The organism is Natronorubrum tibetense GA33 (assembly GCF_000383975.1).
GTDB classification, from domain to species: Archaea; Halobacteriota; Halobacteria; order Halobacteriales; family Natrialbaceae; genus Natronorubrum; species Natronorubrum tibetense.
On sequence record NZ_KB913017.1, the window covers coordinates 1,914,416 to 1,968,340 of the forward strand.

The following is a 53,925-nucleotide window of genomic DNA, read 5'->3' on the forward strand; positions in this document are numbered from 1 at the left end:
TCGGCGTCCGTCGTTCGCCCACTATCGGCCGCCGAACGTGGGATCCGGCACCTATCGGACCGTCTCAATTGCTGCCGAGTTCGGTCACGGAGTCGACCGTCACGGCCGGTCGTTCGTCGCCGACGAGAGCGTCCTCGAGTGCTGAGCGAACGATCGCGGGGTCCGAGGGCCCGCCCGCGTCTGCGACGGTGCCGACCGTCTCGGGGTCGAACGGCACTGCGAGCGCGCCGTAGACCGACTCGAGGACGGCCGCGATCCCCTCGCGATTCGAAACCAGGACGCAGCCGGCGACCACCGCGGCGTTCTGACGAACGCGCTGGGCGATGCCGACGACCTTGCGCTGGCGGCCGGTTGCATCCGTCAGCGACAGCGAGTGCGTCCCGGGACAGAACGAGTCGTCGGGTTCGCCGCGGGTCGGCTCGAGCGATTCGCCGTCGGACTCGAGTTTCCCAAGCGCCTCCTCGACGGCGGTCGTGACGCGCTCGTATCGATCGTCGGTCCCTCGCCGAAAGTCCGCGACCGGTTCCGCGCTGGCGAACGCGAGCGCCGTCTTCCCGTCGTACGCTACCGCTCGCCCGCCGACGTCACGATCGACGGGCGGGAAGCCGCGCTCTCGAGCGCGCTCGCGGGCCCGATCGTAGCCCTCGAGTCGCTGGTCCCGTCTGCCGAACGCGACTTGCCGGTGGGGCGTCCAGACTCGAACGGCGGGGTCGCCGTCGGCGGCCGTCGAGAGCAGTCGCCGGGTCACGTCGCGGTCGGTCTCGATCGTCGCCGCGCGGCCGCGAAGCACTCGCATCGGCCCGAGGTTGGTCCCGACGGACCTAAACGCTCCCGCTGCGCAGTCGGTACTGACAACCGATGGCCGTAACGCTCCCCGAGGCGCTGCTGGGGCAGTATCAGCGCTTCTCGCTGTACAATTCGCCGTACCCCGCCCACGACGAGGGCTGTGCGATCGACTGCTACCCCGGCACGCTTCGGGACGGCCGCACGACTGCGGCACCGAGTCCGGTCTCGGGAACGGTTCTCGAGACCAGAGCCGTCCGCGCGCCGTCGAAACCCTACGCGCCCGAGCACGACTACCTGATTCTGGTCGAGTGTGACGGCCCCGGAGACCTCGCGGGGCTGACGGCCAGAATCCTCCACGTCGAGCCGTCGGTCGAAGCGGGGGAACGAGTGGAGCGAGGGGACTCGCTGGGAACGCTCGTCCGCGCGGGCTTTTTCGCCCCCTGGGTCGACAACCACCTCCACGTCGGCTTTCGGGGTCCCGACCAGAACCCGCACCGGGCATCGGGATCGCTCCCGCTCGAGGTGGGCGTCGAGATTCGGCCGCTTGAGTGGGACGGCACCGGAACGGTGGTTTCGACCGGAGAGACGTACGCCGTGCTCGACGCGCCGGTCCATCCCGATCCGGGCGAGACGTTCGTGGGAGTTCGGGCCGACGAGGATCGCTCCGACGGTGGCGGGGTGCTCGACGGCGGGCTCCCACACTACGACGGTGGCGGGATTCACGGCCGCGACGAGGCGCTCGAGGGGGATCCGACTCCTGTCTCGCTGAACGGCGACCGACTCGGCGTCGCTCGAGGTCGGACGATCGAGTGGGACGACGTGGTCGTCACCGCGAACGGCGAGTCGATCACCGGCCTCTCGCTGTTCTGCGCTCGAGACGCCGACTTCGGGGCGAAGCTGATCTGCCCGGACACGGAATTCGAGGTCGGCGAGAAGGTTCGGGTACGGGTTCGCTCGAGTGTCGACGACTGATTCTACGCTCGAGTTTGGGCGTCGGTCGCTGCAGTTCGTTCCCTCGACCACTTCGTGGGCGTAGTGAACGAAGCGATCGTATTGAGGAGTTAGTGAACACGAGCGTGTTGCGCTCGCTGGCGGCAATGGGTGCCACGTCCTCCCCATCCGATTTCTGCTCACGGGCGCTTCGCGCCCGTTCGCATGGTCCGCGGAACCTGCGGTTCCGCGCTACGCTCGCTCCGGCGTCGCTCGCTCATCCCTAGGAAGACGCTTCGCGTCTTCCACGCAGTCGCTCGTATTACTCGCGACGACCTCGTACGACTTCGGCTCACGGTTCGCTCTCCGCTCACCGAGAGCCAGCGCACGCCACCGCACGTTGCTTGGTCGGTTCGGAGTGGTAACTCCTCTACCTATATCGAGCGCTGCTCGCCATCTGCTCCTACTTCGTCCGTCGTCGCTCTCGGTGGGCGTCTTTCGCCTCGAGATAGGCTTGATCCTCCCGAACGCGCTCCCAGTAGCGCTCGAAGACGAGCGCGGCGGCGCGCTTCTCGCGGTCGGCCCAGCGCTGGGGCTCGCGCTCGTCGCCACTCGCGGACGCTGTCCGCTCGTCATCCGAGGCGCGTAGCGCCTCGCTCCCGTCCTCGTACTTTGTTCCGCCGGGATACTTCGCGTAGCGCATCGCCCGCGTATACCCCATCTGGAGGTACTTTCGAGCCATGTCCATTCCGGGAAAGTCGTCGTCCTCGAGGTAGCGTTCGTACCGCTCGTAGATCGCCTCGGCGGACTCGCGGGCCGCCTCCGCGTCTTTGTACGACCACAGCGGGAGGAGTTCGCTCTTGTACGGTTCGACTTTAAACACGCCTTCTTCTCCGCGGCCAATTTCGTACTGGTCAGGGTTCGCTCGGAAGTCGACGTCGTACTCGGGGTCGGTGTCGGACACTGCTATCACCACGGGACCTGTGAGGCAGGCTTGTGTTCGTCTACGGTGCGGGAGACGGGTGAGGACGTTGCTTGCGACCGTTGGTATGAACAGTTTTCAACGGGCAAACCCCAAAGCGGAGGCGTAAAGAACGTCGGTCTGGGAGCAACGGACATGACCGAGGACATGCGGACGACAATGGACGAGTTCGACGACCTCGAGAGTCTGCTCCAGCACTTCATCGACGAGAATCAGGAATTCCTCTCGTGGATCGGGACGCGCGTCGACGACGTCGGCGACGGCACGATGACGCTCGCGCTTCCCTACGACGAGAAGTTGAGCAACACGCGGCCGAACGCGCCGTCGGACGAACGCGCGGATCTCCACGGCGGCGTCGCCGCGACGCTGATCGACACCGTCGGCGGCCTCGCGCTCCGAACGGAGATGGACGACCCGTTCGGCGCCCGAATCGCAACGATCAACCTGAACGTCAACTACCTCCGGCCCGCCGTTGGCGACCTCTCGGCGACGGCGAACGTCGTCCGTCTCGGCGGCAGCGTCGGCGTCAGCGAGATCACCGTCGAGAGCACGACACCGGACGGCGAGACGAAGGAGGTCGCGACCGGACAGGGTGCCTACCGGGTGTTTCGGCCCGAGTAGAATCGTCGTCTAGGCCCACGGCGAACCGACGGATCGAGACCCGGCCTGCGCGCTCGCGAAGACCAACGTCTAGCTCTCGATACCGGGTGTCTCATCGGCTAACTCGTCGCGATTCCGGCTCCGAGCACTGATCCAGAGGCGTCCGTGGAGGTAACAGCCGATCGCCGCGACGAGGAGGAAGTAGCCGTAGATAGCCGTTTCGACGAGTGGAGGGACCGACTCGAGCATCGGTTTTCGGTACAGTCTCGTCGGCGATACGGTTGCACCTGAACTTCGACACGCTTCTTAGGCGTTTGCGGCCGGTTAGGCGTTCGAGACCATCCAGTACCGCACGCCGAGGTAGATCATGACGATGCCGAACGTAACCGCGAACAGCGGTGAGCCGTCCATCGCCGCGTAGACCAGCGCGACCGCGTTCAGCGCGATCCCGACGACGTACATCGTCTGCATTCGTCGCTCGTTCATACGGTCCCACCCGTGTCGTCCGCGAGGCGTTCGAGCACCCCGTCTCGAGGTTGCCGAGAGATTCTCATACCACGTTCTTGGGACCGGGGGTAGAAAACGCTCTCACTTCGGGTCGATCCGCGATCACCGATCGATGGACGAAGCCGCTGCGTCTCGCCCGCTTCTCCATCACCTCCGCTTACTCGTCGCCGAATGCGAGATTGTCGCTGTCGACGACCTCGCCAAACAGCCAGTCGGCGTGGTCGATAGCGTACGCTTTGTGGTCGTCCTCGATCGCGCCGATGCAGTCTTCGACCATGAGCGGCCGGAAGTCTCGTAGCCCAGCACTGCCACCGGTGTGGAGCACGCAGACGTTCGCGAGGGTGCCACAGAGCACGAGATCGTCGATCCCGCGGGCGTTTAGCCAGCCCTCGAGTTCCGTGTTGTAGAAGGCGTCGTAGGTGTGTTTCTCGACGACGTGGTCGTCCTCCTCGACGGTGAGTTCGTCGACGATGTCGGCCTCCCACGACCCCTCGAGGACGTGTTCGCCCCACTGCTCGAACTCGTCGTAGTAGTGGGCGTCGTCGAACTGTTCGGGCGGGTGGATGTCTCGCGTGTAGATCACCTGCAGGTCGGCCTCGCGGGCCCGTTCGACGAGGTCGGCGATTGGCTCGATGACGGTTTCGCTGCCCGGCGCGTACAGCGAGCCGTCTGGGTGACAAAAGCCGTTTTGCATGTCCACGACCACGACCGCGGTGTCGGCTGGCTCGAGGTCCATAACTATCGTCTTCTACGGACTCGCCGGCAAAAACGTTCGTGACGGGACGGCCGTCGCCGGGGACGCCATTTCGCGGGCAGGCGTGACCGAGAGCCGACGAGTCCAGCACCAACCAGCGGCCTTTTTACACTCCTTTCCTTACTGCCTGTCAACGCTTCCAAATGACGGCCACACTGACGCGAACGCGGTTCCTCGCCGCGCTGGTCGCGGTGTCGATGCTCGCACTGCTGTTCGTCGCGGCCAGCGGCGCGGTTCCGCTGTTGCCCGCGGGCGACTCCGCCGACCGGCCCGACGATCCGTCCACCGAAGACACCGTCGGCTACGTTGAGGGCTACTGGCACGACGACGAACTGGACGTCGACGACCGTGACGACGCCGCCATCGAAGACGAGGACGAACTCGAGTCGGTGATCTACCGATCGATGGCGCGCGTCGAGGAGATCCGCGGGCTGACCTTCGAGGACGAGGTCCCGGTCGACGTCATCTCCCGCGAGGAGTTCCAGGAGGACCACGAGGAACTGTTCGTCGAACTCTCCGCGGACGAACGGGTTCAACAGAACGTCACCTACGAGGCGCTGTTCATGGTTGACAGCGAGACCGACGCGGAGGCGGCACTCGAGGCCATGTACGGCGATAGCGTCGGCGGCTACTACGACCCGAGTGCGAACGAGATCGTCCTCGTTTCGGACAGTCCCGAGTCGCCCGAGGTGGACGAGGTGATCCTCGGCCACGAACTGCTTCACGCCTTGCAGGATCAGCACTTCGACCTCTCGGGGTACGACCGCGAGACCATCGATCAGGACAACGCGAAAAACGGGCTGATCGAGGGCGACGCCGTGACGGTGGAAACCGAGTACGACCGTAATTGCGGGGTCGAGTGGGATTGTCTTCCCGAGACCAACGCGCAGCCGACTCAACCGAGTGACATCAACTGGGGTATCTACGCGATGCTCATCCACCCCTACGACGAAGGACCGGAGTACGTCGACTTCCTGCTCGAGGCCGACGACGGGTGGTCCGCAGTCGACGCGGCCTACGACGATCCGCCACAGCATTCCGCCGAGGTGATCCACCCCGACGAAGACCGTGAGATGGCCGACGTTAGTGTCGAAGACGAGTCCGCCGACTCTTGGGAACCGTTCGAGGTCGACGGCGAGGTCGCGACTGAGACGGTAGGCGAAGCGGGAATGGTCGCGATGTTCGGCGGGAACGCGCCCGACCCGAACCAGCCGTCGGTGATCGAGGACGAGGACTTCCTCACCCCCGATTTCCGCATCGACTACGATCAGCCGTATACGGACGGCTGGGCGGGCGACCAACTCGTTACCTACGTCGATTCGGACGCGGCGGCGAACGGAACGCCCGCAACCGAGGAGACCGGCTTTGTCTGGCAGACCGAGTGGACCTCGAGCGAGGACGCCGACCAGTTCGTCGACGGCTACGGCGAGTTGCTCGAGATCAACGACGCCGAGGCCGTCGACGACCGCGACGGTCTCTACGAAATCGACGGCGCATACCCCGGCGCGTACGCCGTCCAGACGGATGGCGAGACGGTAACGGTCGTTCGCGCGCCGTCGGTCGACGAACTGGACGATATCGAAGCGGGAGTCACCGCCGGTAGCGAGTCGACCGACGGGTCCGACGAGACGAGCGAGTCGGACGAGACTGATGGAACGGAAAGTGAGGACGATGACAGTGCGGCCAACGACGACTCCATTCCCGGGTTCGCCGCCCCCGGTGCGGTGATCGCCATCGTGGCCGCCGTGCTCGCGGCGCGCGTCCGGAACTGAGCGCTGTGGGTAGTCAGCGGATGCGCTCGAACCGCGGCGAGCGATGAACCTATGGCCCCGCCCTCGAAAGAGGTGCTCGATGCAACGGGGCCACCTCGGACTCATTGCGGTCGTCTCCCTTCTCGTGCTCTCGGGCTGTGCGCTTCCCGACTCCCCGGACCGGTTCGATACCGATCGAGAACTCGGCTACGTCGGCGGCTACGCGCACGACGACGCCTTCGAGTTCGACGACGCGGACGCGCTCACCGAGCGCCAGCTCGAGGCCGTCAAGTACCGCTCGATGGCCCGGATCGAGGTCGTTCGCGAGATGAAGTTCGAACACGACGTCAGGCTCGAGGTGATCTCCAGAGAGGAGTATCGTAGCCAGCGCGGCGAGCCCAGGTCGGCGTCGCCGTTCGTCAACGAGGTCTGGCGCGGCGCGTTCATCGTCAACGGCGAGACGGACGTCAGCCAGGCGATGAACACCCTCTACGGCGGGGCCGTCCAGGGCTACTACACGAGCCATCGAATCGTCATCATCACGGACGACACGGACGAAATTCGGATCGACCGTAACACGCTGGTCCACGAACTGGTCCACGCCCTGCAGGACCAACACTTTGGGCTCGACCGGAGCGGCCAGTCGATCGACGAACAGCGCGCCGAGATCGGGCTTACCGAGGGTGAAGCGGAGTACATCCCGTATCTGTACGACCAGCGCTGTGGCGAGGAGTGGCAGTGTCTGGCCGAGTACGAACGCCCGCCGGCCACCAATCTCGGCGGAACACCGTTCAACGCCGGGCTCTTTCTCTCGATCTACGCGCCGTACTCGGAGGGCCCGCCGTTCGTCGACCACCTCCGCGATCGGGGCGGCTGGGCGGCCGTCGACGATGCCTACGACGACCGGCCGGCGAGTACGAGCCAGCTGATCCACCCCGAAAAATATCCGGACGATCGGCCGGTCGACGTCGTGGTGCCGGACCGCTCGAGCGACGACTGGGTGCCGTTCACCCGAGGAGGCGAACCACGCACGGAGACGGTCGGCGAGGCGACGCTGTTCGCCGCCCTCTGGACGAACGACGTCGTCGACCGCTGGCTCACCGACGGAGCGACCGACCTCTCGCCGTACAACTACTCCTACCCGGCGACCGACGGCTGGACCGGTGACTCCATGCAGATCTACCACGACGCGGACGACGAGGACCGAACCGGCCACGTCTGGTCTCTTGCCTGGGAGAGCGAGGACGACGCCGACAAGTTCGCCGCGGCCTACCGAACGCTTCTCGAGAACCGCGGGGCGACGGCGGTGGAGCGCGCGGACGACGTCTACCGAATCGAGGACGGCGAGGCGTTCGCCGGTGCCTACCGCGTGACCGTCGACGGAGACCGCGTCGAACTCGTCGGCGCGCCGACGGTCGACGATATCGAGGCGATTCACGGGTCGGAGACGGCCTCGGCGACGCTCGAGGAGCCGGTCACGGTGCCGACTCCGGCGACGACTATGTCAGGGTCGATCGTGGCTTCGCGGCCGTAGCTCACTGCCGTTGCCGATCGAACGTCGTCGCCCAGTACTGAACGCGAGGCGCGAACATAGCGCAACTGTGGGGCCGGTCGAAGCGGAGCGGTGGTCCCTTGGGGGACGTGTCGTTCGGTACGTTCAAGCAGGAATGCGGACAATACCCGGTTCGTGAACCGATATCGGAACGGCGGCTTGTTTCTCACTCTCTGTCTCATCTGGGGAACGACGTTCGTCGCGATCAGCGCCGGGCTGTTGCACTTTCCGCCGGTGCTTTTCGCTGCGTTTCGGTACGATCTGGCCGCGATACTGCTGCTCGCGTACGGCTATTTCACCTAAATTTCAAGGCGGAGGCCCCTTCCTCTACGGAGTGAGCGGAGCGAACGGAGTAGGGAGGGGAGGAGCCGATAATCCCTCAACGTACCACGGTCTCTGGCAGGCTCACTCCCGAACGTTTAGTAACACTGCCATGTTATGTGAAACGTCGTGGAATACCGTCGTACCGCCATAATCAAGCTCGACGTGGATCAGGACGCCGATGCGTCCCTCCGTGAGACAGTCGAGCAATTCAAACATTGTGCGAACACCGCGAGCGAATGGTGTTGGCATGGCGACGACGGATACCACGTTACCTCGAAGGCCAAAGCCGAACGTGCCTTGTACGACCAACTGCGGGACGAAACCAACCTCACCGCAAACCTCGTTCAGAAAGGGATTCGTCGAGCAGTTGAAGCCGTCAAGAGCGGTGTAGAACGACTGAAGCGCGGTGAACGCACGTCGCAACCCTACTTTTCTGCCGACAGCGCGGTCTACAATAAGCGCAGTGCGACCTTCCACCGCGACCACGTTTCGCTTTCAACTGTCAATGGGCGTGTTGAGTGTGACTACATCCTCCCCGACGACTCGGAGACACCGCCCACGAAGTACGTCTCCGATGAGGACTTCGAGTTTCGGATGGCTCACTTGCAGTACCGCGACGGTGACTGGTATCTCCACGCTTCGATGCGGAAAGTCGAAGCAGACGAGGAATCGCCTGAATCCGAATCCAAGCACAGAACAGTCCTTGGTGTGGATTTAGGCGTCAACAATGTCGCTGTCGCTTCAACGGGGCGATTCTGGTCGGCAGACGAGTTTAACCACTGGCGTCAAGAATACGAGAAACGCCGTGCATCGCTTCAGCAGTGTGGTTCTCGACAGGCCCACGAGAACATCGAATCAATCGGGCAGAAAGAGTACGGACGGTTCGAGATATACCTACACACGGTGGCGAACGAACTTATCGAGGAGGCTGTCGAGAACGACTGTTCGCACATCGTGTTCGAGGAGTTGACCCACATTCGGGAGAACATCCCCGAGGCGACGTGGCAACACATCTGGGCGTTCCGACGCCTCTACGAGTACGTTGAATACAAGGCTGAAGAACACGGCATTGAAGTCGTACAGGTTGACCCGCGAAACACATCGAAGCGCTGCTCGACGTGTGGGTTTACCCACGACGACAATCGGCATCAAGAATCGTTCGAGTGTCAACAGTGTGGGTATGAGAACCACGCCGACTACAACGCCTCCAAGAACATCGGTTTGCAGTATCTCCGTCGCAGGCAAAACGCAGGCGACGGAGGCGCACCAGTAGACGTGCGCTTGAATCGCGGGACGCTGAACGTGAGTGGGGAGTACGTCCCCCCTGCTACCACCGACGGTGGCATAGAACGGGAGTCCACGCGAAAGCCCTACCCTCAACGAGCGAGGTCGTCAGACCGAGCGAAGTAGGGTAGGGTAGTTTACGAAGCGGCGGTTTATCGCGCGGGAGCTGTCGGCGCTGAAAGCCGAATCGACTGCCGAGTAACGTCCGCGGGAACGCAAATCGGACGTTTGCCAGTTCTTCTCGCGGTCGGAGTCGCTCCGGTACTGTGCCCTGTTACTGATCTCGACGGCTATCGCCCCCTCACTTGTGAGGCTGTCAAAATATCACTCGATCTGGGTTTCGACAGCGACAAAACGGACGCAATCGCGGCTCCGACCGCAGACGAGTAGCTTTTTTGTTCGCCCCGGAAAGTCGTCGGTATGACAAACCCGTTCGGAACCGTCCCAGCGGAGGCGATTCTCGAGGGGCGCGCCACCGACGCCTACTTCGAGCGCACCCGGGACACCCTCGAGCACGCGGGGAAGAATCCCCACGTCGTCGCCGAGGTGACGGCCGATCAGTTCCCCACCGGCGCCTTCGAGGTGTTCACCGGCGTCGAAGACGTTGCGACGCTCTTTGCGGGCCGCGACGTGGATATCGACGCGCTGCCAGACGGCCAACTGTTCGACGGCGGCCCCGTAATGCGGATCGAAGGGCCGTACCTCGAGTTCGCCGAACTCGAGACCTCCCTACTCGGCTTTCTGTCCCAACCCAGCGGGTTCGCGACTGGCGCACTCGAGGTTCGGCAGGCCGCGCCCGACTCGCTCGTTCTCTCCTTCGGCGCGCGCCACGTCCATCCCTCGATTGCGGCGACGGTCGAACGCGCGGCGTTGCTCGCCGGACTCGACGGCTTCTCGCACGTCGCGGCCGGCGACGTTCTGGGTCTGGAAGCCGGGGGAACGATGCCTCACGCGCTCATGTTCTGCTTCGGCGAGGGGAATCAGGCCGACGCCTGGACGGCGTTCGACGAGGCCGTCGGCGAGGACGTCCCGCGGATCGCGCTGACCGACACTTTCTGGGACGAAAAGAGCGAGAGCCTGCTGGCCGCGGAGACGCTCGGGGACGACCTCGAGGGCGTTCGCCTCGACACCACGGGTTCGAGGCGGGGGGACTTCCGCCACATCGTCCGCGAGGTCCGGTGGGAACTCGATGCCCGGGGCCACGAGGACGTCGACATCTTCTGTAGCGGCGGGCTCACCCCCGAGTCGATCCGCGACCTTCGGGATATCGCGGACGGCTTCGGCGTCGGTAGCCACATCACGGGCGCCGACTCGGTCGACTTCAGCCTCGATATCGTCTCCCTCGAGGGCGACTCGGTTTCCAAGCGGGGCAAGCTCTCGGGCGTGAAGGAGGTGTACCGAACGGCAGCGGGGGGCCACCACGTCGCGCTCGCCGACCGCGAGGGGCCCGAGGACGGCGAGGCGCTGCTCGAGCCGCTCGTTCGCGACGGCGAGGTGGTTCGGGAGTTCGACCTCGAGGCGGCCAGCGAGCGGTGTCTGGCCGACGCGGAGCGAGTCGGCTTCGACGAATCAACGGATTGAACTCTCTGCCGTCGGCAGACGCAGTATGGAGTCTACAACCGACGCGGCGCCGTCTCGCGGCGCGGTCGTGAACCTGTTGACGCTCAAACTGGTCGGAATTGGTCTCTTTGCAGCCGTCGTCAACTGGTCCGCCATGATGATCTCGGGTCCGCTCGGCCTGGTCCGGATCGGTCTCTTCGCACTCGGCAACGTCGTCGTCTGCTGGCTCGTCGTCGACGCCGTCTTCGCCGCTCTCGACCAGTTGCTCGAGTCGAAACTCCACGACTGGGAGTGAGCGAGTCCCGGTCGCAGCGCCGGGTGAATCGCGACCGTCGTCAGTTCAGATCCGCCCGCTCGAACCGCCAGTAGCCGATCGCGAGCGGGATCACGATCCAGGCGAGCAGGATGACGGCGGCGAACCAGTCGCTGAGATAGAACGGCAGGTCGCCGCTCACGCGATTCGAGACCAGGAGCGCGTTCGGGTTCTCCATCGTCTCCTCCGGGACGTCCTCGACCATGGTCTGCCAGCCGAGCATCGGCCAGATGAACTGATCGGCGAGTTCACTCGAAACCGCTCGGTAGGCCTCGAGCGGGTTCAGTTGCAGGAGGAAAAAGTACCACTCGGGGGCCTCGAGGCCGGGCAGTTCGCCCTCGACGAGGTAGTGGACGGCCGTGACGGCCGGATGCCAGACGAGCGTGAACACGACGTAGCTTCCGATCGCACCGCCCATCGCCTGCATTCTCGAAGACGACATCGCCGAGACGCCGACCGCGATGGCAGTAAAGGCCATGCCGAGGAGGATCGTCAGCGCCGAGAACCCGAGGAAGGTCCCAATCGGCACGTCGTCGAACAGTCCGACTGCGATCACGATGGCGACGAGACAGGCCACGACCGACGCGACGGCGATGACTCCCAGTCGACTCAGGAATTTGCCGGCAAAGACGTCCCAGCGGCTGTGAGAGAGGCCGAACAGCACCCGCAGGCTGCCCGACTGTCGCTCGCCGACGACGGCCATGTAGCCGACGAGCAGCGCCAGAATCGGAATGAGGAGGAGTCCACCGATGTTGGCGACGACGCCGATGACTTCCGTCGGTTCGGTCTCGGAGAGGTTGTCGGTCGCCGCGCCGACGGCGATGATTCCCATCAGGAAGACGAAGACGCCCATCACGGCCCAGATCATCCGCGAGCGGATCGCGTCCTCGAAATCCTTTCGGGCCAGCAGCGTGGTGCTCATTGAACCACCTCCTCGTCCGCTACGCCGCCGTCGGCTGCCGTTCGACGGGTCGCCTTCGACTCGTCGGCCGCCGCCCCCTCGCCGACCGACTCTGCCTCGACGCCGGTAAACGCGGAGAAGAGGTCCTCGAGCGTCGCCTCTTCGATATCGAAGTCGACGATCGGGGTTCCGGACTCGACGAGCCGATGGATCGCGTGCGCCTTCGCGGCCGGGTCGGCGTAGGTGACTCGGAGGCGGCCGTCGTCGGCCGTCACCTCGGTGACGCCGCCGATATCGGTGAGCGACGTCCGCTGGACCGACGGCTCTCCCGCCACGTCGACGACGAGACTCGAGCCCACGCCCGAGCGTTCGCGCAGTCCGGCGATGGTGTCGACGGTGACGAGCTGGCCGTCGTCGAGAATGCCGACGCGGTCGCAAACCGCCGACACCTGCCCGAGGATGTGACTCGAGAAGAAGACGGTTGTCCCGTCGGCAGCTTCCTCGCGGATGATCTCCTGAAACGTCCGGATCCCGTGGGGATCGAGGCCGCTCGAGGGTTCGTCCAGCACGAGGAGGTCTGGGTCACCCACGAGCGCCATCGCCATCGCGAGTCGCTGTTTCATCCCCTTCGAGTAGTCGCCGACCGGTCGCTCGGCGTCGGCGAGGTCCAGTCCGACCCGTTCGAGCAGGGCTTCCGGGGATTCGGTCCCACCCTTGGAGTCGAGGGCGAACTCGAGGTGCCGGGAGCCCGAGGAGCGCTCCCAGAGGTCGAAGCCGTCGGGGAGGATGCCGACGCGCTCGCGGACGGCGTCGGTCTCCTCGTGGGTGTCGTAGCCGAGCACCGTCGCCGACCCCTCGCTGGGTCTGATGAAGTCCAGCAGGAGGTCGATCGTCGTCGTCTTCCCCGCGCCGTTCGGCCCGAGAAAGCCGAACACTTCGCCTTCTTCGACGGTCAACTCGAGTGTCTCGAGGGCCGTCTCCTCGCCGTAGCGTTTCGTCAGGTCGGTCGTTTCGATCGCGGCCATCGTCATACCACCTCCGTCGACCGCCGGCGACCGTCGTTCCAGTTCGTGCGCTCGGTTCGATGGGATTGGCCCGCTCGCTGCGGTGCCGTGCCATCGGTCGGTCCGACTCCGGTGCCAGTGTCGGTCTGCGTGTCTCCCATCACGGTTCGACCGTCGACCGGCAGCATCCTATAAGCGGATTCACAGTTGTCGGGCCGGCAGTCGTGCCGAACAGTTATATACCAGTTCAGCCGACCGGCCGGTTAGCTGGCGGTTCGTTCCCGGACGTACTCGAGTGCGTCCCGTCCAGCCGTTCCCAGAAACAGCCGGCTGAACTGGCCGCTGAGCCACGCGAACGCGTTCAACAGCGCGAGCGAGGCGGTTAGCGCGACGACCCCGACTGCGGAGACCGCGAGCGCCTCGGGGAGCGTCGTCGCCTCCCACTCGGCGATCGTGACGGCGAACTCGACCCCGACGAGTAACTCGTTCCACGGGAGCGCCAGCGACGGCGTGAGATGGATCGGCTCGCCCCCGTTGATCAAGCCCACCTGCACGTTCGGCTGGTCGTAATAAAGCGGCGTCAGGAGCAGGACGACCGACGTGGTGAGCATCGTCGTCAGCAGGACGAACGAGACGATCCCGATGACGAACTTAAGAAAGAGGTAACAGATCGCCGCGTACGTCTCGATGCCGAAGACGAGCAGTCGAGCGCCGTCGACTCCGCCCTCTCCGTCGAGAAACGGGTAGTCGGGCGAGTCGATCTCGACTGCCAACAGATGTCGAGTCGTCGCGCGCTCGAACGCCGCGAAGACGTGGCTCGCGGCGAGTACGAGGAGCAGGATCGGTACGCCGACCAAGATGATCAGCAGGCCGAATCCGAGCGAGAATCCGGTAACCAGGAAGACAAAGTAGAGGATTCCGAGCGGGAACGCGAGTAGCAGGTATAGGAGGTTCAGATAGGTCTGCGGGCGGAACGGACTGAGTGCTGCGGCCCGCATCGTTCGGCCGACGTCGTTGATGCGGACGGATCCCGCTCGAAGACTCACGTCAGAACTCTCGTCGGTCAGTTAACATAAACCTTGGTGGGTGGCCTCGAATTCGGTGGTTACGGGCCGGGAAATCCGCTAATCGCGGATCCGCACCACGAACGGTTCGCGGATCCGAACGATTATAGCCCTTCGAGCGGGAGTCCAGAGAGACGTGTCGGTCCGGCAACCGGAGTCCGTCGACGGCCTGCAGTCCGCTACCCGCAGGACTCGCGGCTCCGTCACGATGGACATGCGACTCGAGCGCCGCTCGGACTCGTACAGCACTGTCGACACTCGAGGGAGGGTGCAGCGATGACGGCCGTCGTCGACGCCGACACCGAGGAGCTCCTCGCCCTGCTCGAGGACGAGTACGCGCGGACGATCATCCTCGAGACCTACCGCGACGCACAGTCCGTCGAGGCGCTGAGCGACGCCTGCAACGCCGATCCCTCGACCGTCTATCGCCGCATCGATCGCCTCCAGGAGCGCGACCTCCTGGCGGACCAGCAACGCCTCGACCCGAACGGCCACCACTACAAGGTCTACGTCGCCCGCCTCGAGCACGTCGCAATCGACGTGACCGACGACGGCTTCGACGTGACGGTCGACTATCGCGAGGAAGACGCCGCGGACACCTTCACGCGGCTCTACGAGGAGTTCTCCGGATGATCGGGTCGATCAACACACCGACGAGCGGGCTCGAGGTGACGCGCCGAGTCGCGACGGTGGATGATTCGGTCGGCTCCGAGGTGGCGACGTGGATTGGGGCACTCGAGCCCTCGCTGCTCGCCTCGTTGCCGCTGCAGGTCGACGTCGAGGGTGGCTCGACGCCCGTCGTACTCGCCGCCGTCGTGACGTTCTTCGTGGCGACCGTCCTCGCCGTGCTCGTCACCTACCGGTTCATCGAGGGCTACCGGCGGACGCGGGCGCGTCCGATCCTGTTGCTCGCCGTCGGGATGTTCCTGCTCGCGCCGGCCCCGATGTTCGTCCGACTGCTCGCGGGGAACCTCGAGGCCGTACCGCTTGCAGCCCAGTTGCTGTTCACGACACTGTCCGAGCTGTGTGGGCTGCTGGTCATCCTCTATGCCGTCTACACAACCTGATCATGCTCGAATCCATCACCGCACTCGCGTCCGCCCTCACCGCAGTCGTGGGGCTGTTCGTCGCCCACCTCGCCTACCGGGGTTACCGGCGGAACGACAGCCCGACGATGCGTGCGCTCGCGATCGGGATCGTCTGCATCGCGGTGATTCCGTACCTGATTCTCTACCTCTTCGACCCCGTCCTCGGGCTCACCGACGCCCAGAGTCTCCTCGCGATCACGCTCTTTCACACCGCCGGACTGCTCGCGATCTACCGGACGTTCGATCGGTGATCGGAAGCGGTCGACTGTTGGCCGCGTTGCTCGAGGTCGCTTCGTCGAACCCAATGCGGTATCAGGAGTAGTGTCGACCGGGACGGCACGCTGCAGCGGTCCTCGCCAGCGTCGGCGAGTCGACCAGTACGCGTCGTTGCGTCGTCGGTTAGAGTTCTTCGATGCTGCCGTCGGCGTCGCGCTCGCGGAATACCTGTCCTTCGAACAGCGTGACGACGACGTCGTCGTCCTGCCAAGCCTTCGGCGGGAGGCCCGCCTTTCGACAGGTTCGATCGAGGTACTCTTCGGCGCTCCACCGGTTTTCGACCGGGACCGTCGGATAGAGCCAACCGCTCTTGCCGCCGCCGTCGACGGCGACGCCGTGGGTTCCGAGCTCGAGGTCGGCCAGCGGATCGTCGGTCAGGACGACGTTCCGGACGGCACAGACCGAGACGGTGAGATTCGGAAGCTCTGAGGGGGTCACTTCGGAGCCACAAGAGTCCTCGCTCGCGGCTTCGATCGCCGCGTCGACGATGACGTGACCGAGTTGTTCGCCCGAGCGATAGCCGCCGGCGCAGCCGCGTAGGCTGCCCCGGCCGCGGGTGGACTCGAGGCGAACGAACGCGCCGGTTCGTTCGTAGAAGGCCTCGCGCATGCTGCCCGGTTGTTCTCGTTGTCCGTGTTGTACGAAAGATTCGACGGACTCGCGCGCGAGTTCGACCGCGCGTGCACCGTCTTCGTAGGAGAGGTTGACGCCCTGTCGCTGGGACATACAGATATACATGGGAATTGTTCTCCTAAAGCGCTTCCATTCGAACCGAACGGTGAGCCGTCGCGTCGACCGGGGGACTTATTCGGCCGCCGCCCCTACGATAACTGGGAGAGAGAGCCTGGCTGCCGCGGTAGCTGTCTCGGCGACGGGGTAGCTATCTGACGTGGACCGACTCTCGGAGTCGCTCTACGCTGTAACGTGATCCATCCCTTCGGGATGCATCACGCTCTACCGTTGCCCGTCCCTCCGGGACGCGCAACGTACGCGAGGAAAGTCCCCCCACCTGTTCGGGCAGGTGACCGGACGCAAGTCCGGAGCGGGAGACCGCTGGCTCTGGAACAGAAACGACACGTCTCGGCCCGACCGATGATGCGCGCGAACCCGACCGAGAGGAAGGGGAGCTAACCCGCAGAGGATTGCGGTTGATATCCCGTGGTTCAAATCCACGGATCGTGTGCGCGGTTCGGAGCGCCTTCGGCGCGAAAACCGCGAGTCACGATCGACCGTATGGAGACGGCCGAGGAGCGATGGAACGGCGAACCCTCACCGGTGCAAGTCCGTGCCGTGGTAGCCCGAACGCCCCGCGGCATCGCCGCGGACGGCACGGACGCTCAGCCGAATGCCGGGACGAACAGAAGGGGGCTTACTCCTCTCACCCAGTTTCGAACCCCTGAGCGGCAGCGCCGGACCGCTCCCTCATCGCTCCGGCACGGACTCCGACGGGCGTCGCCTGTCGCAGCGTCCCGTGACTCACCGCCCACCCGATTCGACAATTCCAGCCTCGCTGCGGCCCTCAGAAGTCGTTGACGATCTGGGGAACGCAGCCGATATCGGGCCGCATGAACTCGCAGTGGCCATCGACCTGTGCGGTCACGTCGCGGTCGTGGTAGCTGTCTGGCGTCGAACCGGAACTGAACCAGCCGCCGCAGTCGGCGCCGTCGCAGCCGACGCCGCTTCCCCACGTCTGGAGGCCGTACAGTGTACAGACCGTGTCGTCGTCCCGAGAGTGGTAGTTGTAGACGACGTGAGCCGAGTGAGTGATGCCGTCGGCGTACTCGCCGTCGTCACAGACCGTGTCATCGTTGACGGCCGCTCCGAGCAACGCGACGGTGTCGATGACCTCGTCACCACCGAGCGCGTTTAACGTCGCAAGGCTCACCCGTCCACCCAGCGAGTGTCCTGTCAGCCGGATCGTCGTCGACGGGTTCGCTGCGCGGTAGTCCCGGAGCCAGTCGGCCAGCCGTTGGCCCGCCGTGTCGGCGTTGCTCTCGGCGCCCCAGAAGTTGGCCGTATCGGCGTCCCACGTGGCCGCCACGACGGGTGCGCCGTAGCCGTTCTGTCCCAACGCGGTCTCATAGGTGTAGGCCTGGTTCTCGCTGGACTTCATCCCGTTCCAGCCGTGAACGTAGATGCAAATCTCGTCGACGCCGTGCGGGATATTCGACTCCGATGGGGTACCCGTCAGGTCGACCTCCGGATAGTCCGCTGGTGCCTCAACCGGCCAGTCCGTGCAGTCCTTTACCTCGCCAGCGGATACCGACGTGCTCGCCGCCCCAACACCGACGGCCCCCACGGCCGCCGCCGACGTCGCCCTGAGCAGGCACCGACGATTCAGGTCACTTTTGTTCTCGGTCAACACTTCTCGACCCATGTTACCGTCTCCCTTGTCATCTTCTGCCATGACGAGGAATACCAATTTTAACGTGTTATAAAAATCTGTTGATGCACACTTGGCAATACAAACTACTGTTCAGGAAAGAGCGACGCTGTCGGCCGGATATGCGTGACCGCAACGTGAGACAGTGGCGAGACGCACATCCTGCCACGCGCCACCTACCAGTTCAACAACTATATCGGCGACCGGTGTGACCTGTCGGTACCGATGCCAACGCGATGTGATGCCCGCCGACTGTCCCCTCTATCCCCGTCGCCGAACCCGTAACCGCGTGGCTGCCGTCTCGATCGGTGGGCCTCTCTTGCTCCGTCAGTTGGAGTCCCAGTCCTCGACGATCCGTGGCACGCAGCCCACCTCTGGTTTCGCGTAGTCGCAGTGATCGTCGACCTCGTCGGTGACATCCACGTCGGTGTAGTTGCCCGGTACGGAGCCGCTGTCGTCGGTGACCCAACCGCCGTCGCAGTCGGATCCGCCGCAACCGAGGCCGCTCGAGAGCGACTGGAGGTCGTAGCCATAACAGATGCTGTCGTCGTTCTCCGAGTGATAGTTGGCGACCGCCTCAGCGCTGGCGTCGATGCCGTAGGCGTACTCCCCGTCTGTACAGACCGAATCGTCGTCTGCTGCGGTACCGAGCAGGGCAACGGTGTCGACCGTCGCCTCGCCATCGAGCGCCGTGAGCGCCTCGAGACAGAGCCGCCCGCCGAGCGAGTGGCCGACCAGCCTGACCGTCCGCTCCTCGAGAGCGGCCCGATCGGACGTGAGCCACGACGCGAGCCGCTGGCCGGCCGTCTCGGTCCTGCTCTCCGCGCGCCAGTAGTTTCGGGTGTCGGCCTCCCACGAGGCCGCGACGACCGGCGCGTCGTACTCGTCCTCTGCGAGCGCTTGCTCGAGCGTGTAGGCCTGATCGGTGCTGGTCTCGAGGCCGAGCCAGCCGTGGACGAAGATGACGAGTTCGGACTCGTCCTCGAGGGCGTCGAAATTCGCCGCCGACGGATTGGAACTGATGAGGTCGATCTCCGGGTACTCCGCTGGCGCGTCTAGCCACTCGTCACAGCCCGTGAATCCGCTCGCGGCGGCCGAGCCGGAGGCGCCGGCGAGACCGGCCCCACCGACTGCGGTGGCAGCCGTCGTCCGGAGGACTTGCCGCCGGCTTACGTCGCCCGTCTGTATCCCCTCGTCCTGTTCGGTCTCGTCTTCCGCTGGGTGGTGTGCAGGCATCGTTCTCGAACTCCGCTCGCGGTGGGTTCGGAACCGAGTACGAGTAACGGCCGTGTCGGCACACGACGGCCGCTCATAGGTCGGCCATCGATCGGACGGTGCTCGAGGTTTACGTGCCGGGGACGCCGACGGCGTCGAACGTCGTGATCTCGGCGAACGCGAGGCCGTACAGTACCACAACTACGGAGAGCCACGCGACGAGCGTGATGCCGGCGGCGTCGATCCACCCGCCGGGATACCGTCGTTTGACGACCGCCAGATACGCGAGCAGTACGATCGCCGGGCCGAGGAACGGAATCCAGCCGAAAAAGAAGCCGACGACGCTCCAGACGATTGCGCCGAACAACGCGGTGAAGAACGCGTACGTGTAGTCGCTGACGTTGGCGATGACGGTGGCTCCGATGTGAATCCCCAGGCCACCGATCATGAGACTGACGAGGAAGACGACGAGGCTGTTGATCATGTCCGACGTATCTCGCTTCAGAAAGGAATAGATATCGTCTGGGAAGACGGTAGGTCGATGAAAACGTCCTGACGGAGTCTTACGCGAGCGTAGCGAGCGTTGGGCACGGACGACGCGTGCGTCGTCCGGAGATTTGGACACGGAAAGACGGTCGCCCTCGCTTCGCTCGGCCGCTGCGACTTTCCTGCTCAAATCTCCGGTGGAGTTTCGTCGACACCAGACGCTCGCTTCGCTCGCGATTTGGTGTCGACAAAAACGTTCTGACGGAGTCTAACGCGAACGAAGTGAGCGTCCTGACGGAGTTCTCTGCGAACAGGGTGAGCAGAGAGCACGGACGGCGCGTGCGTCGTCCGGATATTTGAACAGGTGAGAGACGTTCCTACTCACCTCGCTTCGCTCGGTTGCGCGGGCTGTGACTCTCGTGTTCAAATCTCCGTATATGAGTTTCGCCGACACCGGCCGCTCGCTTCGCTCGCGGTTTGGTGTCGGCAAAAACGTCCTGACGGAGTCTTACGCGAACGAAGTGAGCGTAAGGCACGTCAGGACCGAACGCAAGAGCGAGTGCTGAACAACGTGAAGCACTCGCGATAAGTGAGCGTCCTGACGGAGATTTGAACACGGGAAGACGGTCGCTCCCTTCGGTCGCGCTGCGACTTCCCTGCTCAAATCTCCGTATATGAGTTTCGCCGACACCAGCCACTCGCTTCGCTCGCGGTTTGGTGTCGGCAGAAACGTCCTGACGGAGATTTGAACTCCGGTCCCTGGCTCCGCAAGCCAAGAGGATAGTCCACTACCCTACCAGGACTCATCTCTTCGTAACCCGGTGGACACTAAAGCCCTTTCGAAAGAGACCGGCAGACGGCCGGCGAATCGCCGGTTCGTGCGTGGCTGCATCTCCCACGGTCGGGCCTCGAGGGCCACCCACCGAGCCACGAGTTTATATACGGTGACAGGACCAGCAGGAGTATGCTCTCGGACGCGATGGTGGGCCGGCCGGAGTGGCAGAACCGAGTGCGGGCGGGCCGAACCGATCCCGGTCGGAACCCCGGCCGACGACACCGAATGAACAACGCTTATGCGCGACCTACGCATGCACGAACCTAGAATGAGCGACATCGAGGGCGTGTACGAAGACCTCGAGGCCGACGTTTCTCTCGAGAAGTTTCGCGAGGCCGTCGAGGCGAAAGTCGAGCAGATGGGGGGTCTCGCGGACGAGGAGACGGCGGCGATGCTCGTCGCTCACGAGATCGGCGAGAGCGAGGTCGGCGGCATCGCCGACATCGAACCCGGCATGGAGGACGTGAAGTTCATCGCTAAAGTAACCAGTATCGGCGAGGTTCGCACTTTCGAACGCGACGGCGAGGACGAGGACGGCCGCGTCGTCAACGTCGAAGTCGCCGACGAGACCGGCTCCGTGCGTGCCGCCTTCTGGGACCAGCACGCCGAAGCGGCGATCGAGGAACTCGAGGAGGGCCAGGTGCTGCGAGTCAAGGGCCGCCCGAAGGAGGGTTTTTCGGGTGTCGAAATCAGCGTGGACGACGTCCAGCCCGATCCGGATACGGAGGTCGACGTGCAGGTCGCCGACACGCACACCGTCGAGGCGCTCTCACTCGGCCTCTCGAACGTCAATCTCGTCGGACTCGTGCTCGATACCGACAGCGTCCGCACGTTCGACCGCGACGACGGCTCCGAGGGCAAGGTTTCGAACCTCGTTCTCGGCGACTCGACCGGTCGCGTGCGCGTGACGCTATGGGACGAGCAGGCCGACACCGCAACGGAGATCGATCCCGGATCGACGGTCGAGGTGATCGACGGCTACGTCAAGGACCGCGACGGGACCCTCGAGCTCCACGTCGGCAACCGCGGTGCGGTCGAAGAGGTCGACGAGGAAGTCGAGTACGTCCCCGAGAGCACGCCGATCGAGGACCTCGAGATCGACCAAATGGTCGACATCGCGGGCGTCGTCCGCTCGGCGGATCCGAAGCGCACGTTCGACCGAGACGACGGCTCCGAAGGCCAGGTGCGAAACATCCGCGTGCAGGACGCGACCGGCGACATCCGCGTGGCGATGTGGGGCGAGAAGGCCGATATCGACATCGGTCCGGGTGACGAGGTCGCCCTCGGCGACGTGGAGATCCAGGACGGTTGGCAGGACGATCTCGAGGCGTCCGCTGGCTGGCAGTCGACAATCACGGTACTCGAGTCCGACTCCGCCGGTTCCGGAGACGCCGCGGGCGACGAGTCGGGCAGCTCGAGCGACGCGAACGCCGGGCTGTCGGCGTTCGCCGGCGATGATAACGGTGACGATAGCAACGACAGCGACGATACGAATTCGGAAGCTGAGACGGCCGAGAACGACGACTCGAGCGACACGGCCGCTGAGTCGGACGACCCGAACGACGGCGAGGAACTCGAGTTCACCGGGGTCGTCGTGCAGGCTGGCGATCCGGTCGTACTGGACGACGGCGAGTCGACGATGAGCGTCGCGACCGACGTCGACGTGGGTCTCGGCGAGGAGGTAACCGCCCGAGGGGTCGTCCGCGACGGTCGTCTCGAGGCAAACGACGTGTTCTGACGCCGCGAGCAACCTCATCGAGCGGCTAGGAAAAGCGTTAAGGGAGTTAGCTTCGCCTATCATTGTATGAACGTCGAACTCCCGTTCGCCCCGGTGGACACGATAATCCGGCGGAACGCGGGCGAACTTCGGGTGAGTGCCGACGCGTCGAAGGAACTCGCAACGCGGATCCAAGAACACGGAAGCGAGCTCGCGATCGACGCCGCCGAGCTCGCGACCGAGGACGGGCGCAAGACCCTGATGGCCGAGGATTTCGGCGTCGAACGGGTCGTCGACAAGGATGATCTCGAGCTCCCCGTTGCCCCCGTCGACCGCATCGCCAGGCTGGATATCGACGATCGCTACCGCGTCTCGATGGACGCTCGCGTCGCCCTCGCCGATATTCTCGAGGACTACGCGGACAACGTCGCTCGGGCGTCCGCGACCCTCGCCCACCACGCCGACCGACGAACGATCACCGAGGACGACATCGAGACGTACTTCTCGCTGTTCGAGTGAGATGCAATTCGGCTACAGCGAGACCTGTCTCGCACACGATCCCGGTTCGCGCCACCCTGAGTCGCCGGACCGGCTACGAGCGATTCGAGAGCGACTGAAGAAGAAACACGGCGTCGAGTACGTCGAGGCCGAGCCCTGCGATATCGATCGGATGGCGGCCGTCCACGAGCGGGAGTACATCGAATCCGTCGAAGCGTTCTGCGCCGACGGCGGCGGCAACTGGGATCCCGACACGACGGCCGTCGAGGAGACCTGGGACGCGGTCTGTTACAGCTCCGGACTCGCCTGCTGGGCCGCCGAGGCCGCACTCGAGGGGGAAGCCGGCCGGAAGACGCCGTTTTCGATCGGGCGACCGCCGGGCCATCACGCCGTCTACGACGACGCGATGGGGTTTTGCTTCGTCAACAACGCCGCGGTCGCGGCTCAGTACGCGCTAGATTCCGAGGACTACGACGTCGAGCGAGTCGCAATCGTCGACTGGGACGTCCACCACGGCAACGGTACACAGGACATCTTCTACGATCGCGACGACGTCTTCTTCGTCTCGATTCACGAAAAGGGGCTGTATCCGGGGACCGGCGCAATCGACGAGACCGGCGAGGGCGACGGTTCCGGAACGACCATGAACATCCCGATGCCCGCCGGGACGGACGACGGCGAGTACCTCGCCGCGGTCGAGGGACCGATCACGACGGCGCTGACGGACTACGACCCCGACCTGCTGTTGATCAGTGCGGGCTTTGACGCCCACCGGCACGATCCGATCTCGCGGATTCGGCTGTCGACGGAGGCCTACGCCCTGATGACCGATCGATTCCGAACGCTCGCCGACGAGACCGACGCCGCGCTCGCGTTCATCCTCGAGGGCGGCTACGGACTCGACGTGCTCGCCGACAGCGTCGCCATCGTCCACGAGACGTTCGACGGCCGGGAGCCGATCGAGCCTGACGCCGACTGCGGTGAGAACGTCGAGTCGACGCTCGAAGACGTACTCGAGGCGCACGGACTGGATACCGATCTCGACGGCTGAGTGGTTTCGGACGTTCTGGCGCTCCGCTCAGGGATGGGGCTCGAAGTATCGGCCGAGCTCGGGTCCGAACTCCTCGAGTAGCGCCGTGATCTCCTCGCCCACGAGGACCTCGTACTCGTTCTCGAGCGCTGTCTCGACGTGGGCGCCGAGGCCAACGTCGAAGAGGCGGTCGCTCGCGAGGAACTCGCGGGCGGTGGTGAACTCTCGCGGACGTTCGGTGACGTAGCGATCACCGGCGATGAACGGGCCGTACGCCTCGGGATCGTCCGCGTAGGCGTCGTAAAACCCCTCGGCGTGGCTGCGGACGTGGATCGGCGGTCCGCGGTGGCCTTCGATCGCGGGGCGTTCGCTGACGGCGAGTTCGACGAAAATCACCGCGGTGTCGTCGGCCATCGTCGTCGCGCGGAAGATGTCGAAGCCGCGGTCGTCGAGTCCGGTCGCGATCCCGTCGACGGATTTCTGTAGTTGGGGGTAGAGCTGGTCCTCGACGAGATCTGGCGCTTCGAACCGGACGGCGACGGGCGTCGTGCCGCGGCGCTCGAGGTGTGTCCGTAGCTCGGACTCGCTCAGCGGCTCCGGCGCTGCGGGTTCGAAGACCTCAACTCGAGGGGTTTCGAGGAACGAGCGGGCGTAGTGCTGGAGGCGGGCGACGTTCTCGGGCGAGCAGACGGCGGCGACGTTGCGTTCGGGGTCGGTCGGGTCGATGACGACGAGCGGATCGTGGAACGTTTCTCGCCCGTGGTTTTCGGGATCGAGTTCGACCTGCGGGTGCCAGTTCGCTGCGGCCTCGAGCAGATTGCGAAAGCCGCCGTACTCGACGACGAGCAGTTCGGTCAGGTAGCCGCTGAAGCCCCGGGTCCGGAGGTCGCTGCCGTAGGCGCCGATTCCCTTCAGGAACTGTTTGGTGAGGCGAACGTCGTCGGCGAGGTCGTCGTCGAGGCGGGCCTCGAGGTACTGCGTGTGAAACGGCGTGCGGTCGACGGCCGAGCGGATTTCGGTGGCAGACTCGAGGCGAAAGCAGGGGACGACGTCGATATCGAACCCCTCGACGGTGCCCTTGACGTAGGGGTGTTCGGCGTACTCCTCGTGGCCGTCGGGGAGGGTTTCGTGGCCGACTTCGAGGCCGTATCGCTCGAGCTGTTCGCGCTCGAGATCCGGCGGGAAGCGGACGAAGATGTCGATGTCGCGGTCGCCGCTGACCCAGGTGTTCCTGGCGGTCGAGCCGGCCTGGATGATGTCGGCGTCGGGACAGCGGTCGGTCGCGGCGGCTTCGGCCCGCGCGACGAGCCGGTCGGCGACCGCGCGGAGGCGTTCCCGTTCGTCCGCGCTGGGTTCGATGCGCTCGTGGATGTCGGCGACGACCGACTCGAAGCCGTTGTCGCTGGTCGCGTCAGGATCGTCGCTCGCAGGGTCCTCCTCGCTCATTGGGGGGTGATACTCGAGCGCTGCGTGAAAGGGTGTCGAACACGGAGCAAGCAAAACGAAAGCCCTATCAAACACACCCGACTATTTGGAAATGAGCCGAAGTAGCTCAGTTGGTAGAGCACCTCGCTGTTACGGTGACACAGCACTTCGCTGGTCGCCGCAGATACGAGGTTGTCCCAGGTTCGAGTCCTGGCTTTGGCGCTTCCTCGTACGTTTTTTCGCCGATAGAGCCAGCCGTGGTTGACCCGAATTGCTTCTACTCGTAGTGTCGCCTCTGTCACGGTCGAATGAGGCCGTGACCGCTCTACTGTCTGTAACAGTCAGTCCGGTAGTTTATATCGAATAGCGCGGCGAAACCGTCCATGCTCGACCGAAGCACGCGATACGAGAACCTCGAGGAGCCACAAAAGCGCGGCCAGGCCACCGAAGCGATCGTTCGGGCGGCGTTCGCCGTGTGCGACGTTCCGGTGCTCGTGCCGACTTCCGACGACGAGCCGTACGACCTGGTCGTCGAGGTCGGTGGACGATTTCACCGAATCCAGTGCAAGACGGCGTACCGAAAGAGCGAGGAAACGGTTGCCTTCGAAACTGTCAGCCGTACTCGCCAGCGACGTGAGCGGTACGACCGTCGAGGAGCGGACGGCCGCGCGGAGTACTTCGCTGTCTACGACCCGATAAACGACAACCGGTATCTAGTCCCCGTCTCGGACGCTGCGAGCGGGACGATGGAGATTCGATTCCGGACGCCGAAAAACGGGCAGCACGCCGGAATCAACCGGGCCGACGAGTATCTGTTCGACGAGCGACTCGAGGACCTGCGCCGACCCTGAGCCGCGCTTCGAATCAGGCGTCCTGCAACTGCCCGATGGACTCGAGCGGAACCAGTGAGTAGTCGACGGTCTCAACGTCTTCGATCGCTCGGAGCTTGCCTACGAACGTCGAAATCGCCTCGAGATCGCTCTCGAGGACGAAGCAATCGACGCAGTAGTCCGCGACGTGGCTGTGATCGTTGGAGGCAATGTCAGCGTCGTGTTCGTGGCGCAGTTCCGTTACGCGGCGTTCGACGTGCTGGGTGCCGAAATCGTAGAACACGGTGACGACGCCGGCGAGGGACTCGTCTACGAACCGTTCGTCGTCGAACTCGGTGAGTAGCGTTCGCGCACTCTCCCGGACGACCTCGCTGCGGCCGGTGTAGTCGTGTTCCGTAGCGTGTGCATCGAGTCGGTCGATCAGTTCGGCGGGCATCGAGACGCTGACGACGGGCATTGATAGTATGAACATAGGGGGCTTAGATAATAGAATTTGTTATGAACTGTCGAGTGCTTACGTAATAACTAACATTAACAAGGGCCGAGTGCACATTCACAACTGATCTATGAGTAGCAACCGTATTCCCGTAACCGTTCTCAGCGGCCCGCTCGGTGCGGGCAAGACAACCGTTCTCAACCACGTGCTGACTGCAGACCACGGTCTCGAGGTCGCCGTCGTCGTCAACGATATGGGCGACGTGAACGTCGACGCCGAGCACGTCACCCAGCAGACCGACCTGGGCGGCGACGAGGAGATCATCGAACTGTCCAACGGGTGTATCTGCTGTCGCCTGCGCGGCGACATGCTGGACGAGGTCGGTCGGCTGGCCGATCGTCGCGACTTCGACTACCTGCTGGTCGAATCCTCGGGTATCTCGGAGCCGATTCCGGTCGCCCAGACGTTCGCGATGGGCTTTGAGGACGCCGACTTCGATCCGACTGACACCTACGAACTGGACACGATGGTCACCGTCGTCAACGCCCACAGTATCTGGGAGTCGTTCGACACCGGGACCGCGCTGACCGATCAGCAACTCGAGGGCGAGTCCGGCCGCGTGCCGGAGGAGGTGCTCCTCGACCAGATCGAGTTCTGTGACGTCCTCCTGTTGAACAAGTGCGATCTCGCTCCCGACGACTCGCTAGACGAGATCGAGGCCGTCTTGGAGCGACTCCAGCCCCGTGCCGATATCGTCCGAACCGAGTTCGGGAACGTCGACCCCGACGCAATTCTCGGGACCGGCCAGTTCGACTTCGAGCGCGCACAGGCGTCTGCGGGCTGGAAACACGAACTCAAACACGACCACCACCACGACCCACAGGAAGAACACGGCGTTACGTCGTTCGTCTACCAGCGCGACCGACCGTTCCACCCCGAGCGGATCGCGAGCCTGCTCACGGAACTGCCGGACGAACTCGTCCGCGCGAAGGGCTTTTTCTGGAGCGCGGGCCGCGAGGACGTCGCGATGGGCATCGACAAGGCTGGCACGTCGGTCCGTGCCGGTCCGTCAGGTCAGTGGCTCGCGACGCTCCCCCTGGCACAGCGCGAGCAGTACTTCGCCGCTCGTCCCGGCTTGAAAGACGACTGGGACGACCAGTGGGGTGACCGCATGACGCGGCTCGTCTTCATCGGCCGCGATTTCGAGGACGAGGAACTGATCGCCCGCCTCGACGACTGCGTGCTGACGGACGCGGAGATGGACGACGACTGGGACGCCTACGCCGATCCGTTCGAACCGGAAGAGCAACGTGAACTCGCGCTCGCAAACGAGTAAATGAGCGTTCCCGTCACCGTCCTCTGTGGCGAACTCGGCGCGGGCAAGACGACGCTGTTGTCCGGCCTGCTCGAGTCGACCGACCGAGAGATTGCCGTGTTAGTCAACGACGTCGGCGCGGTCAACGTCGATGCCGACCTCGTGGAGGCCCGAACCGATCTGACGACCGGCGAGGAGGTACTCGCCCTCGAGAACGGCTGTATCTGCTGTAGTCTCGGCGGCGAGCTTTCCCGGTCGGTGATCCAACTCTGGAAGGAACACGACTTCGACTACCTCGTCGTCGAGGCCTCGGGCGTTGGCGAGCCCGAACCGATCGCCCGGCAGTTCGTCCGCGGGCCCGCGGGCGGTCCCTACGACCTCGACGCGGTCGTCACCGTCGTCGACGCGCGACGGTTCTACGATCGGTTCGCTGCGGGCAGTTCGGACGAACGAGACGACCCGCCGATTCCGGAGCCCCAGGGCCCCGACGAGACCGGCAGCCGCCCGCTCGGAGACCTGCTGCTCGAGCAAGTCGAGTTCTGCGATCTGCTCGTCGTGAACAAGTGTGACCTCGTGAGCGACGACGAACGCGAGCAGGTCGTCGCGCTGCTCGAGACCCTTCAGCCCCGCGCCGAGGTCGTCACGACCGAGTACGGCGCGCTCGAGCCCGAGGCGTTGCTCGACAGCGAGCGATTCGACCTCGAGGCCGCAGCGGAGTCGGCGGGCTGGAAGCGAGCGATCGAGAGCGACGCTGACGAGTCCGGCGAGGACGGTGCGCACGAACACGAGGCGGACGGCTCGGCTCACAGCCACGATGGTGACGGGCACGGTCACAGTCGCGAGAATCATGACCCGGTCCACGACGAGCACGATCACAGTCACGGCGACGAGCACGACCATGGCGGGCCACACGGGCATAGCGATGGGGATCACGATCACACCCATCCTCCCGAGCGGTACGGTATCGAGGTCGACACCTATCATCGCCGGCGGCCGTTCCATCCACAGCGCCTCGCGGCCTTCCTCGCTGATCTTCCGGACGGTCTCGTACGCGCCAAGGGACTGTGCTGGATCGCTGGCCGCGAGAAACAGGCGATCACGGCGAGTTACGCCGGGTCGGAGACCAGTCTCGAGGTCACGGGTCGTTGGATCGCCAGCTTTTCGGAGGAGCGACAGGCGCAGTACCGACGCGGCCAGCCCGACCTCTCGTGGGACGAGGAGTGGGGCGACCGCGAGACGCGACTCGCAGTTATCGGGCGGAATATCGCGATGGAAGATCTGCAGGCGCGACTCGATGGCTGTCTGTTGACCGACGAAGAGATGGAGGCGGACTGGACCGCCTTCGAGAACCCCGCACCGACGGGGATGGGCGAGACGGTGACGGTCTCACACGGGGGGACGAACTCGTGAGTCGAGTGCTCGGACCCGGTCGCTCGAGTCGGCGGCTTCCGAGAGGGGAGCTATTATCGCCCTTCGGCGAGGATATCGTCCTATGACGACCGACACCGACGACCGCCGGAGCACCGACGATCACGGCCACGATATCATCGATCCGCTCTACGTGGGGATCGTCACCGTCTCGAGTTCGCGCGCACAGGCCGACGAGCCGGATCCCGACGATCCGGGTGGGGACACCATTCAGGAGTGTTTCGAAGCCGAGGGTCACGAGGTGCAGGAACGGCTCTTGGTCCGGGACGACTACTCGTCGATTCGGACGGCGGTGCGCGGACTGGTCGCACGTCGGGAGATCGATATCGTACTCACTACGGGTGGGACAGGGGTCACCGCAGACGACGTTTCACCCGAAGCGACCTCTTCGCTGTTCGAACGCGAACTTCCCGGCTTCGGTGAACTGTTCCGATCGCTCTCGTGGGATGAAGTCGGTACCCGCGCGATGGCCTCGCGCGCGACGGCCGGGATCGCGGTCGACACGCCGGTGTTCTGTCTCCCCGGGAGCACAAACGCCTGCCGGACGGCCTGTGAGCAACTGATCGTCCCCGAAGCGCCGCATCTGGCGGGCCTCGCGACTCGCCACCGACAGGGTGGAACCGATCAATCGCTGTCGGCTTACCAGGACGAGAACTAAGCGGATTCCCTTTCGCGGCGGCTCGGATAGTTTCGTTTTCAGCCTGTGACACTGCTCTCGGCTGCAACCGGACTCGAGGATACTGAATCGACTACTGATCACCAGCGTCCACCCCACCTATGACGAACCCCAACGCATCGACCGACTCGACCGTTGCATCGGACTCGACGACTCGCTTGACCGACGACATCCCCACCTACGACGTCGCCGTTATCAGCGGCGGCCCCGCCGGCTGTTCCGCCGCCGTCTTTACCGCACGCGCCGCCCTCGAGACAGTCCTGTTCGAACACGATCGGTCGGCGCTGTTGAAGTCGGCCCACCTCGAGAACTACCTCGGCTTCCCGTTCGGAATCCAGCCGGCACAGTTCCTCGAACTGGCCCGCGAGCACGCTCGTGAGGCCGGCGCTCGCACCCATCGAGCGAGTGTGACGACGGTTCGGCGCGCCGAGGGCGGCGACGAGAGCGGTTACGGGTTCGTCCTCGAGACCGAGGACCGAACCGTCCTGGCCGACCGACTCATCGTCGCTTCGTGGGCCCGGACGGCGTTTCTCGAGGACCTGCCGGTGACCCGCGAGCCCGAGGAGCCGGGTCCGGTGATGGTGGTCCCGACCGATGCGGACGGCCGCACCGACTGCAACGGGCTGTACGCGGCCGGCCGGATCACGAGTCGGAACCATCAGGCGATCGTCAACGCCGGCAACGGTGCCGACGTCGCGCTGACACTCATTCGTGACGTCCGACCGGACTACTACAACGACTGGGTCGTCCCCGACGGCTACTACGAGTCCTACGATCGAGCCGTTCCCGAGGGCGTCGAGGAGATTTCCGTTCCGGAACGTCGACGCCGGAGCGAGGCGGCCCAGGCAGGGATGCTCGAGTTCTTCGGCGAGTCGGCTGAGACGCGACTCGAGCAGGACGGAGAGTAAGGGTTAACTATATTCCTCGATTTCGTTCGTGTGAGGGCCCTTAGCTCAGTCTGGTTAGAGCGCTCGGCTCATAACACGGCCGCAACTGGTGCGGGTGTGTGAGATACCGAGTGGTCGATGGTTCGAATCCGTCAGGGCCCATGTATCTCGCGGCGAACAACTCGTGAGCCGCGAGTACGGGATCGCTGGCGGATTCGAAGCAGGGAGGAGCTTCGCTCTGACCGAGGTTCGTAATCCGTCAGGGCCCATGCACAACAAACCCGAAGCGTGGCCGAAACCGATTCGGACGATAGTACGGTACTAAACCACCCGAAACGCTCGTTCTCTGTTTCGGAAACAGGGGGTCTCAAATTGGAACCGAACCAGTCACTGGTTCCGGGTCGCCGCCTGCTTGCGATGTTAGTAGCCGAAACGGGGTGGTCGGCGTGACGGTCGCTCCGTGGCCGTCAACGGATACCTAGAGCACGTACGAACACTGCGGAGCGTACGTTTCGGAGCGGTTCTACCGCGTCTACGGCGACAACAACGACCAAGCCCACCGCTGTGGAAGCGTATTTCGAGCGTGACCCGCTGACCGATACTGAGAGACGCCTCGCTGCTTGACCCCTTCGAAGCGACCGCCGGACCGGTCGTCTCGAGGGCTGTTCGTCGACCGCAAGAGGCCGAACAGTGAGAGAGCGAGATCACACTCGACGAATCCCATCGGATGGTACTCGTCCAGGCGGAGATCGTATCGCCCGAGCCGCCGCTGAAGCCCCGAGTGGTCGCCGTCGTGCGACGGGGGAAGTCTGCACGATATCGACTGTCACGCGGCGCTCAGTCGATCGTCGCGAATTCGATTACTCGATGTACTGTTGTTCCCACTCTCTCCGGTCTTCGATTTGCTCGAGGCCGCTGTCGCTGATCGCGTAGTAGTTCGTTCGGCGATCGAGCTGTCCCTTTTCGACGAGCGCTTTGTTGACGAGCGTGTCGAGATTGGGATACAGACGGCCGTGATTGATCTCGCTGTTGTAATACTTCTCGACTTCGTCTTTTACTTCCTGGCCAGACGGCTCGTCGGCTCCGGCGATCACGTACAGTAGATCGCGTTGAAATCCGGTCAGATCGTCCATGTTGCAACCACACCGACACACCAACTGTTCGACTATTTGTTATCGTTCTCGTATCAACTGTTTCTCGACTGTGTGTACAGTCTAACTGAGATAATTACAGTGAGAGTCTGCTTTATTGTCGGTAACAGTGGACTACACGCGCCTCTCGTCGGCACACCGCTTGCTGGCGATTCGTCGCTCGAGGTGTGCGTCTCGCGTCTCTGCGGGCTAGTTTTCCCTGTGAGAGACAGTCAACGACCGCTTACTATCGAACCGGGAAGTGAGCGGATCGTGAAACGATCGCTGCGTCTCCGAGAACGTACTAGTTAGCGTGAATGTACTGGAAAGATAGTAGTTCACTGACTACTGCCTCCGTATCGGTCGACGAGCGGGAGGGAAGTCACTCGAGTATCGGTATCGATGGTACGCGAGCGAGCGACTCGTCGGTGCCAATCGCACTCGAGTGAGCACCCTGTCGATATCACGGTCGCTCTCCGTGTAGTCTACTGAAGAATGAAAATCGGATCGTGAAATCCGTTACCGAACGTGTAGAGCCGTGTTACAGGCGGGTGACGTTGGTGGCGCGGGGGCCCTTGGGGGCCTGTTCGATGTCGAATTCGATGTCTGTGCCTTCTTCGAGGTCCGGACCGCCAACGTCTTCCATGTGGAAGAATACGTCGTCGTCCGCGTCGTCCGTCGAAATGAAACCGTAGCCGCCTGTGTCGTTGAAGAAATCAACGTTTCCTTTCGCCATTGCATTCCAAGAGAGTGCCGGGTTACGTATAACAGTTGTGTTATACTCGTCCTCTCGAGAGACAGACACACGCTCGAGCGAACGCGTGAGAAAGCGATTCCGAAGCCTCGATATTCGACTTTCAAAACCATATGAAATCTGAGTAGAAAAATCTCACGGCCGTGAAAAGTGCTCGCTGCGGGGCTTGTTCGCCCGATCTCACTCACGTCCGAGTGATATGTTCGATCGTCGGCTCCTCGATGGCTCGCCTCGAGTACTGAGCGACTCGTTCGCAGCGACCCGATCGAGGCGTGCTCGAGACCGTCTCGAATCGTTTAGGTGGGTTCGCTGATACGCGACGGGCATGACAGAGTCGAACTCGCCGTCGCGGCCGCCCGCCGGTCCGACGGTCGCACAGGTGGCGTTGATCGGGCTGTTCGTGACGGCGCTCGTGACGGCGCAGTTGACGGCCTCGAAGGTGCTCGCGTTCTCGCTGCCGTTCTCGCTTCCGGTCACGGGCGCGGAGTTGGTACTTCCCGGTGCCGCGCTCGCCTACGCGCTGACGTTTTTGGCCAGCGACTGTTATGCGGAACTGTACGGCCGACGGGCGGCACAGATCGTCGTCAACGTCGCTTTCGCGATGAACTTCGTCGTTCTCGTGCTCGTCTGGTCGACCATCGCGGCTCCCGCGGCCGAGACCAGTATCGATCCCGGAATGTTCGCGGACGTGCTGGGCGCGTCGACGAACATCGTCCTCGGCAGCCTGCTCGCGTACGTCGTCAGCCAGAACTGGGACGTGATCGTCTTCCACCGGATCCGCGACTACACCGGTCGCGAGAAGCTCTGGCTGCGAAACGTCGCCTCGACGGCGAGCAGCCAGGCCATCGACACCGTCATCTTCGTGGCCATCGCCTTCTCGCTCGCGCCGGCCGTCCTCGGCGTCGGTCCCGTCCTGGGCGTCGGCGAACTCCTGGCGCTGATGGTCGGCCAGTACCTGCTGAAACTCGCCATCGCCGTCGTCGACACCCCGATCGTCTACGCCGTCGTCTCGTTCGTCCGCTCGCGCGAGGCGACGGCCGACGAGGAGCCGACGGTCACCTGATCGACGGGTCGGCGGCCGGTCGTTCCCTTCTCGCGTCGAACGAGGACGTTTAGTAACCCGCCTCGAGAGGGATCGGTATGGACGAACGCGTCCGCGAACACGCCGAGGTACTGGTCGACTGGAGCGCACGGGTCGAGGCGGGTGACGACGTCGTACTCGCCGTCGGACCCGACGCCCACGAACTTGCGGTTGCGGTCGCCGAGGCGCTCGGCGAGCGGGGGGCGAATCTGCTCGCGACCTACAGCTCCGGCGAGATCACTCGCGCGTATCTCCGCGCGCACGACGGCGAGTTCGACGAGAATCCGGCACACGAGCTCACACTGGTCGAGAACGCCGACGTCTACCTCTCGCTCGGCGGCGGACGCAACACGAGCGCGACGGCGGACGTCCCGGGGAAGACGCGCCAGGCCTACAGCAGCGCCAGAGACGAGATCCGCGAGGCGCGAATGGACACCCGCTGGGTCTCGACGGTCCATCCGACTCGGTCGCTCGCCCAGCAGGCGAACATGGCCTACGAGGAGTACCAAGACTTCGCGTACGACGCGATCCTCCGCGATTGGGAGGCCCTGGCCGAGGAGATGGGACGAATGAAAGACGTGCTCGACGAGGGCTCCGAAGTTCGACTTGTCTCTCGCGGGACCGACCTCACCATGAATATCGAGGGCCGAACGGCAGTCAACAGCGCCGCCTCGGTCGCGTACGACTCGCACAATCTCCCCAGCGGTGAGGTGTTCACCGCGCCCTACGCCACCGAGGGCAAAGTGACGTTCGACGTTCCGATGACGCTTCACGGTGAATCGGTCCGGAACGTTCGCCTCGAGTTCGAAGACGGCGAAGTCATCGACTACGACGCCGAACAGGGGGAAGACGTACTCACCGAGATCCTCGAGACCGATGCGGGCGCCCGGCGACTCGGCGAACTCGGTATCGGCATGAACCGCGGCATCGACCGCTACACGGACAATATCCTCTTCGACGAGAAGATGGGCGACACGATCCACCTCGCGCTCGGCCGGGCCTACGATTCGAACCTCCCCGACGGCGAGTCAGGCAACGACTCCGCAGTCCACGTCGACATGATCACCGATGTCAGCGAGGACTCGCGACTCGAGGTCGACGGCACCGTCGTTCAGCGTAATGGACGCTTTCGGTGGGAAGACGGTTTCGAGTAACTCACAGTCTGCGGATTAGGCGACTCGCTCTCGATTTCGTGTTAGTCACCAAATTCGATAGTAGCAGCCAATTAATTGCCTATTGTGTGTTGTCAAATCATATCATGAAACCGCGAAGTAGCTGCATAATAATGTAGGAAATCATCGTTGGAATCGAGTACCGCCATGACCGGTGGCGGCGAAGTAACCGGTCGGGACTCGCTGCTCGTCCCATACATCGCCCGCCGACTGAGCATCGGCGGGGCGTGTATTCCCTTTCCACAGTTGTCTGCCCGCCCCGCCGGAGGCGGTACGTATCCGGCGATCACCGTCTTCGGTGTTCTGTATCCGCCGACAGTCTCACCCGTCTCGAGTCCCTACGCCGACCATGCGCGAACAGCTCCGGGCGGGCGTCGCCATCTACAACGCCGGCTTCTATCACGCCGCCCACGACGCCTGGGAGGAGTACTGGCTCGACCTCGAGGCCGGCACCGAGGACGAGCGGTTGCTCCACGGGTTGATCCAGTTTACGGCTGCGGTCCACCACGCCCGAGGCCGTAACTGGGAGGGGGCCGTTGGACTGGCGGAGAGTGCCCGCGGGTATCTTGCCGGACTCCCCGCCGACTACCGCGACGTGGCGCTCGAGCCCGTGCGATCGTTCCTCGAAACCCTCGCGGCGGATCCCGAACTGCTCGAGCGTCGGCAACCGATCCGGCTCGAACACGACGGAACGACGCCGACGCTTGCGGATCTCGGATTCGTGCCGACAGCGGTCGCGGCGACGGTCCTCGCGGCGGAACTTGGATACGACGAGGTGCCGATCGAGCAGGCTCGAACCTACGCCGAACGGGATCTCGAGGCCGGCGACGACGGCAGCCGGTTCATCACGCTGCTGTTCGACTTCGTCCGCGAGGACGACCACCGCGGAATCGTCTACCAGCGGCTTACGGACCACGTTGACCGACGGGAGACTCGAGAGACCGACGTCGAGGGACTGTTCTGACGGCCGTTGGCCGTTCGGTTCGCGACGCGAATCGGCCCGTCGACTCGAGCGATCTGACGTCGACTCCTCTCTGAACTGGGGGCCGATGCCCACAGACGGGAGCTGACACAACTCTTATTTGAGCGAACGTGCAACTGTTCCTATGGCCGAAACGGAAGCGAGACTGCGGCGCTACCTCGAGGACGAACTCGAGACGTGTCAGAACGAGGATCTACAGAAACGACTGGCCGAACTCGACGACCTCGAATCCGTGCTCGATGGGGGGACGGCCGGAACCGACGTGGCGACGTTCTCGGCGCTCGGCGACGAGACGCGATACCGCCTCGTTCGACTGCTCGTGGCGTCGGACGATGAGCTCTGCGTCTGTGAGATCACCCCGCTCGTGGACGTCAGCGACAGCGCCGTCAGCCACGCGCTCTCGACGCTCACCGACGCCGGGCTCGTGACCAAACGGAAGGACGGCCGGTGGCGAAAGTACCGTGCGACGAAGCGTGCAACTGCTCTTTTGACCGTTCTCGACGGCTCGCGATAACGTTCGTTTCTATCAGTTCGACTCTACCCGAGCCAGGCTGCCGCCTCGTTCGAAATGCTTTACTGATTGAGCACCTATTCAACCAATATGGCCCGCACGACAAACGAGAGCGAGCGTCGACAGAACCACCAGCCGACGATGGAAACGGACGGAACGCTCAGCGAACGCAGCAAACGGCAGCGAGACGGGTTCGAGCACACCGGCGCGTTCGGTCAACGGACGGGCGAGTCGGATCTAATCTTTTTCGAGGGAATCCTGCCGGAGATCGACGGCGAGGTATTGAACACACATTCAATCGAGGAACAGGCGGCGACGTGTTTCGACCGCCTCGAGTCGGTCCTGGAAACCCGAGACGTGACGCTCGAGGACGTGATGAAGCTCGAGGTTCATCTCACCGACCCGGACGCCAGCGAGGCCGTCGACACCGTCTACGACTCTCGGTTCGACGGGGTCGAACACCCGCCACGGACCGTTATCGGTGTCTGTTCGCTCCCCGGCGGTGCAGACGTGCAGTTCGACGTCGTCGCAGCCGACGAATAACGCATCTCACCTTTCTCGGCCTGATTCTCATTGGGATGGCTCGCTGTCTCGCGATGGTACTCGTCTGGAACGACCTCGCGGACGGCTCGAGACGGGGCCGACCCCGACGAGCGATCGTCGCCGACGACGGACGACGATTGGCCGTCGCTCGCTCCATACTGGGATGGTAAAAGCAGGGTTCCCGTCTCCGGCCGACTACTCGTGACCGGCGATCCGCAACGGCTCGTAGGGCTCCTCGAGATAGGCCATGTCCGACGCCGAGAGATCCAGTTCGATGGCCTCGACGGCTTCCTCGAGATGCTCGACGCTGGTCGTGCCGACGATGGGGGCGTCGACCTGCTCTTTGTGGAGCAGCCAGGCCAGCGAGATCTGGGCCATCGTGACGCCCTTCTCGGCGGCGAGTTCCTGAATCCGCTCGTTGATCTCCTCGCCGCCGCCCTGGAGGTACGGGATTTGCTCTAAGTACTCGTCCGTCTGCCCGCGCGTCGTCGACTCGAGGGCCTCGAGCGGGCGAGTCCCGACGCCGCGGGCCAGCGGCGACCACGGGATGACGCCGATCCCCTCCTTCTCACAGAGGGGCAACATCTCCCGCTCTTCCTCGCGGTAGAAGGCGTTGTAGTGGTTCTGCATCGTCGCGAAGCGCTCGAGACCCAGTTCGTCGCTCGTCTGCAACGCCTCGGCGAACTGGTGGGCCCACATCGAGGAGGTGCCGACGTATCGGGCCTGTCCCCGCCGTACGGCGTCGTCGAGCGCCCGGAGCGTCTCGTCGATCGGCGTATCGTAGTCCCAGCGGTGGGTCTGGTAGAGATCGACGGTATCCATGCCGAGTCGCTCGAGGCTCGCCTCGAGTTCCTGCTCGATGGTCTTCCGGGAGAGCCCGCTCGAGTTCGGGTTGTCGGGGTCCATCTCCGCGTACACCTTCGTCGCGACGACCTGCGAATCGCGGTCGTAGCCCGCGAGCGCGTCGCCGAGAATCTCCTCGGATTCGCCAGTCGAGTAGACGTTCGCCGTGTCGAAGAAGTTGATTCCGAGGTCGATCGCGCGCTCGATGAGTTCGGTGCTCTCCTCGCGGTCGAGCATCCAGTCGCGGCCGCTGCCAAAACTCATACAGCCGAGTCCGATGCGACTGACCGACATGCCGGTCGACCCGAGCGTCGTGTACTCCATAGGACTTGCTGCGTCGGCCCACCGTTAAAACGTCGCGACTCGAGAATGGGGTTATCGGCTTCCGGTTCCGGCGGGTGAGAACGACGGTGGCCGCGTTAGTCGTGCTCGGCGGAGAACAAAACGGCCGGCGTCAGTCGTGCTCGGCGGAGTTGTCCCGCGGCTCGTAGCCGAGGGCCTCCTTTGCGCGCTGGATCGAGTAATATTTCCGGTCGTTGTCGCTAATCCCGTAGACGATTTCGTACTCGTAGTCGGCCCGAATACAGCGATCGAACAGGTGTGCACAGTCGCGGTAGGAGAGCCACATCGCTTGCCCGCGCTCGTAGTCGATCGGGGGGTGGCCTCGAGTGAGGTTTCCGATGCGGACGTTGACGACCGAGATGCCGTACTCGTCGTGGTAGTACCGACCGAGGGATTCGCCAGCGACCTTCGAGACGCCGTAGAGGTTGCCCGGGCGGGGGAGTTCCGTCCCGTCGAGCAGGTAGTCGTCGTCCGCGCGGTACATGTCGGGCGTTCGCTCCTCGGTCTCGTAGTGGCCGACGGCGTGGTTGGAGGACGCGAAGGCGACCTTCTCGACGCCCGCATCGACGGCGGCCTCGAAGACGGTCTGTGTCCCGTCGATGTTGTTCGTCAGGACGCTGTCCCACGGCGCGGTCTTACGGGGGTCGCCCGCAAGATGGAGGACGACGTCGATGCCGTCCATCGCCTCGCGGACGGTCTCTTCTTCGGTGATATCTGCGACGACGAACTCGCCCGGATAGTCCTCCGTCGGCGGATCGCGGTCGAGCAAGCGCCACTCGTGGTCGTCCGCGAGGCCCTCGAGGATAGCCTCTCCGACGCGCCCCGCAGCCCCGGTCAGCAGGACCGACTGTGCCATTCGTTCGGTGGGAGGCACAGGGGCGATAAGAACCATGCGGTTCCGAGTCGGTTCGAGTGGGTGTAGCACCCTTCGGTCGCGTCGGAACGACGCGACAGGCCGTCCGCATCGCAATCCCCTTGCCGACCGCACTCGAGCACTCCCACATGACCAGCGATACCGACCCCACAGTCGCCGAGGCCGCCTGCTTCGAGGCTGGCATCAAGTTCGGCACGCTCTACCACCAGTTCGCCGGCACTCCGGTGTCGCCCGACAGCGCTGCGAGTCTCGCGCGGGCGATGGAGGACTCGATCACCAATCAACCCCACTGTGCGGCGGTCACCGTCGACGTGATGGTCGACGAACTCGAGGCCGAACTCGCCGATTCGGCGGCTGATTACACGGAACTGACGGGACGGTTTCTCGAGGTCGAGATCGTCGTCGACTACGAGGGCTGTGAGGTCGTCACGCGGATGGCAATGGAAGACGGCTATCCGCTGATGCGCGTCGAGTCGGTTCGGGGTCGCGACTGATCGGCGGGCGGCCAGCGACTCCCTCGCGGAGCGCCCTACTGGCTTCAACTCGAGCACTCCACCGTCGACACCATTTTTCAGAAAATCCATACTTCTTGACACTCAACCTGTAGGGCAGACGTGATGGGTCCCCTCAATTCAGTTGCCCCGTTTCACCGTGACCTCGCGCTCGCCGTGCTCGCAGTGGCGCTGCTCACTGCACCCCTGTGGGCGGCCACGCTATCGCTCGGCGAGCCGGTCACCGAGTACGACCGCGTCGAAGTCACGACCGACGGCGACGGCGTCGCGTACGCCGATCCCGATGCCGTTCCGCCTGAGACACCGATCAGCGAGTCGATCGAGTGTGCCGGCTGGGGCGGTGACGTCCGTGCGTGCAGCTTCGAAGAGCACCTCCTCGAGGTCGACTCCCTGCCGACCAGTCTCTACTCGACGAACCCGAACTCCACGTCGGTTCCGTGGACGCTCACGGCGGACTACTACGACTACGTCCAACTGGACGACCGACTCTACGAGGTAGCCTACGAGACAAACGCGTCGGCACAGCGCAGCGACGGCATGTACCGGGTCGACATCACCCTCGAGCCCGCCGATCCCGACGATGTCCTCCGCTGGGAGTCGATCGATGTCGACGATGCCGACCTCCCGTCGGTCGTCGCCGATACCGCACGAGACGGATCGGGAACGAGTCGGGACGCCGTCGACGTCCCCGAATCACCGATTGAACTCGAGGACGGCACCTACTACCGAGTCTATCAGGAACGGGGCGAGCGCGACCCTCCGACAGGCGAGCGTCCCCTTTCGGCTGCGCTGACGTTCGTCTCGCCCGTCGTCGGCCTCATCGTTCTCGTCCGTCTCTCCCGTCGGGTCGAGATCTCGTACGTCGGCGCCGGTGAAAACGACGACGACACCGGGGACCCGTCGACCGAGAACCAACCGTAGCGGCGACTCGACTCGACCCGTTCCGACACGAGCGCTCGGAACTGCGTGACTTCCCTTTCGAAACGCCGCTGCCGTTCGGCCGGTATCGCTCTGCTCGAGTCGATTTTCACTTTCACTTTCGGGCGACCTTTTAACCCCAGTCACGGTGAAGGGAATAACATGAGTCAAGCGACGTTCGGCGACGACGAGGAACTGTTCGGCGAAGCCGCCAACGAAATGCGCGAGGACGTCGAGGCCTCGCTCGAGGAGGCCTGGGACGCACTTCCGAGCGCCGACGACGTCTGGGAGACCGACGCCGACAACGTGCTGGGCGTGCTCAACGGGCTGAATTCCGCGCTGAACGCCGGGGATGCCGAGGACCACCTTCGAGACGCCAAGAAGTGGTTCACGATGGGCCAGCGAGCCGACGCCTTCGAGGACGCCGACGACCTTGAAGAAGAGATCGGCGATCTCGAGGAAGCTATCGAGGACATCTCCGACGCCGGCGAACAGGTTGGCGAACTCACCTCGACGATTCCGGCCCTTCGCGGTACGCTCGAGGACGCCGGTCCCGCCGAGGACGAGGAAGACGAGGAGGAGGAAGCGGAGAGTGACGCCGACGAAGACGACGAGGAAGACGAAGAGTAACCTCGAGCCGACTCCGGTCACCGGTACTCGTGCGAACGAGCCCGCTACCGACGCTCGGGCCGCGAGACGTCTCGCTCTGCGACGGCCTCGAGCAGCCGCGCCAGCGCGTCGCCCGCTCGCTCGAGAAGCTCCTTGCCGCGCCGTTCATCGCCCGCGTCTGGATCCCCGACGACGCCGTTTTCGCTGAAGGCTGCCGAATCGTAGGCGAGATTCGTGTGACTTACCCACTCGCCCCAGCCGTCGGCTCGCCCGGCCTGGGCCTCGTCCATCCGATCCTCGCGAACCAGTTCGGGCTCGCAGTGGCGAAGCAGGGCAGTCTCGAGCGGGCCGCCGTGGCCCATCTCCGCGGAGTGTTCGCCGACGGCCTCGAACCAGGTGAACGGGACGGCGTACGCCTCGCCATCGCGGGTGACCCGGCCGCCGACCTCTCGCAATGCGTCGACGTTACCGCCGTGGCCGTTGACGAGGACCACCCGGTCGAAGCCGTGGTAGGCGAGGCTCTCGACGGCCTCGCGGACGTAGCGTCGGAACGTCTCGTCGGAGACCCACATCGTCCCGGGGAACTGGCGGTGCTCTTCGGCGACGCCGACCGGAATCGCCGGGGCGCGCACGACCTCGCGATTGACGCGCGCTATTCCGGCGTCGGCGACCGCCTCCGCGGCGATGACGTCCGTCCCGAGCGGTGCGTGGGGGCCGTGCTGTTCCGTACTCCCGACGGGAACGACCGCGAGATCGGTCTCGCAGTCTCGAACGTCCGTCCACGTCGCGTCGCGTAGGTTCATGCGGGAGTACTCCCACGGAGCAGCCAAGAAACCCCCGGTGGACGCGACTTGTTTCCGCCCCCATTTAGTACGCTTGCAGCTGCCGGTCTCGACGGTATCCGACGATCCGTCGAATCCGACGCCATGTATCGCGGCGGCGACGTTCTCGAGTCGCTCCACGGCTCCGTTCCGGAGTGGTTGCTCCTGCTCGCTGCACTCGTAACCCGCCTCGGCGACGTCGCCACCGTTATTTCGATCGTGATCCTGGCGTCCTGGTTGCTCACGTGGCGAGGGACGGCGGCTGAACTCGAGTCTCCGGAGACGGATTCGATCGCACCGAACGCCGACCGCGCGCCCGCCGTCTGGCTCGTGGGCGTCGTCGTCGGCGGGCTGGCGGCGATGACCGCACTGAAATATCTCTTCGCGTTGCCGCGGCCAGAACTCGTCGCGGCGACACCAAGCATGTTACCGACGGCGCTCGAGTCGACGTACGTCTCGACGGTGACGCTGGGCGGCTACGGCTTTCCGAGCGGCCACGCGGTCGGGGCCACCGTCGCCTACGGAGCGCTGGCGCTTGCGACCTCCCTCGGGACGCGTCGCAGCCGACTCGCGGTCGCGGGCGTCCTCGCGCTCGCGGTGAGCCTCTCACGGGTCGTCCTCGCCGTCCACTACCCCGGCGATATCGTCGCCGGAATCCTCCTCGGGGTCGGCTACCTCGCGGCGGTCTGGTGGCTGCTCGAGCGCTCGCCGGCCGATCGCACGACGACCGCCTTCGCGCTGGCGCTCGGTCTCGCACTCGTCGCGATAGCCGTCAGCGGCGCCGCGGGCCGGTCGGTGGCGTACGCCGCACTCGCAGCCGGCGGCTTGACGATCTGGTCGTTCGCCCGTCCTCGCTCCGGTCGGCTCTCGTCCGCACGGCCCGCGTATCACGCGGAGTCGGCGACGATTGCACTCGCTCTCCTCGTCGGTGTTATCGTCGTCGGTGGAGGGCTGCAGTCGGTCGGTCCGGCCGCCGCCCTCGGTGCGCTGGTCGTCGTGCCGGCGGTGATCCGGCCGCGGCTGTCGCCGTCGTAGCGGCGACCTCGCGAGTGGCGAACGCAGGGGCAATCGGTTTTTGACGGCGTCCGTACATTCCGACTATGACTGACGACAATCGACAGCTCGGCGTCGAACTCGGCGAGCTCGGCGACGACCTCGAGTCCGCGGAGTATCCGATGAGCGAGGACGAGTTGCTCGAGCGCTACGGTGACGGGGAGATCGAGATGGAGGGCGAGACGGAGACGCTCGAGCACATCATCGGCCCGCTGAACGAGGACGAGTACCGAGACTACGGCGAGGTCGAGCAGGCGATCATGAACATGGTCGGCGACGAGGCTATCGGACGGAAGAATTACAGCGACCGCACGCCCCCGGCGGCGGGCGAGGACCGCCAGGACGAAGGCGCACCGGACCAGGATGACCAGGAAGGCCAGGAGTCGTTCTGACGGCCCGAGCGACGATCGATGGTTGCTGGTCGAGTACCGGTTAATGGTTGCTGGTCGAGTACCGGTTAATCGTCGTCGTCGGTGCTGGCTTCCGTACGGGCCGTTCGGCGCTGGGCGCGCTCGATGAACTCCTGTGGCAACTCCTCGATCTCGCCGGCCTGGACGCCCCAGAGGTGCGAGTAGAGGCCGCCGTTTGCTAACAGTTCGTCGTGTGTCCCGCGTTCGGCGATACTCCCGCCCTCGAGCACCAGGATCTGGTCGGCGTCCTTGATCGTCGAGAGGCGGTGGGCGATGGCGAACGTGGTCCGCTCTTCGGTCAGGTCGTCGATCGAGCGCTGGATGAGCATCTCGGTCTCGGTGTCGACGTCGCTGGTCGCCTCGTCTAAGACGAGTATATCCGGATCCTTGAGCACCGCGCGGGCGATGGCGACGCGCTGGCGCTGACCGCCCGAGAGCTTGACGCCGCGCTCGCCGACCATCGTGTCGTAGCCGTCCGGCAGATTCTGGATGAACTCGTGGGCTTCGGCGGCTTTCGCCGCCTCGACGATCTCCTCGCGGTCCGCCTCGAAGGTGCCGTAGGTGATGTTCTCCTCGACGGTGCCATAGAAGAGGAACGACTCCTGGCCGACGTAGCCCATCGACTGGCGCAAACTCGGCAGTGAAACCTCACGGATGTCCTGGTCGTCGATGCGGATCGCCCCGTCGTCGACGTCGTACAGTCGAAGGAGGAGTTTGAGGACGGTCGACTTCCCGGCCCCCGTCGGGCCGACGAGCGCGACCGTCTCGCCGCCGTCGACGTCGAAGGAGATGTCGTCGATGATCCGCTCGTTTTGTTCGTATCCAAAACTCACTTCGTCGTACTCGACGCGGCCCTCGGTTACCTCGAGATCCGCGGCCCCCTCGTCGCGTTCGATCCGCCCCTGCTCGTCCATCAGGCCGAAGATGCGCTCGCTCGAGGCCTCGGCGCGCTGGTACATGTTGACGACCTGGCCGAACTGGGCCATTGGCCAGACCAGTTGCTGCGTGTAGAGGATGAAGGCGACGAAGACACCCTCCTGGAGCGTTCCGGTGAACGGCCCCGGCGCGGTGCCGGTGAAGACCCAGTAGCCCCCGACGACGAACGTGAGGACGAATCCGATCCCCGAAATGAGTTGGAGGCCCGGGAAGAATCGAATGCGCAGCCAGATCGCCTCCCAGTTCGTGTCGTAGTATTTCTTCGAGACGTCCTCGACGCGGTCGGACTCGTACGTTTCGGTGTTCGAGGACTTGATGACGCCGATCCCGCCGAGGTTGTTCTCGAGTCGCGAGTTCACCTTCCCGACCGAGGAGCGGACGGCGGCGTACTTCGGCTGGATTTTTTTGACGAAGATGTAGGTGAAGATCGCGATCAGCGGGACGGGTGCGAGCGAGACCAGCGCGAGTTGCGGGTTGAGCCAGAACAGCAGGAAGGAGATGCCGACGACCATCACGATCAGTCGGGTCGCCGAGTTCATCCCCTCGTTGAGAAAGCGCTCGAGTTGGTTGACGTCGTTACTCAGGACGGACATCATCTCGCCGGTCTGTTTCGAGGCGAAGAACTCCATGTCCAGACGCTGCATCTTGTCGTAGGTTGCGGTCCGGACGTCGTGTTGAATGTCCTGCGAGAACGCGTTGAACCCCCAGTTTCGGAGCCAGTGAAAGATCGCACCGAGGGCGAACGAGCCCGCGATAGCGGCGGCGACGAACCAGAACTGCCCCTCGCGCGTCGCCGGCAGCCAGGCTTCCGGCAGGATTACGAGCGGAACCTGCTCCGCGAATGCCGCCTCGCCGAAGATCGCGTCGATCGCGACGGCGAGCAGCAGTGCGGGCAGCAGATCCAGCGCCCGCGCGAGCACGCTCGAGATCAGCCCGACGGTAGCCGAGAACCAGTAGGGACGACCGTACTCGAAGAGCAACCGTCGCATCGGACTCTCGACGCGTTCGCGTTGCTCCTCGAAGGGATCGTCATCGTCCCAGTCGACGTCCTCCATTGCGTTCGGTTCGGGGACCGCCGCCAATAAGGGTTGCTACGAACCGAAACACCCCAGCCGCCGGTAGCGTTCCGTGTCGCTCTCGCGTGCAACTTACTGGTACTCGATTTCGATCTCGTCGCCCGGTTCAATTCCCCGTTCGTCGGCGTAGCCTCGCGGCACCTCGAGGACGTACTGAGCCCGGCCGGTGTACTCGAGGTTCTCGCCGTCCTCGTCGGCGTCGGGTGCCCGAGCCGCCTCGATGGACGTGATCTCGCGGTCGGCGTCGACGAAGATGATGTCGATGTCGAAGTCCATCTCGCGCATGAAGTAGGTTCGCTCGCCCTCGCTCGAGTGGACGAACAGCATCCCCTCGCCGTCGGCGAGCGAGTCGTGATCGCTCAACCCGGTGTAGCGCTCGGCGCGGGTGTCCGCGACCTCCGCGTCGACGACGGCGAGTTCGTCGCCGGTGTCGGCCTCGAGGACTCGGACTTCGGCCTGTTCCTCGGCCCAGGGCGGGGTGATCAGTCCCAGTTGGAGGACGAGCAGGCCGATCAAGGAGAGGGCGACGAGGAGAAGGAGGGACTTCCAGACCCGCTCGAGGACCATACCCCTCCTGCGGCGTGAGAAAGTAAAGGTTATTCGGACGGGGGGATTTGGTCGGCATACGGGCTCGTGGTCTAGCTGGTTATGACGCGGCCTTTACAAGGCCGAGGTCGGTGGTTCGAACCCGCCCGAGCCCATATTTCTGCCGCGAACAAGTCGTGAGCGGCAGAAATCTGTCGCGAGTGGTGGGTTCGAACTAGACCGAGGTTCTGCGCCGCAGGCGCAGGTTCTCGGGCGTAGTTCGAACCCGCTCGAGCCCACCGTCGAAAACTCGTCCGCTGTTACACCCCCTAGTTATATTTCGGGTGAAACGCCCGCTCACTAGCTGGGCGAATTGATCACAGACACATCTGCTGGGGAAATAGCAGTAATAGGATGCCACACAGGATGTGATGGCCGGCACTATAGGCAAGTCAGTTGTTGAGTAGAGGGAGTGACCGGTGATGCACGATATCTGAAAAAACGGTCCCCAAAAGAGACATCCAAAGGACACAGAGAACGAGTCCGAGGATCACTGCCCAGTGAAATTGTATTGCAAGCGGTGCAAGAACTACTAGGGGAATAGCTATCGGAGTAAGCATTATTTGTAGTAGTTCTCCAAGCCATGCCGGCCCAAAGCCAGCCATTTCGATGAGCGCCCAGACCAAAGAGACAGCTATGAAAATAGCGAATACGGCGAGAGCAGTATCGTCTGGCTGAAACACCCGCTGACGGTACGGTAACGTATACTGCTCAGTCTCGCTACGCTGCTGCCTGAAGAGTGCTACGACCGCAGCAAACACGGTAGAACCGAAAACCGCAGCTCCGATAGCAATTGCGACCAATTCTGTGGTGGGCTCCGTGTAGGGTGGTAGCCGCTCCGTCGTCACGTTACGATTGATGTACCACACTGCCGGGAAGAGCGCCATAAAAAACGGAATGACCATTGTACGAACGAGTCGTCTCATCATTCACTCTAATTTATACTAACGTATAAACATAATCCCGCTCTGCACCCGTTTTGCAGTTACTGAAGTGATTGAGAGGAATACCGGTACCTGCTTGCCCTGTACGTGCCATTAGAGGCCCAGAATCGATCTACCGCCGAGTATCTCAACCTCCCTTCCGCTACCCCGTCGCGATAGGTCCCCGAAACCGATCCTCCCGTCCGATGTAATTCGAGACGAATTGACAACCCCCACCTCGAGCGTCCGCAACTCGCAGCACTTGAGCCCGCTTCACTGCGCGGAGCAATCACTGCGCCGAGTACAGCTCCGCGTACGCCCCGTCCAGCTCGAGCAACTGTCCGTGCTCACCGCGTTCGGCGATGGTGCCGTCCTCGAGCGTGTAGATCCGATCCGCGTCCCGAACCGTCGAGAGGCGGTGGGCGATGGCGAGGATCGTGTACTCCTGGGACATCGATTCGATGCCGTCCTGGACCCGGCGTTCGATGTTGGCGTCGAGGTCGCTCGTCGCCTCGTCTAACACGAGGATGTCGGCGTCCTCGAGCAGGGCGCGGGCGAGGGCGACGCGCTGACGCTGGCCGCCGGAGAGTCGGACCCCGTCGTCGCCGAGTTCGGTGTCGTAGCCCTCGGGCAGTTCGTCGAGGAACTCGGTGACCTGGGCGATCTCGCAGGCCTCTTCGACCTCTGCCCGGGTGGCCTCGCTGTTCCCGGCCGTGACGTTCTCGAGGAGCGTCGTGTTGAAGATATACGGGTCCTGGCGCACGAACGCGAGTCGCGAGCGCCACTCGTCGGTGTCGAACTCGTCGATCGAGTCGCCGTTGGCGGTGATCTCGCCGCTGTCGGGTTCGTAGAGGCGAGCGACCAGCGCGGCGATGGTCGATTTCCCCTCCCCAGACTGGCCGACGAACGCGACGAACTCGCCGTCGTCGACGCGGAAGGAGAGGTCGTCCAACACCGGCTCGTCGGGTTCGTAGGAGAACGAGACGTCCTCGAACGCCAGCGGCGTCGGCCTCTCCGGAACCGGACAGTCGCCGCCCTCGTGGTCCCGGTTCGCCTCGAGTTCCTCGATGAACTGCTGCGTTCGGACGAGGTGGGGGAGGCGGCCTTCGACCTTGTAGAAGTACTCGTTTGCGTTGCTGACCCGCGGCCCGAGCTGGAACATGATGAACAGGAACGCGGCCAGCGCGCCCAGCGACATGTCCGCGAACGTGATAGAGACGTAGATCAGGCCAAAGACCATGACGGCGATTCCGAGGTTGTACGCACAACCGATCGCGGCCTCGTTGCGGCCGAGTTTGATCGACGAGGTAGTAAAGCGCTCGAGGTGGGTGGAGAACGTGTCGTAGATCTCGTCGTGTTTCCCGATGAGCTTCACGTCCCGGATCCCCTGGGTCCCCGTCTGGACGCTCTGTTGGATCCCCTCGTTCGCGTCAGCCACCTGATCGCCGACGTCGTAGCCGCCCTCGAGCACGTGTCGAACGAGGAAGGTCAGGGAGACGATGGCGACCCCGGCGACGACCGTCATGAGCGGCGAGATGTAGAAGGCGATGGCGAGGTACATCCCGATCAGGAGCACCTGTTCGAAGAAGCGAACGAAGTCCCGGATCACCTTTCCGGCGTACTCCGCCTGCGTCACGATCGCGTTGAGAACGTCGTCGGAGCCCTCTTTGTCGAAGTAGGCGACTCGAGCGTCGAGCGCGCTCCGGAAGGCCTGGGACTGGAGGTCGCGGACGTAGTGGGTCCGCAGCCAGACGCGCATCCAGCCGACGGCGAACGACGCGAGATACCGGACGGTGATCACCGCGCTGACGGTCAGCACGATGTACCCCAGCGTGAACGGGATTCCAACGAACTCGAACGCGGTCAGGAAGACGCCGACGAGTTCGTCGTCCGCGGCCGCCTCGCCCGATCCCTGTGCCATCTCGATGATCGGGATGATGAAACTCACCCCGACGCCCTCGAGTATGGCGACGATCCCGCTGAAGACGATGAGGAAGACCGTGAGTGCCGGGCGATAGGTCGCAACGAGGTACAACCCCCGGAGCTTCTCGCGGCGTGTGAGATCCTCGGTAGACATGAATTCGATTCGGATTACTGCTCGAGACGGTATTGTTATGGGAACGTTATCGACTCAGAGAGTGTTCACGCCCGATGGTAGTATTCGACTATGGACCGTGAACGATTCTGCCATCTTTTGCGCCGGCGGGGCGTTTCCCGCCGTATGTCACTGCCCGATCGGTCGTCGCTGCCGGCTCGGACCATAGAGCGCGTCTACGCCGATCTGCCGTTCGCCGTCCCGTCGTCGGTCAAGAACGCGTACATTCGCCGAACGGTCGACGACGACTTCGGTCCGTTCGATCACCCGCCGGATCCGTTCGCGACGTTGACGGTCGATCCGGCCGACGTTCGATCGTTTACCGGCCGTCCCTATCCGCCCTACCACGAGAAGGAGGCACAGTTGGGGACCGTTCGCGACGGCAATTGGGACCGCACCGACGACGTGGAGATCGTCGACGACGACTATCGGGAGCGATACGACCTGTACCGAGCTGATCGGTTCTCCGAGAGCGTCTTCTTCGAGTCGATGCGTGCACACTTCCAGGACGGCCTCGACTGGACGGAGACTCCGTTCGTCGAGCGCTGTCTCGAACTGGCGGACGCCGGCGAACCGTCCTGGCGGAGTCTGACCTCGCGCGAGGACGTTCTGGACCGGTGTGCGGCGATCGATTCGCTCTACGAGCGGATCGAACGCGACGGCTACCAGTCCCAGCGAGACCTCGGCTACGGTTCCCTGCTCGGCGTCACCGAAGAAGTGCTCGTCGACATCGGCCGCGACGGCGACCTGCTCTTCGTCAACGGTCGTCATCGATTGGCCATCGCGAAACTGCTCGGCCTCGAGTCGATCCCCGTCGGCGTCCTCGTTCGCCACCGAGACTGGATGGTCTACCGAGACGGCTGCGCCCGATCAGGAATCGCACCCGACCATCCCGATCTTCGTGATCTGGCCGAGACCGACGGCTGAGTGGACGCGTCACCCGCTCACGAACTACTCACTCAGAAAACGAACGCTCGTCGAGATCGAGAGTGCCCGCGGACTCGAGCGGCGCTCGAGCTACGCCGTCGCGACTGCCACCCGAAACGGCTAACGCTTGGCGACGAGGTCCAGCCACCGCGAGGACCAGATCCACTCCGTAGACGACGGCCGATCGTCGTCCGTCGTCGCGATTCGCACGCCGACGACGCCGGACATCGACTGCGGGTCCCACTCCGCGTCGGCGGGGGCCGGCCTAAACGCGTCGTCGTCTCGGTTCTCGAGCATATTTCGTACCCGCCACGACGCGATGAATGGGGTTAGTTAGGCGCGGCTGAACGACGACCATGTGTCCCATACCGCTCGATTTACCGCCGTCAATCATCGATAACTGGGTCGGAAGGGAACGGCTGCGGGACAATCACCGCTGCTCAACTGCTCGGGACCGTTGTTGCGGTCCCGCTGCCGTCGTTCGAGGGATCGAACCCGTGCAACTCGCGCACGTCAGGATGCTCGAGGTTCGCTCGCGCCCGATTGGTCAGCGCCGATCGTCGCGTCGCAGTCGAGAGTTCATCGCGGATCGACTGCCAGCGTGCGTGTCGGCGACGGACCAGTACGGGAATCTCCTCGAGATCGAGGAGTCTGGCGATCGCCAGTCGGTGATCGCCGCGGTCGCCGTGCAACACCGCACCGTCCCTGCCGATGCTCACCGTGATCTCGTCGAGCCGTGGATCGAGCGTCCGATCCCACTTGTAGAAGATGTCCTGCTGGTAGTCGGGCCGCTCGGCCCAGAGTTCCGGCTGCGAGCGGTAGCCGTCAGTCGCGATTCGCTCGTAGATCGCGTCGAGCTTCTGGAATCGTGTCTCGAGTTCGTCGGCGGTCGCACAGCCCTTTGGCTGTTCGCCGGCCGCGAATCGATCGCGGTACTGCTCGAACTCGGCCGTCTCCCGCCAGGGAACGCCCCGATTGAAGTGTGCCTCGACGCTGCTGTAGGCGGCCGTCTCTCCGAACGGGACCGTGTCCCGATCCCAGTCGCCACCGTCGACTCGCCCCCAGCGTTTCGACGGCGTTCGGACCTGTCGATCGATTCGGTCCGGGTCGATCCACAGCCGGACGAACGGATCCGCGTCCGTGACCGACCCGGGATGTACTCGGCGTCGCGCCCGGAGATACGTCCGGCCGGCCGGAATGCCCCCCGATCGAGACAATAGTCGCCGACAGAGCCGATCCCGTCGTCGTCTGTACACCGGGACGCTTCGACGGTACAGTTCGCGTGGCCCCTCCGATCGCGCCGTCGAGGCTGCACGTCCGAGTAGTTCCCACATGCCGGGATCTCGAGCCATTTTACGAGGCTATGTGGCTTCGCAATGTCAGTAATGGGTCCGTGATTGTCGCTCGAACTATTACTTCCGGCACCTACGAACGTTTCGAGGGTGGTCGTCGACGGTCGTCGAGACCGATTGCCCACCGCCATCGCTCCCGCTCACACCTCCGTTTTCCATTACCTTCCACTTAACGTCGAGAATTGGGGATTACTGACGCAAATCGCTCCGTTCGAGTGCGGTAACTCGAGGATACGCTTACAGCGGACGCTTCCGATCCGCAGGAATCGCTCCCAGTGGTGGATACCGATCGCGACGGCAGTCGTGGCTGCTGACTCAAACAGTATCGACGCTCTCGTTTCGCGTCAAAAAGCAGGTCCTCGTGCCTCGAGTCGAACTGTTGTTGCTCGTCGCTGTCCAACCGTACGCGACGCCTTAGTGTTTGAGTCGGGCGACGTTCTCTCGAATCTGTCCCAGCAGGCCGTCTCCGGACTCCTGCGTGAGGGCCGCGTGGAGCGTCGAGTTCTCCGGCTCGTCCTTGACGACGACGCGGAGGTACGGCTCGAGTTGAGTGAAGTTCTCCGAGAGGACGACGGTGTGGTTGTCCTCGTCGTGGTCGACGACACCCGCATCGGCCAGTTTCGGGACGTGACACTGCACCGATGAGACGTAGACGCTCTTGTACTCGTTTTTGGCGACCTCGTCCGGTGGGACATCGTGTTCCCAGCCCGCGACCTGTTCGGCGAGCGTCGACAGCTCGATCGGGCCGTCTTGTCCGCGCAGCGCGTAGAGGAGGTATCGGCGGCGACGGTTAGCAAGCAACTCGAGGATGGTGTCGGCAGAGAGTTCTTGATCCTCCTGACTCGAGGTAAGTGCTTCCATAACACGATATTACTCGCCAGCCCGGAAAAGGGTGTCTTGAATATCCCGAAATCCAACAGACACGAGTCAATGAGTCATAAACGTGACCGTATCCTCCCCGTTATTGTGCAATACGTGTTCCTACCGGGAATTACTGCCTGGTGAATTTACCGTGGGTGACACTCACACGAACGGCAGCCTCGATTCGAAATCCTTTTTTATACCATCGACGGATGTGTGAGTGAGCCGCCTTAGCTCAGACTGGGAGAGCACTCGACTGAAGATCGAGCTGTCCCCGGTTCAAATCCGGGAGGCGGCATACTTTTCCGCGAGGCAATTCGCCGAGCGGAAAGTATCCAACCGACCGGTTTGAACCCTGGAAGTCACAGCCCGGGAGCGCAGCGTAGTGAGCACCCCGGAATGTCTTCCTCCGGTTCAAATCCGGGAGGCGGCACTTCTCGCGGCGAACAACTTCGTGAGCCGCGGGTGTGCGACCCGAGCGGATTTGAACTAGAGAACTCGCAGCGCGAGCGAAGCGAGCGACCGTGTTCGCGTGGTTCAAATCCGGGGCTGCATCATACCCACTGTGCAAATGTCTCAAGATACGTTAGACGTCTGGTGGTGGGTGGAGCACTCGCTGTAGCTCGCTATCCGCGAGGTCGTCACCGATAGTGCTGACCGCGTCGTCGCCCTCGAGAACGTTCGAACCCGATATGCTTTTGACCGTGTGTCCTCCTGTATCCGTGCTGTGAAAGGATCTGTCTTTCTTTGGGATCCGTCGACCAACGAGTGGGTTCGTGAGCTCGTCGAGCCACTCGCCTCCGTGTTTGCTGCGCTCACACATCTCGGTGACGGCGCGTTGTTGCTCGTCCTGGGTGTGCTCATTTACTGGTTCGGTGCGCTCGAGAGCCGTCGGGACCGAGTGTTCGTGATCGCCGTCGGCGTCGCCGCGCTGGCCCTGTCGGCTGGACTGAAAGGTGTCGTTCAGTTGCCCCGTCCGGCGTTGGCGTTTACACCGGAGGGGTACCCCGGGTATTCGTTCCCGAGTGCCCATGCGATGGGCAGTGCAGCGTTTTACGGGGCGCTCGCGGTGACGATGGAGTGGAGCACCCGCCTTCGTCGCTATCTGCTGGCCGGGAGCGTGATCGCGATCGTCGCGTTTTCACGGATCGTGATGGGCGTTCACTATCTCGGTGACGTCGTCGTCGGCGTTGCACTCGGACTCGGGCTGGTTGCCATCGGCGTCTGGACACGCGACGAAGGGTTGTTCGAGCCCGGGTCGATGTTTGCACTCGCGATCGTCATCGCTGGTGTCGCAGCACTGCTTGGTTCCAGTGTCTTCTTGACGTTGACACTGGGCGCGTCGATCGGCGGATTAGTCGGCTGGCACTATATCGACGGCCGACCGACCACCCGAAGCGGGGCTGCAGTCTTCGTACTCGGGTCCATCACTCTCGTCGGTATCGCGGCGCTTCGTCTCGTCTCGTTACTGTTTGGCGTGACGGCTTCCGGCGGAGCGTTTACGCCAGTGGTGTTCTTCGGGGAAATCGTTGGATATGCAGTGCTCACTGCTGCGGTGTTGTTGCTTCCGTGGGTCGCGATTACGATCGAGGATCGACCACTCGTCAGACGATTGCAGTCACAGCTTCCCTTTAGCAACCGTACGATTGACGTCGAGACATCACAACGCGGCGATTGAGGCGGACTGCTGTCCATCGGTTCCGACGACCGTGAGTGCGTGCGGCCGGTCTAGCGATGACTTGCAACTGTCGGCACGAGCGTCGTCCGCAGGCCGAGCA

The 53,925-nt window shown here is 63.9% G+C and carries 57 protein-coding genes, 5 tRNA genes, 1 other RNA gene and 1 pseudogene; 37 read left to right on the forward strand and 27 right to left on the reverse strand.

What is annotated here, in order from left to right; translation table 11 throughout:
- Window positions 1-64 precede the first annotated feature (64 nt).
- Complete coding sequence (locus tag NATTI_RS0109890; protein WP_006087733.1) at window positions 65-796, reverse strand: lipoyl protein ligase domain-containing protein; 732 nt, start codon at window positions 794-796, stop codon at window positions 65-67.
- 62 nt (window positions 797-858) lie between these two features.
- Here NATTI_RS0109890 and NATTI_RS0109895 point away from each other — a divergent pair, with 62 nt between their 5' ends.
- Window positions 859-1,758 carry a hypothetical protein gene (locus NATTI_RS0109895; RefSeq protein ID WP_006087734.1) on the forward strand — a complete coding sequence of 300 codons (900 nt, stop codon included), beginning with the start codon at window positions 859-861 and terminating at the stop codon, window positions 1,756-1,758.
- A 421-nt stretch (window positions 1,759-2,179) separates the two neighbouring features.
- Here NATTI_RS0109895 and NATTI_RS0109900 read toward each other — a convergent pair whose 3' ends face one another.
- Window positions 2,180-2,680 carry a DUF4385 family protein gene (locus NATTI_RS0109900; protein ID WP_006087735.1) on the reverse strand — a complete coding sequence of 167 codons (501 nt, stop codon included), beginning with the start codon at window positions 2,678-2,680 and terminating at the stop codon, window positions 2,180-2,182.
- A 153-nt stretch (window positions 2,681-2,833) separates the two neighbouring features.
- On the opposite strand from NATTI_RS0109900, the gene NATTI_RS0109905 reads away from it, so the two are divergent.
- Window positions 2,834-3,319, forward strand: coding sequence for a PaaI family thioesterase (locus NATTI_RS0109905; RefSeq protein WP_006087736.1), 486 nt, complete (start codon window positions 2,834-2,836; stop codon window positions 3,317-3,319).
- Between the two features lie 69 nt (window positions 3,320-3,388).
- Here NATTI_RS0109905 and NATTI_RS26510 read toward each other — a convergent pair whose 3' ends face one another.
- The 3 genes from NATTI_RS26510 to NATTI_RS0109920 all read right to left on the reverse strand — a co-directional run bounded on the left by NATTI_RS26510 (window position 3,389) and on the right by NATTI_RS0109920 (window position 4,541).
- Window positions 3,389-3,547: a hypothetical protein gene (locus NATTI_RS26510; protein WP_006087737.1), complete on the reverse strand. Its 159-nt coding sequence runs from the start codon at window positions 3,545-3,547 to the stop codon at window positions 3,389-3,391.
- A gap of 75 nt (window positions 3,548-3,622) precedes the next feature.
- Window positions 3,623-3,784, reverse strand: coding sequence for a hypothetical protein (locus tag NATTI_RS26515; RefSeq protein WP_006087738.1), 162 nt, complete (start codon window positions 3,782-3,784; stop codon window positions 3,623-3,625).
- 178 nt (window positions 3,785-3,962) lie between these two features.
- Window positions 3,963-4,541 carry a cysteine hydrolase family protein gene (locus NATTI_RS0109920; RefSeq protein WP_006087739.1) on the reverse strand — a complete coding sequence of 193 codons (579 nt, stop codon included), beginning with the start codon at window positions 4,539-4,541 and terminating at the stop codon, window positions 3,963-3,965.
- A gap of 161 nt (window positions 4,542-4,702) precedes the next feature.
- On the opposite strand from NATTI_RS0109920, the gene NATTI_RS0109925 reads away from it, so the two are divergent.
- The 6 genes from NATTI_RS0109925 (at window position 4,703) to NATTI_RS0109950 (ending at window position 11,325) form a co-directional block, all read left to right on the forward strand.
- Complete coding sequence (locus tag NATTI_RS0109925) at window positions 4,703-6,331, forward strand: Hvo_1808 family surface protein (RefSeq protein WP_006087740.1); 1,629 nt, start codon at window positions 4,703-4,705, stop codon at window positions 6,329-6,331.
- A 79-nt stretch (window positions 6,332-6,410) separates the two neighbouring features.
- A complete protein-coding gene (locus NATTI_RS0109930; protein WP_006087741.1) occupies window positions 6,411-7,844 on the forward strand; it encodes an Hvo_1808 family surface protein in 1,434 nt (477 codons plus the stop codon).
- Between the two features lie 153 nt (window positions 7,845-7,997).
- Window positions 7,998-8,165: a hypothetical protein gene (locus tag NATTI_RS26050; protein WP_006087742.1), complete on the forward strand. Its 168-nt coding sequence runs from the start codon at window positions 7,998-8,000 to the stop codon at window positions 8,163-8,165.
- 147 nt (window positions 8,166-8,312) lie between these two features.
- Window positions 8,313-9,596, forward strand: a complete 1,284-nt coding sequence (locus NATTI_RS0109940; protein WP_019991790.1) for an RNA-guided endonuclease InsQ/TnpB family protein — start codon at window positions 8,313-8,315, stop codon at window positions 9,594-9,596.
- Between the two features lie 294 nt (window positions 9,597-9,890).
- Entirely contained in the window at window positions 9,891-11,051 is a 1,161-nt protein-coding gene (locus NATTI_RS0109945) for a nicotinate phosphoribosyltransferase (protein WP_006087744.1), read from the forward strand.
- Between the two features lie 25 nt (window positions 11,052-11,076).
- A complete protein-coding gene (locus tag NATTI_RS0109950) occupies window positions 11,077-11,325 on the forward strand; it encodes a hypothetical protein (protein WP_006087745.1) in 249 nt (82 codons plus the stop codon).
- Between the two features lie 40 nt (window positions 11,326-11,365).
- On the opposite strand, the gene NATTI_RS0109955 is transcribed toward NATTI_RS0109950, so the two are convergent.
- The 3 genes from NATTI_RS0109955 to NATTI_RS0109970 form a co-directional block, all read right to left on the reverse strand.
- Complete coding sequence (locus tag NATTI_RS0109955; RefSeq protein ID WP_006087746.1) at window positions 11,366-12,265, reverse strand: ABC transporter permease; 900 nt, start codon at window positions 12,263-12,265, stop codon at window positions 11,366-11,368.
- Entirely contained in the window at window positions 12,262-13,269 is a 1,008-nt protein-coding gene (locus NATTI_RS0109960) for an ABC transporter ATP-binding protein (protein ID WP_193787771.1), read from the reverse strand. The genes NATTI_RS0109955 and NATTI_RS0109960 overlap by 4 nt, the downstream gene beginning before the upstream one ends.
- 242 nt (window positions 13,270-13,511) lie before the next feature.
- Window positions 13,512-14,294, reverse strand: coding sequence for a sensor domain-containing protein (locus NATTI_RS0109970; protein ID WP_006087748.1), 783 nt, complete (start codon window positions 14,292-14,294; stop codon window positions 13,512-13,514).
- Window positions 14,295-14,588: 294 nt separating this feature from the next.
- On the opposite strand from NATTI_RS0109970, the gene NATTI_RS0109975 reads away from it, so the two are divergent.
- Genes NATTI_RS0109975 through NATTI_RS0109985 form a run of 3 tightly spaced genes read left to right on the forward strand, consistent with a single transcriptional unit; the run spans window position 14,589 to window position 15,651 of the window.
- Window positions 14,589-14,945: a hypothetical protein gene (locus NATTI_RS0109975; protein WP_006087749.1), complete on the forward strand. Its 357-nt coding sequence runs from the start codon at window positions 14,589-14,591 to the stop codon at window positions 14,943-14,945.
- Window positions 14,942-15,379 carry a DUF7521 family protein gene (locus NATTI_RS0109980; RefSeq protein WP_006087750.1) on the forward strand — a complete coding sequence of 146 codons (438 nt, stop codon included), beginning with the start codon at window positions 14,942-14,944 and terminating at the stop codon, window positions 15,377-15,379. Before NATTI_RS0109975 ends, NATTI_RS0109980 begins: the two co-directional genes overlap by 4 nt.
- Window positions 15,380-15,381: 2 nt before the next feature.
- A complete protein-coding gene (locus tag NATTI_RS0109985) occupies window positions 15,382-15,651 on the forward strand; it encodes a DUF7521 family protein (protein ID WP_006087751.1) in 270 nt (89 codons plus the stop codon).
- A 148-nt stretch (window positions 15,652-15,799) separates the two neighbouring features.
- On the opposite strand, the gene NATTI_RS0109990 is transcribed toward NATTI_RS0109985, so the two are convergent.
- Window positions 15,800-16,402: a TIGR00296 family protein gene (locus NATTI_RS0109990; protein WP_006087752.1), complete on the reverse strand. Its 603-nt coding sequence runs from the start codon at window positions 16,400-16,402 to the stop codon at window positions 15,800-15,802.
- 248 nt (window positions 16,403-16,650) lie between these two features.
- Here NATTI_RS0109990 and rnpB point away from each other — a divergent pair.
- An RNA gene (gene rnpB / locus NATTI_RS25070) (RNase P RNA component) lies at window positions 16,651-17,060 on the forward strand.
- A gap of 135 nt (window positions 17,061-17,195) precedes the next feature.
- Here the strand turns inward: rnpB and NATTI_RS0109995 are convergent.
- The 4 genes from NATTI_RS0109995 to NATTI_RS0110010 form a co-directional block, all read right to left on the reverse strand.
- Window positions 17,196-18,083 (reverse strand): esterase/lipase family protein, encoded by an 888-nt coding sequence (locus NATTI_RS0109995; protein ID WP_006087753.1) that lies wholly within the window; start codon window positions 18,081-18,083, stop codon window positions 17,196-17,198.
- A gap of 303 nt (window positions 18,084-18,386) precedes the next feature.
- Window positions 18,387-19,295, reverse strand: a complete 909-nt coding sequence (locus NATTI_RS0110000; protein ID WP_006087754.1) for an esterase/lipase family protein — start codon at window positions 19,293-19,295, stop codon at window positions 18,387-18,389.
- A gap of 109 nt (window positions 19,296-19,404) precedes the next feature.
- Window positions 19,405-19,758, reverse strand: coding sequence for a hypothetical protein (locus NATTI_RS0110005; RefSeq protein ID WP_006087755.1), 354 nt, complete (start codon window positions 19,756-19,758; stop codon window positions 19,405-19,407).
- A 732-nt stretch (window positions 19,759-20,490) separates the two neighbouring features.
- Window positions 20,491-20,563: transfer RNA gene (locus tag NATTI_RS0110010), tRNA-Arg, on the reverse strand.
- Between the two features lie 300 nt (window positions 20,564-20,863).
- On the opposite strand from NATTI_RS0110010, the gene NATTI_RS0110015 reads away from it, so the two are divergent.
- The 3 genes from NATTI_RS0110015 (at window position 20,864) to NATTI_RS0110025 (ending at window position 23,861) form a co-directional block, all read left to right on the forward strand.
- Entirely contained in the window at window positions 20,864-22,333 is a 1,470-nt protein-coding gene (locus NATTI_RS0110015; RefSeq protein ID WP_006087756.1) for a single-stranded DNA binding protein, read from the forward strand.
- Between the two features lie 66 nt (window positions 22,334-22,399).
- On the forward strand, window positions 22,400-22,831 hold the full coding sequence (locus NATTI_RS0110020; RefSeq protein WP_006087757.1) for a histone: 432 nt from the start codon (window positions 22,400-22,402) through the stop codon (window positions 22,829-22,831).
- Window position 22,832: 1 nt separating this feature from the next.
- Window positions 22,833-23,861 (forward strand): histone deacetylase family protein, encoded by a 1,029-nt coding sequence (locus tag NATTI_RS0110025; protein WP_006087758.1) that lies wholly within the window; start codon window positions 22,833-22,835, stop codon window positions 23,859-23,861.
- A 27-nt stretch (window positions 23,862-23,888) separates the two neighbouring features.
- Here the strand turns inward: NATTI_RS0110025 and cca are convergent, their stop codons facing one another.
- Window positions 23,889-25,286: a CCA tRNA nucleotidyltransferase gene (gene cca, locus NATTI_RS0110030; RefSeq protein ID WP_006087759.1), complete on the reverse strand. Its 1,398-nt coding sequence runs from the start codon at window positions 25,284-25,286 to the stop codon at window positions 23,889-23,891.
- 95 nt (window positions 25,287-25,381) lie between these two features.
- Here cca and NATTI_RS0110035 point away from each other — a divergent pair.
- Window positions 25,382-25,487 (forward strand) — tRNA-Asn (locus NATTI_RS0110035).
- A 161-nt stretch (window positions 25,488-25,648) separates the two neighbouring features.
- On the forward strand, window positions 25,649-26,116 hold the full coding sequence (locus tag NATTI_RS0110040) for a group I intron-associated PD-(D/E)XK endonuclease (protein WP_006087760.1): 468 nt from the start codon (window positions 25,649-25,651) through the stop codon (window positions 26,114-26,116).
- A 13-nt stretch (window positions 26,117-26,129) separates the two neighbouring features.
- Here the strand turns inward: NATTI_RS0110040 and NATTI_RS0110045 are convergent, their stop codons facing one another.
- A complete protein-coding gene (locus tag NATTI_RS0110045; protein ID WP_006087761.1) occupies window positions 26,130-26,552 on the reverse strand; it encodes a CopG family ribbon-helix-helix protein in 423 nt (140 codons plus the stop codon).
- Window positions 26,553-26,661: 109 nt separating this feature from the next.
- Between NATTI_RS0110045 and NATTI_RS0110050 the strand changes: the two genes are divergently transcribed.
- From NATTI_RS0110050 to NATTI_RS27625, 6 genes and pseudogenes are all read left to right on the forward strand, one after another.
- On the forward strand, window positions 26,662-27,867 hold the full coding sequence (locus NATTI_RS0110050) for a GTP-binding protein (protein WP_006087762.1): 1,206 nt from the start codon (window positions 26,662-26,664) through the stop codon (window positions 27,865-27,867).
- Window positions 27,868-29,256, forward strand: coding sequence for a GTP-binding protein (locus NATTI_RS0110055; RefSeq protein ID WP_006087763.1), 1,389 nt, complete (start codon window positions 27,868-27,870; stop codon window positions 29,254-29,256).
- Between the two features lie 82 nt (window positions 29,257-29,338).
- Complete coding sequence (locus NATTI_RS0110060) at window positions 29,339-29,932, forward strand: MogA/MoaB family molybdenum cofactor biosynthesis protein (RefSeq protein ID WP_006087764.1); 594 nt, start codon at window positions 29,339-29,341, stop codon at window positions 29,930-29,932.
- 119 nt (window positions 29,933-30,051) lie between these two features.
- Window positions 30,052-30,858, forward strand: coding sequence for an NAD(P)/FAD-dependent oxidoreductase (locus NATTI_RS0110065; protein ID WP_006087765.1), 807 nt, complete (start codon window positions 30,052-30,054; stop codon window positions 30,856-30,858).
- 34 nt (window positions 30,859-30,892) lie between these two features.
- Window positions 30,893-30,999, forward strand: a tRNA-Ile gene (locus NATTI_RS0110070).
- A 341-nt stretch (window positions 31,000-31,340) separates the two neighbouring features.
- Window positions 31,341-31,424, forward strand: a pseudogene (locus NATTI_RS27625) (DUF7563 family protein); the annotation flags it as partial.
- A gap of 273 nt (window positions 31,425-31,697) precedes the next feature.
- Here NATTI_RS27625 and NATTI_RS0110075 read toward each other — a convergent pair.
- Together NATTI_RS0110075 and NATTI_RS0110085 are read right to left on the reverse strand one after the other, a co-directional pair.
- Window positions 31,698-31,970, reverse strand: a complete 273-nt coding sequence (locus NATTI_RS0110075; RefSeq protein WP_006087766.1) for a PadR family transcriptional regulator — start codon at window positions 31,968-31,970, stop codon at window positions 31,698-31,700.
- A gap of 538 nt (window positions 31,971-32,508) precedes the next feature.
- A complete protein-coding gene (locus NATTI_RS0110085; RefSeq protein WP_006087767.1) occupies window positions 32,509-32,703 on the reverse strand; it encodes a cold-shock protein in 195 nt (64 codons plus the stop codon).
- Window positions 32,704-33,046: 343 nt separating this feature from the next.
- Here NATTI_RS0110085 and NATTI_RS0110090 point away from each other — a divergent pair, with 343 nt between their 5' ends.
- From NATTI_RS0110090 to NATTI_RS0110110, 5 genes are all read left to right on the forward strand, one after another.
- Window positions 33,047-33,784, forward strand: a complete 738-nt coding sequence (locus NATTI_RS0110090) for a queuosine precursor transporter (protein ID WP_006087768.1) — start codon at window positions 33,047-33,049, stop codon at window positions 33,782-33,784.
- A gap of 77 nt (window positions 33,785-33,861) precedes the next feature.
- Window positions 33,862-34,956, forward strand: a complete 1,095-nt coding sequence (locus tag NATTI_RS0110095) for an aminopeptidase (protein ID WP_019991795.1) — start codon at window positions 33,862-33,864, stop codon at window positions 34,954-34,956.
- Between the two features lie 367 nt (window positions 34,957-35,323).
- Window positions 35,324-35,938 (forward strand): DUF309 domain-containing protein, encoded by a 615-nt coding sequence (locus NATTI_RS0110100; protein WP_006087771.1) that lies wholly within the window; start codon window positions 35,324-35,326, stop codon window positions 35,936-35,938.
- A 142-nt stretch (window positions 35,939-36,080) separates the two neighbouring features.
- Window positions 36,081-36,470 (forward strand): ArsR/SmtB family transcription factor, encoded by a 390-nt coding sequence (locus NATTI_RS0110105; protein WP_006087772.1) that lies wholly within the window; start codon window positions 36,081-36,083, stop codon window positions 36,468-36,470.
- Window positions 36,471-36,557: 87 nt separating this feature from the next.
- Window positions 36,558-37,010: a RidA family protein gene (locus NATTI_RS0110110; protein ID WP_006087773.1), complete on the forward strand. Its 453-nt coding sequence runs from the start codon at window positions 36,558-36,560 to the stop codon at window positions 37,008-37,010.
- 195 nt (window positions 37,011-37,205) lie between these two features.
- Here the strand turns inward: NATTI_RS0110110 and NATTI_RS0110120 are convergent, their stop codons facing one another.
- Both NATTI_RS0110120 and azf read right to left on the reverse strand, forming a co-directional pair.
- The gene (locus NATTI_RS0110120) at window positions 37,206-38,177 is read right to left on the reverse strand and encodes an aldo/keto reductase (RefSeq protein ID WP_006087775.1); all 972 of its coding nucleotides are present in this window, start codon (window positions 38,175-38,177) and stop codon (window positions 37,206-37,208) included.
- 130 nt (window positions 38,178-38,307) lie between these two features.
- Entirely contained in the window at window positions 38,308-39,051 is a 744-nt protein-coding gene (azf, locus tag NATTI_RS0110125; RefSeq protein WP_006087776.1) for an NAD-dependent glucose-6-phosphate dehydrogenase Azf, read from the reverse strand.
- Window positions 39,052-39,197: 146 nt separating this feature from the next.
- Between azf and NATTI_RS0110130 the strand changes: the two genes are divergently transcribed.
- The 3 genes from NATTI_RS0110130 to NATTI_RS0110140 all read left to right on the forward strand — a co-directional run bounded on the left by NATTI_RS0110130 (window position 39,198) and on the right by NATTI_RS0110140 (window position 41,129).
- Window positions 39,198-39,563: a dihydroneopterin aldolase family protein gene (locus NATTI_RS0110130; RefSeq protein ID WP_027119116.1), complete on the forward strand. Its 366-nt coding sequence runs from the start codon at window positions 39,198-39,200 to the stop codon at window positions 39,561-39,563.
- 123 nt (window positions 39,564-39,686) lie between these two features.
- Window positions 39,687-40,502 carry a hypothetical protein gene (locus tag NATTI_RS0110135; protein ID WP_006087778.1) on the forward strand — a complete coding sequence of 272 codons (816 nt, stop codon included), beginning with the start codon at window positions 39,687-39,689 and terminating at the stop codon, window positions 40,500-40,502.
- Between the two features lie 159 nt (window positions 40,503-40,661).
- Window positions 40,662-41,129, forward strand: coding sequence for a DUF5790 family protein (locus NATTI_RS0110140; RefSeq protein WP_006087779.1), 468 nt, complete (start codon window positions 40,662-40,664; stop codon window positions 41,127-41,129).
- A gap of 44 nt (window positions 41,130-41,173) precedes the next feature.
- Here NATTI_RS0110140 and NATTI_RS0110145 read toward each other — a convergent pair whose 3' ends face one another.
- Window positions 41,174-41,911, reverse strand: a complete 738-nt coding sequence (locus tag NATTI_RS0110145; protein ID WP_006087780.1) for a creatininase family protein — start codon at window positions 41,909-41,911, stop codon at window positions 41,174-41,176.
- 48 nt (window positions 41,912-41,959) lie between these two features.
- Here NATTI_RS0110145 and NATTI_RS0110150 point away from each other — a divergent pair, with 48 nt between their 5' ends.
- Together NATTI_RS0110150 and NATTI_RS0110155 are read left to right on the forward strand one after the other, a co-directional pair.
- Complete coding sequence (locus NATTI_RS0110150) at window positions 41,960-42,964, forward strand: phosphatase PAP2 family protein (RefSeq protein WP_241434240.1); 1,005 nt, start codon at window positions 41,960-41,962, stop codon at window positions 42,962-42,964.
- Between the two features lie 65 nt (window positions 42,965-43,029).
- Window positions 43,030-43,374, forward strand: a complete 345-nt coding sequence (locus NATTI_RS0110155; RefSeq protein WP_006087782.1) for a DUF5789 family protein — start codon at window positions 43,030-43,032, stop codon at window positions 43,372-43,374.
- A gap of 65 nt (window positions 43,375-43,439) precedes the next feature.
- On the opposite strand, the gene NATTI_RS0110160 is transcribed toward NATTI_RS0110155, so the two are convergent.
- Together NATTI_RS0110160 and NATTI_RS0110165 are read right to left on the reverse strand one after the other, a co-directional pair.
- Complete coding sequence (locus tag NATTI_RS0110160; RefSeq protein ID WP_006087783.1) at window positions 43,440-45,383, reverse strand: ABC transporter ATP-binding protein; 1,944 nt, start codon at window positions 45,381-45,383, stop codon at window positions 43,440-43,442.
- Window positions 45,384-45,476: 93 nt separating this feature from the next.
- Window positions 45,477-45,971 carry a DUF192 domain-containing protein gene (locus tag NATTI_RS0110165; RefSeq protein ID WP_006087784.1) on the reverse strand — a complete coding sequence of 165 codons (495 nt, stop codon included), beginning with the start codon at window positions 45,969-45,971 and terminating at the stop codon, window positions 45,477-45,479.
- A gap of 60 nt (window positions 45,972-46,031) precedes the next feature.
- On the opposite strand from NATTI_RS0110165, the gene NATTI_RS0110170 reads away from it, so the two are divergent.
- Window positions 46,032-46,105: transfer RNA gene (locus NATTI_RS0110170), tRNA-Val, on the forward strand.
- Between the two features lie 276 nt (window positions 46,106-46,381).
- On the opposite strand, the gene NATTI_RS0110175 is transcribed toward NATTI_RS0110170, so the two are convergent.
- On the reverse strand, window positions 46,382-46,915 hold the full coding sequence (locus NATTI_RS0110175) for a hypothetical protein (RefSeq protein WP_241434241.1): 534 nt from the start codon (window positions 46,913-46,915) through the stop codon (window positions 46,382-46,384).
- Window positions 46,916-47,201: 286 nt separating this feature from the next.
- Complete coding sequence (locus tag NATTI_RS0110180; RefSeq protein WP_006087786.1) at window positions 47,202-48,989, reverse strand: ABC transporter ATP-binding protein; 1,788 nt, start codon at window positions 48,987-48,989, stop codon at window positions 47,202-47,204.
- Between the two features lie 144 nt (window positions 48,990-49,133).
- Here NATTI_RS0110180 and NATTI_RS0110185 point away from each other — a divergent pair, with 144 nt between their 5' ends.
- Window positions 49,134-49,934, forward strand: coding sequence for a hypothetical protein (locus NATTI_RS0110185; RefSeq protein WP_006087787.1), 801 nt, complete (start codon window positions 49,134-49,136; stop codon window positions 49,932-49,934).
- A gap of 120 nt (window positions 49,935-50,054) precedes the next feature.
- Here NATTI_RS0110185 and NATTI_RS26520 read toward each other — a convergent pair whose 3' ends face one another.
- The 3 genes from NATTI_RS26520 to NATTI_RS0110205 all read right to left on the reverse strand — a co-directional run bounded on the left by NATTI_RS26520 (window position 50,055) and on the right by NATTI_RS0110205 (window position 52,147).
- Window positions 50,055-50,231, reverse strand: a complete 177-nt coding sequence (locus NATTI_RS26520; protein WP_006087788.1) for a hypothetical protein — start codon at window positions 50,229-50,231, stop codon at window positions 50,055-50,057.
- Between the two features lie 143 nt (window positions 50,232-50,374).
- Window positions 50,375-51,286, reverse strand: a complete 912-nt coding sequence (locus NATTI_RS0110200; RefSeq protein WP_006087789.1) for a hypothetical protein — start codon at window positions 51,284-51,286, stop codon at window positions 50,375-50,377.
- Window positions 51,287-51,700: 414 nt separating this feature from the next.
- Complete coding sequence (locus NATTI_RS0110205) at window positions 51,701-52,147, reverse strand: DUF7344 domain-containing protein (RefSeq protein WP_006087790.1); 447 nt, start codon at window positions 52,145-52,147, stop codon at window positions 51,701-51,703.
- A gap of 224 nt (window positions 52,148-52,371) precedes the next feature.
- Between NATTI_RS0110205 and NATTI_RS0110210 the strand changes: the two genes are divergently transcribed.
- Both NATTI_RS0110210 and NATTI_RS0110220 read left to right on the forward strand, forming a co-directional pair.
- A tRNA-Phe gene (locus tag NATTI_RS0110210) sits at window positions 52,372-52,445 on the forward strand.
- A 429-nt stretch (window positions 52,446-52,874) separates the two neighbouring features.
- Complete coding sequence (locus tag NATTI_RS0110220) at window positions 52,875-53,825, forward strand: phosphatase PAP2 family protein (protein ID WP_241434242.1); 951 nt, start codon at window positions 52,875-52,877, stop codon at window positions 53,823-53,825.
- The last annotated feature ends 100 nt before the right edge of the window (window positions 53,826-53,925 follow it).

Excerpts from the sequence above, each read along its gene's own strand:
- NATTI_RS0109890 (WP_006087733.1), bottom strand. The coding sequence starts at position 796 with ATGCGAGTGCTTCGCGGCCGCGCGGCGACGATCGAGACCGACCGCGAC.
- NATTI_RS0109895 (WP_006087734.1), top strand. The coding sequence starts at position 859 with ATGGCCGTAACGCTCCCCGAGGCGCTGCTGGGGCAGTATCAGCGCTTC.
- NATTI_RS0109905 (WP_006087736.1), top strand. The coding sequence starts at position 2,834 with ATGACCGAGGACATGCGGACGACAATGGACGAGTTCGACGACCTCGAG.
- NATTI_RS26510 (WP_006087737.1), bottom strand. The coding sequence starts at position 3,547 with ATGCTCGAGTCGGTCCCTCCACTCGTCGAAACGGCTATCTACGGCTAC.
- NATTI_RS26515 (WP_006087738.1), bottom strand. The coding sequence starts at position 3,784 with ATGAACGAGCGACGAATGCAGACGATGTACGTCGTCGGGATCGCGCTG.
- NATTI_RS0109920 (WP_006087739.1), bottom strand. The coding sequence starts at position 4,541 with ATGGACCTCGAGCCAGCCGACACCGCGGTCGTGGTCGTGGACATGCAA.
- NATTI_RS0109925 (WP_006087740.1), top strand. The coding sequence starts at position 4,703 with ATGACGGCCACACTGACGCGAACGCGGTTCCTCGCCGCGCTGGTCGCG.
- NATTI_RS0109930 (WP_006087741.1), top strand. The coding sequence starts at position 6,411 with ATGCAACGGGGCCACCTCGGACTCATTGCGGTCGTCTCCCTTCTCGTG.
- NATTI_RS0109945 (WP_006087744.1), top strand. The coding sequence starts at position 9,891 with ATGACAAACCCGTTCGGAACCGTCCCAGCGGAGGCGATTCTCGAGGGG.
- NATTI_RS0109950 (WP_006087745.1), top strand. The coding sequence starts at position 11,077 with ATGGAGTCTACAACCGACGCGGCGCCGTCTCGCGGCGCGGTCGTGAAC.
- NATTI_RS0109955 (WP_006087746.1), bottom strand. The coding sequence starts at position 12,265 with ATGAGCACCACGCTGCTGGCCCGAAAGGATTTCGAGGACGCGATCCGC.
- NATTI_RS0109960 (WP_193787771.1), bottom strand. The coding sequence starts at position 13,269 with ATGGCCGCGATCGAAACGACCGACCTGACGAAACGCTACGGCGAGGAG.
- NATTI_RS0109975 (WP_006087749.1), top strand. The coding sequence starts at position 14,589 with ATGACGGCCGTCGTCGACGCCGACACCGAGGAGCTCCTCGCCCTGCTC.
- NATTI_RS0109980 (WP_006087750.1), top strand. The coding sequence starts at position 14,942 with ATGATCGGGTCGATCAACACACCGACGAGCGGGCTCGAGGTGACGCGC.
- NATTI_RS0109985 (WP_006087751.1), top strand. The coding sequence starts at position 15,382 with ATGCTCGAATCCATCACCGCACTCGCGTCCGCCCTCACCGCAGTCGTG.
- NATTI_RS0109990 (WP_006087752.1), bottom strand. The coding sequence starts at position 16,402 with ATGTCCCAGCGACAGGGCGTCAACCTCTCCTACGAAGACGGTGCACGC.
- NATTI_RS0109995 (WP_006087753.1), bottom strand. The coding sequence starts at position 18,083 with ATGGCAGAAGATGACAAGGGAGACGGTAACATGGGTCGAGAAGTGTTG.
- NATTI_RS0110000 (WP_006087754.1), bottom strand. The coding sequence starts at position 19,295 with ATGCCTGCACACCACCCAGCGGAAGACGAGACCGAACAGGACGAGGGG.
- NATTI_RS0110005 (WP_006087755.1), bottom strand. The coding sequence starts at position 19,758 with ATGATCAACAGCCTCGTCGTCTTCCTCGTCAGTCTCATGATCGGTGGC.
- NATTI_RS0110015 (WP_006087756.1), top strand. The coding sequence starts at position 20,864 with ATGAGCGACATCGAGGGCGTGTACGAAGACCTCGAGGCCGACGTTTCT.
- NATTI_RS0110020 (WP_006087757.1), top strand. The coding sequence starts at position 22,400 with ATGAACGTCGAACTCCCGTTCGCCCCGGTGGACACGATAATCCGGCGG.
- NATTI_RS0110025 (WP_006087758.1), top strand. The coding sequence starts at position 22,833 with ATGCAATTCGGCTACAGCGAGACCTGTCTCGCACACGATCCCGGTTCG.
- cca (WP_006087759.1), bottom strand. The coding sequence starts at position 25,286 with ATGAGCGAGGAGGACCCTGCGAGCGACGATCCTGACGCGACCAGCGAC.
- NATTI_RS0110040 (WP_006087760.1), top strand. The coding sequence starts at position 25,649 with ATGCTCGACCGAAGCACGCGATACGAGAACCTCGAGGAGCCACAAAAG.
- NATTI_RS0110045 (WP_006087761.1), bottom strand. The coding sequence starts at position 26,552 with ATGCCCGTCGTCAGCGTCTCGATGCCCGCCGAACTGATCGACCGACTC.
- NATTI_RS0110050 (WP_006087762.1), top strand. The coding sequence starts at position 26,662 with ATGAGTAGCAACCGTATTCCCGTAACCGTTCTCAGCGGCCCGCTCGGT.
- NATTI_RS0110055 (WP_006087763.1), top strand. The coding sequence starts at position 27,868 with ATGAGCGTTCCCGTCACCGTCCTCTGTGGCGAACTCGGCGCGGGCAAG.
- NATTI_RS0110060 (WP_006087764.1), top strand. The coding sequence starts at position 29,339 with ATGACGACCGACACCGACGACCGCCGGAGCACCGACGATCACGGCCAC.
- NATTI_RS0110065 (WP_006087765.1), top strand. The coding sequence starts at position 30,052 with ATGACGAACCCCAACGCATCGACCGACTCGACCGTTGCATCGGACTCG.
- NATTI_RS0110075 (WP_006087766.1), bottom strand. The coding sequence starts at position 31,970 with ATGGACGATCTGACCGGATTTCAACGCGATCTACTGTACGTGATCGCC.
- NATTI_RS0110085 (WP_006087767.1), bottom strand. The coding sequence starts at position 32,703 with ATGGCGAAAGGAAACGTTGATTTCTTCAACGACACAGGCGGCTACGGT.
- NATTI_RS0110090 (WP_006087768.1), top strand. The coding sequence starts at position 33,047 with ATGACAGAGTCGAACTCGCCGTCGCGGCCGCCCGCCGGTCCGACGGTC.
- NATTI_RS0110095 (WP_019991795.1), top strand. The coding sequence starts at position 33,862 with ATGGACGAACGCGTCCGCGAACACGCCGAGGTACTGGTCGACTGGAGC.
- NATTI_RS0110100 (WP_006087771.1), top strand. The coding sequence starts at position 35,324 with ATGCGCGAACAGCTCCGGGCGGGCGTCGCCATCTACAACGCCGGCTTC.
- NATTI_RS0110105 (WP_006087772.1), top strand. The coding sequence starts at position 36,081 with ATGGCCGAAACGGAAGCGAGACTGCGGCGCTACCTCGAGGACGAACTC.
- NATTI_RS0110110 (WP_006087773.1), top strand. The coding sequence starts at position 36,558 with ATGGCCCGCACGACAAACGAGAGCGAGCGTCGACAGAACCACCAGCCG.
- NATTI_RS0110120 (WP_006087775.1), bottom strand. The coding sequence starts at position 38,177 with ATGGAGTACACGACGCTCGGGTCGACCGGCATGTCGGTCAGTCGCATC.
- azf (WP_006087776.1), bottom strand. The coding sequence starts at position 39,051 with ATGGCACAGTCGGTCCTGCTGACCGGGGCTGCGGGGCGCGTCGGAGAG.
- NATTI_RS0110130 (WP_027119116.1), top strand. The coding sequence starts at position 39,198 with ATGACCAGCGATACCGACCCCACAGTCGCCGAGGCCGCCTGCTTCGAG.
- NATTI_RS0110135 (WP_006087778.1), top strand. The coding sequence starts at position 39,687 with ATGGGTCCCCTCAATTCAGTTGCCCCGTTTCACCGTGACCTCGCGCTC.
- NATTI_RS0110140 (WP_006087779.1), top strand. The coding sequence starts at position 40,662 with ATGAGTCAAGCGACGTTCGGCGACGACGAGGAACTGTTCGGCGAAGCC.
- NATTI_RS0110145 (WP_006087780.1), bottom strand. The coding sequence starts at position 41,911 with ATGAACCTACGCGACGCGACGTGGACGGACGTTCGAGACTGCGAGACC.
- NATTI_RS0110155 (WP_006087782.1), top strand. The coding sequence starts at position 43,030 with ATGACTGACGACAATCGACAGCTCGGCGTCGAACTCGGCGAGCTCGGC.
- NATTI_RS0110160 (WP_006087783.1), bottom strand. The coding sequence starts at position 45,383 with ATGGAGGACGTCGACTGGGACGATGACGATCCCTTCGAGGAGCAACGC.
- NATTI_RS0110165 (WP_006087784.1), bottom strand. The coding sequence starts at position 45,971 with ATGGTCCTCGAGCGGGTCTGGAAGTCCCTCCTTCTCCTCGTCGCCCTC.
- NATTI_RS0110175 (WP_241434241.1), bottom strand. The coding sequence starts at position 46,915 with ATGAGACGACTCGTTCGTACAATGGTCATTCCGTTTTTTATGGCGCTC.
- NATTI_RS0110180 (WP_006087786.1), bottom strand. The coding sequence starts at position 48,989 with ATGTCTACCGAGGATCTCACACGCCGCGAGAAGCTCCGGGGGTTGTAC.
- NATTI_RS0110185 (WP_006087787.1), top strand. The coding sequence starts at position 49,134 with ATGTCACTGCCCGATCGGTCGTCGCTGCCGGCTCGGACCATAGAGCGC.
- NATTI_RS26520 (WP_006087788.1), bottom strand. The coding sequence starts at position 50,231 with ATGCTCGAGAACCGAGACGACGACGCGTTTAGGCCGGCCCCCGCCGAC.
- NATTI_RS0110200 (WP_006087789.1), bottom strand. The coding sequence starts at position 51,286 with ATGGCTCGAGATCCCGGCATGTGGGAACTACTCGGACGTGCAGCCTCG.
- NATTI_RS0110205 (WP_006087790.1), bottom strand. The coding sequence starts at position 52,147 with ATGGAAGCACTTACCTCGAGTCAGGAGGATCAAGAACTCTCTGCCGAC.